The 57,305-nt window shown below is 66.2% G+C and carries 51 protein-coding genes and 2 pseudogenes (2 of these 53 cut by a window edge); 45 read left to right on the top strand and 8 right to left on the bottom strand.

Annotated elements, in window-relative coordinates:
* Window positions 1–989 carry the 3' portion of a pyrimidine utilization protein A gene (gene rutA, locus ACP15H_RS20740; RefSeq protein WP_425068035.1) on the top strand. It extends 91 nt beyond the left edge of the window, so the window shows 989 of its 1,080 coding nt (coding positions 92–1,080); the start codon falls outside the window, past its left edge; it ends in the stop codon at window positions 987–989.
* Window positions 990–1,087: 98 nt separating this feature from the next.
* On the opposite strand, the gene ACP15H_RS20735 is transcribed toward rutA (ACP15H_RS20740), so the two are convergent.
* Complete coding sequence (locus tag ACP15H_RS20735) at window positions 1,088–2,806, bottom strand: dihydroxy-acid dehydratase (RefSeq protein WP_425068034.1); 1,719 nt, start codon at window positions 2,804–2,806, stop codon at window positions 1,088–1,090.
* A 494-nt stretch (window positions 2,807–3,300) separates the two neighbouring features.
* Here ACP15H_RS20735 and ACP15H_RS20730 point away from each other — a divergent pair, with 494 nt between their 5' ends.
* From ACP15H_RS20730 to ACP15H_RS20675, 12 genes are all read left to right on the top strand, one after another.
* Complete coding sequence (locus ACP15H_RS20730; protein WP_425068033.1) at window positions 3,301–4,263, top strand: sulfonate ABC transporter substrate-binding protein; 963 nt, start codon at window positions 3,301–3,303, stop codon at window positions 4,261–4,263.
* Between the two features lie 92 nt (window positions 4,264–4,355).
* Window positions 4,356–5,138, top strand: a complete 783-nt coding sequence (gene ssuC, locus ACP15H_RS20725; RefSeq protein WP_425069941.1) for an aliphatic sulfonate ABC transporter permease SsuC — start codon at window positions 4,356–4,358, stop codon at window positions 5,136–5,138.
* Between the two features lies 1 nt (window position 5,139).
* Window positions 5,140–5,994 (top strand): ATP-binding cassette domain-containing protein, encoded by an 855-nt coding sequence (locus tag ACP15H_RS20720; RefSeq protein WP_425068032.1) that lies wholly within the window; start codon window positions 5,140–5,142, stop codon window positions 5,992–5,994.
* Window positions 5,995–5,996: 2 nt separating this feature from the next.
* The gene (gene ssuD, locus ACP15H_RS20715) at window positions 5,997–7,157 is read left to right on the top strand and encodes an FMNH2-dependent alkanesulfonate monooxygenase (RefSeq protein ID WP_425068031.1); all 1,161 of its coding nucleotides are present in this window, start codon (window positions 5,997–5,999) and stop codon (window positions 7,155–7,157) included.
* A 161-nt stretch (window positions 7,158–7,318) separates the two neighbouring features.
* Complete coding sequence (locus tag ACP15H_RS20710; RefSeq protein ID WP_425068030.1) at window positions 7,319–8,164, top strand: TauD/TfdA dioxygenase family protein; 846 nt, start codon at window positions 7,319–7,321, stop codon at window positions 8,162–8,164.
* Window positions 8,165–8,308: 144 nt separating this feature from the next.
* Entirely contained in the window at window positions 8,309–9,511 is a 1,203-nt protein-coding gene (locus tag ACP15H_RS20705) for a CaiB/BaiF CoA transferase family protein (protein ID WP_425068029.1), read from the top strand.
* Between the two features lie 201 nt (window positions 9,512–9,712).
* Window positions 9,713–11,473 carry a PHA/PHB synthase family protein gene (locus ACP15H_RS20700; RefSeq protein ID WP_425068028.1) on the top strand — a complete coding sequence of 587 codons (1,761 nt, stop codon included), beginning with the start codon at window positions 9,713–9,715 and terminating at the stop codon, window positions 11,471–11,473.
* Between the two features lie 657 nt (window positions 11,474–12,130).
* Window positions 12,131–13,234, top strand: a complete 1,104-nt coding sequence (rutA, locus tag ACP15H_RS20695; RefSeq protein ID WP_425068027.1) for a pyrimidine utilization protein A — start codon at window positions 12,131–12,133, stop codon at window positions 13,232–13,234.
* A complete protein-coding gene (gene rutB, locus ACP15H_RS20690) occupies window positions 13,231–13,980 on the top strand; it encodes a pyrimidine utilization protein B (protein WP_425068026.1) in 750 nt (249 codons plus the stop codon). The genes rutA (ACP15H_RS20695) and rutB overlap by 4 nt, the downstream gene beginning before the upstream one ends.
* Window positions 13,980–14,369 (top strand): pyrimidine utilization protein C, encoded by a 390-nt coding sequence (rutC, locus tag ACP15H_RS20685; protein ID WP_425068025.1) that lies wholly within the window; start codon window positions 13,980–13,982, stop codon window positions 14,367–14,369. Before rutB ends, rutC begins: the two co-directional genes overlap by 1 nt.
* Window positions 14,370–15,146 (top strand): pyrimidine utilization protein D, encoded by a 777-nt coding sequence (rutD, locus tag ACP15H_RS20680; protein ID WP_425068024.1) that lies wholly within the window; start codon window positions 14,370–14,372, stop codon window positions 15,144–15,146.
* A gap of 198 nt (window positions 15,147–15,344) precedes the next feature.
* Complete coding sequence (locus ACP15H_RS20675; RefSeq protein WP_425068023.1) at window positions 15,345–16,253, top strand: tripartite tricarboxylate transporter substrate-binding protein; 909 nt, start codon at window positions 15,345–15,347, stop codon at window positions 16,251–16,253.
* 32 nt (window positions 16,254–16,285) lie between these two features.
* On the opposite strand, the gene ACP15H_RS20670 is transcribed toward ACP15H_RS20675, so the two are convergent.
* On the bottom strand, window positions 16,286–17,350 hold the full coding sequence (locus ACP15H_RS20670) for an Ldh family oxidoreductase (RefSeq protein WP_425068022.1): 1,065 nt from the start codon (window positions 17,348–17,350) through the stop codon (window positions 16,286–16,288).
* Between the two features lie 119 nt (window positions 17,351–17,469).
* A complete protein-coding gene (locus ACP15H_RS20665) occupies window positions 17,470–17,895 on the bottom strand; it encodes a hypothetical protein (RefSeq protein WP_425068021.1) in 426 nt (141 codons plus the stop codon).
* A gap of 293 nt (window positions 17,896–18,188) precedes the next feature.
* On the opposite strand from ACP15H_RS20665, the gene crcB reads away from it, so the two are divergent.
* The 3 genes from crcB (at window position 18,189) to ACP15H_RS20650 (ending at window position 20,581) form a co-directional block, all read left to right on the top strand.
* A complete protein-coding gene (gene crcB, locus ACP15H_RS20660) occupies window positions 18,189–18,548 on the top strand; it encodes a fluoride efflux transporter CrcB (protein WP_425068020.1) in 360 nt (119 codons plus the stop codon).
* Between the two features lie 109 nt (window positions 18,549–18,657).
* Window positions 18,658–19,434, top strand: a complete 777-nt coding sequence (locus ACP15H_RS20655; protein ID WP_425068019.1) for an SDR family NAD(P)-dependent oxidoreductase — start codon at window positions 18,658–18,660, stop codon at window positions 19,432–19,434.
* Window positions 19,435–19,453: 19 nt separating this feature from the next.
* Window positions 19,454–20,581, top strand: a complete 1,128-nt coding sequence (locus tag ACP15H_RS20650) for an FAD binding domain-containing protein (RefSeq protein ID WP_425068018.1) — start codon at window positions 19,454–19,456, stop codon at window positions 20,579–20,581.
* A 134-nt stretch (window positions 20,582–20,715) separates the two neighbouring features.
* On the opposite strand, the gene ACP15H_RS20645 is transcribed toward ACP15H_RS20650, so the two are convergent.
* Entirely contained in the window at window positions 20,716–21,912 is a 1,197-nt protein-coding gene (locus ACP15H_RS20645) for an iron-containing alcohol dehydrogenase (RefSeq protein WP_425068017.1), read from the bottom strand.
* Between the two features lie 199 nt (window positions 21,913–22,111).
* On the opposite strand from ACP15H_RS20645, the gene ACP15H_RS20640 reads away from it, so the two are divergent.
* Entirely contained in the window at window positions 22,112–22,816 is a 705-nt protein-coding gene (locus ACP15H_RS20640; RefSeq protein ID WP_425068016.1) for a substrate-binding domain-containing protein, read from the top strand.
* A gap of 35 nt (window positions 22,817–22,851) precedes the next feature.
* Window positions 22,852–23,526 (top strand): aspartate/glutamate racemase family protein, encoded by a 675-nt coding sequence (locus ACP15H_RS20635; RefSeq protein WP_425068015.1) that lies wholly within the window; start codon window positions 22,852–22,854, stop codon window positions 23,524–23,526.
* Between the two features lie 25 nt (window positions 23,527–23,551).
* Here ACP15H_RS20635 and ACP15H_RS20630 read toward each other — a convergent pair whose 3' ends face one another.
* A complete protein-coding gene (locus ACP15H_RS20630) occupies window positions 23,552–24,808 on the bottom strand; it encodes an amidohydrolase (RefSeq protein ID WP_425068014.1) in 1,257 nt (418 codons plus the stop codon).
* 129 nt (window positions 24,809–24,937) lie between these two features.
* Between ACP15H_RS20630 and ACP15H_RS20625 the strand changes: the two genes are divergently transcribed.
* The gene (locus ACP15H_RS20625) at window positions 24,938–25,408 is read left to right on the top strand and encodes a MaoC family dehydratase (protein WP_298311541.1); all 471 of its coding nucleotides are present in this window, start codon (window positions 24,938–24,940) and stop codon (window positions 25,406–25,408) included.
* A 94-nt stretch (window positions 25,409–25,502) separates the two neighbouring features.
* Here the strand turns inward: ACP15H_RS20625 and ACP15H_RS20620 are convergent, their stop codons facing one another.
* Complete coding sequence (locus ACP15H_RS20620) at window positions 25,503–25,949, bottom strand: hypothetical protein (RefSeq protein WP_425068013.1); 447 nt, start codon at window positions 25,947–25,949, stop codon at window positions 25,503–25,505.
* Window positions 25,950–26,128: 179 nt separating this feature from the next.
* Between ACP15H_RS20620 and ACP15H_RS20615 the strand changes: the two genes are divergently transcribed.
* The 12 genes from ACP15H_RS20615 (at window position 26,129) to ACP15H_RS20560 (ending at window position 41,164) form a co-directional block, all read left to right on the top strand.
* Window positions 26,129–26,737, top strand: a complete 609-nt coding sequence (locus tag ACP15H_RS20615; protein WP_425069940.1) for a LemA family protein — start codon at window positions 26,129–26,131, stop codon at window positions 26,735–26,737.
* A 9-nt stretch (window positions 26,738–26,746) separates the two neighbouring features.
* On the top strand, window positions 26,747–27,511 hold the full coding sequence (locus ACP15H_RS20610) for a TPM domain-containing protein (protein WP_425068012.1): 765 nt from the start codon (window positions 26,747–26,749) through the stop codon (window positions 27,509–27,511).
* On the top strand, window positions 27,511–28,125 hold the full coding sequence (locus tag ACP15H_RS20605) for a TPM domain-containing protein (protein ID WP_425068011.1): 615 nt from the start codon (window positions 27,511–27,513) through the stop codon (window positions 28,123–28,125). Before ACP15H_RS20610 ends, ACP15H_RS20605 begins: the two co-directional genes overlap by 1 nt.
* Window positions 28,126–28,762: 637 nt before the next feature.
* On the top strand, window positions 28,763–29,968 hold the full coding sequence (locus ACP15H_RS20600; RefSeq protein ID WP_425069939.1) for an LLM class flavin-dependent oxidoreductase: 1,206 nt from the start codon (window positions 28,763–28,765) through the stop codon (window positions 29,966–29,968).
* A 4-nt stretch (window positions 29,969–29,972) separates the two neighbouring features.
* The gene (locus ACP15H_RS20595) at window positions 29,973–31,583 is read left to right on the top strand and encodes an ABC transporter substrate-binding protein (RefSeq protein WP_425068010.1); all 1,611 of its coding nucleotides are present in this window, start codon (window positions 29,973–29,975) and stop codon (window positions 31,581–31,583) included.
* Window positions 31,584–31,629: 46 nt separating this feature from the next.
* A complete protein-coding gene (locus ACP15H_RS20590; RefSeq protein WP_425068009.1) occupies window positions 31,630–32,823 on the top strand; it encodes an acyl-CoA dehydrogenase family protein in 1,194 nt (397 codons plus the stop codon).
* Window positions 32,824–32,854: 31 nt separating this feature from the next.
* Entirely contained in the window at window positions 32,855–34,435 is a 1,581-nt protein-coding gene (locus ACP15H_RS20585) for an ABC transporter substrate-binding protein (RefSeq protein WP_425068008.1), read from the top strand.
* A 13-nt stretch (window positions 34,436–34,448) separates the two neighbouring features.
* Window positions 34,449–35,426: an ABC transporter permease gene (locus tag ACP15H_RS20580; protein WP_425068007.1), complete on the top strand. Its 978-nt coding sequence runs from the start codon at window positions 34,449–34,451 to the stop codon at window positions 35,424–35,426.
* The gene (locus ACP15H_RS20575) at window positions 35,423–36,262 is read left to right on the top strand and encodes an ABC transporter permease (RefSeq protein ID WP_425068006.1); all 840 of its coding nucleotides are present in this window, start codon (window positions 35,423–35,425) and stop codon (window positions 36,260–36,262) included. Before ACP15H_RS20580 ends, ACP15H_RS20575 begins: the two co-directional genes overlap by 4 nt.
* 40 nt (window positions 36,263–36,302) lie before the next feature.
* Window positions 36,303–37,544 (top strand): SfnB family sulfur acquisition oxidoreductase, encoded by a 1,242-nt coding sequence (locus tag ACP15H_RS20570; protein ID WP_425068005.1) that lies wholly within the window; start codon window positions 36,303–36,305, stop codon window positions 37,542–37,544.
* Between the two features lie 53 nt (window positions 37,545–37,597).
* The gene (locus ACP15H_RS20565; protein ID WP_425068004.1) at window positions 37,598–39,268 is read left to right on the top strand and encodes a rhodanese-like domain-containing protein; all 1,671 of its coding nucleotides are present in this window, start codon (window positions 37,598–37,600) and stop codon (window positions 39,266–39,268) included.
* Window positions 39,269–39,292: 24 nt separating this feature from the next.
* Complete coding sequence (locus ACP15H_RS20560; protein WP_425068003.1) at window positions 39,293–41,164, top strand: dipeptide ABC transporter ATP-binding protein; 1,872 nt, start codon at window positions 39,293–39,295, stop codon at window positions 41,162–41,164.
* 42 nt (window positions 41,165–41,206) lie between these two features.
* Here ACP15H_RS20560 and ACP15H_RS20555 read toward each other — a convergent pair whose 3' ends face one another.
* Together ACP15H_RS20555 and ACP15H_RS20550 are read right to left on the bottom strand one after the other, a co-directional pair.
* Window positions 41,207–41,797: a biotin transporter BioY gene (locus ACP15H_RS20555; protein WP_425068002.1), complete on the bottom strand. Its 591-nt coding sequence runs from the start codon at window positions 41,795–41,797 to the stop codon at window positions 41,207–41,209.
* A gap of 154 nt (window positions 41,798–41,951) precedes the next feature.
* Window positions 41,952–42,587, bottom strand: a pseudogene (locus ACP15H_RS20550) (LLM class flavin-dependent oxidoreductase); the annotation flags it as partial.
* A 243-nt stretch (window positions 42,588–42,830) separates the two neighbouring features.
* Here ACP15H_RS20550 and ACP15H_RS20545 point away from each other — a divergent pair.
* The 14 genes and pseudogenes from ACP15H_RS20545 to ACP15H_RS20480 form a co-directional block, all read left to right on the top strand.
* Window positions 42,831–44,099: a chorismate-binding protein gene (locus tag ACP15H_RS20545; RefSeq protein ID WP_425068001.1), complete on the top strand. Its 1,269-nt coding sequence runs from the start codon at window positions 42,831–42,833 to the stop codon at window positions 44,097–44,099.
* Between the two features lie 91 nt (window positions 44,100–44,190).
* Window positions 44,191–44,961 (top strand): annotated as a pseudogene (locus ACP15H_RS20540) (LLM class flavin-dependent oxidoreductase); the annotation flags it as partial.
* Between the two features lie 363 nt (window positions 44,962–45,324).
* Window positions 45,325–45,522, top strand: coding sequence for a hypothetical protein (locus ACP15H_RS20535; RefSeq protein WP_425068000.1), 198 nt, complete (start codon window positions 45,325–45,327; stop codon window positions 45,520–45,522).
* 21 nt (window positions 45,523–45,543) lie between these two features.
* Complete coding sequence (locus ACP15H_RS20530) at window positions 45,544–46,587, top strand: sulfate ABC transporter substrate-binding protein (RefSeq protein WP_425067999.1); 1,044 nt, start codon at window positions 45,544–45,546, stop codon at window positions 46,585–46,587.
* Window positions 46,584–47,453 (top strand): sulfate ABC transporter permease subunit CysT, encoded by an 870-nt coding sequence (gene cysT / locus ACP15H_RS20525; RefSeq protein ID WP_425067998.1) that lies wholly within the window; start codon window positions 46,584–46,586, stop codon window positions 47,451–47,453. Before ACP15H_RS20530 ends, cysT begins: the two co-directional genes overlap by 4 nt.
* Window positions 47,446–48,288, top strand: a complete 843-nt coding sequence (cysW, locus tag ACP15H_RS20520; protein WP_425067997.1) for a sulfate ABC transporter permease subunit CysW — start codon at window positions 47,446–47,448, stop codon at window positions 48,286–48,288. Before cysT ends, cysW begins: the two co-directional genes overlap by 8 nt.
* A gap of 13 nt (window positions 48,289–48,301) precedes the next feature.
* Entirely contained in the window at window positions 48,302–49,339 is a 1,038-nt protein-coding gene (locus ACP15H_RS20515) for a sulfate/molybdate ABC transporter ATP-binding protein (protein WP_425069938.1), read from the top strand.
* A gap of 4 nt (window positions 49,340–49,343) precedes the next feature.
* Window positions 49,344–50,069: a phosphoadenylyl-sulfate reductase gene (locus tag ACP15H_RS20510; protein WP_425067996.1), complete on the top strand. Its 726-nt coding sequence runs from the start codon at window positions 49,344–49,346 to the stop codon at window positions 50,067–50,069.
* Window positions 50,070–50,080: 11 nt separating this feature from the next.
* A complete protein-coding gene (cysD, locus tag ACP15H_RS20505) occupies window positions 50,081–51,046 on the top strand; it encodes a sulfate adenylyltransferase subunit CysD (RefSeq protein ID WP_425067995.1) in 966 nt (321 codons plus the stop codon).
* Complete coding sequence (gene cysN / locus ACP15H_RS20500) at window positions 51,046–52,932, top strand: sulfate adenylyltransferase subunit CysN (protein ID WP_425067994.1); 1,887 nt, start codon at window positions 51,046–51,048, stop codon at window positions 52,930–52,932. Before cysD ends, cysN begins: the two co-directional genes overlap by 1 nt.
* A gap of 327 nt (window positions 52,933–53,259) precedes the next feature.
* The gene (locus ACP15H_RS20495; protein ID WP_425067993.1) at window positions 53,260–54,318 is read left to right on the top strand and encodes an ABC transporter substrate-binding protein; all 1,059 of its coding nucleotides are present in this window, start codon (window positions 53,260–53,262) and stop codon (window positions 54,316–54,318) included.
* A 43-nt stretch (window positions 54,319–54,361) separates the two neighbouring features.
* Complete coding sequence (locus ACP15H_RS20490; RefSeq protein ID WP_425069937.1) at window positions 54,362–55,336, top strand: ABC transporter permease; 975 nt, start codon at window positions 54,362–54,364, stop codon at window positions 55,334–55,336.
* Window positions 55,330–56,121, top strand: coding sequence for an ABC transporter ATP-binding protein (locus tag ACP15H_RS20485; RefSeq protein ID WP_425067992.1), 792 nt, complete (start codon window positions 55,330–55,332; stop codon window positions 56,119–56,121). The genes ACP15H_RS20490 and ACP15H_RS20485 overlap by 7 nt, the downstream gene beginning before the upstream one ends.
* A protein-coding gene (locus ACP15H_RS20480) for a hypothetical protein (protein ID WP_425067991.1) crosses the window boundary here: on the top strand, window positions 56,118–57,305 show its 5' portion. Its footprint extends 87 nt past the window's final position; the window shows 1,188 of its 1,275 coding nt (coding positions 1–1,188); it begins with the start codon at window positions 56,118–56,120; its stop codon lies beyond the right edge, outside the window. The genes ACP15H_RS20485 and ACP15H_RS20480 overlap by 4 nt, the downstream gene beginning before the upstream one ends.

Here is a 57,305-nt window from a genome sequence, read left to right as displayed (position 1 = left end):
GCGAGGTCGTGCAGCGCGCCGAGCGCTACGGGTTCGACTTCGCCATGTCGATGATCAAGCTGCGCGGGTTCGGCGGCAAGTCGCGCCATTGGGACGACAATCTCGAATCCTTCACCCTGATGGCGGGCCTCGCCGCGGTGACGACGCGCATCGACCTCATTGCCACGGTCGCGGTGCTCACCCTGCCGCCGGCCATCACCGCGCGCATGGCGGTGACGATCGACAGCATCTCGAAGGGCCGCTTCGGCGTGAACCTCGTCACCGGCTGGCAGAAGGCCGAATACGACCAGATGGGCCTGTGGCCGGGCGAGGAGCATTTCAAGCATCGCTACGACATGGTCACCGAGTACGTGACGGTCATGAAGGAGCTCTGGGAGACCGGCCAATCCGACTTCAAGGGCAGCTACTTCACCATGAACGACTGCCGGCTCTCGCCGCTGCCGTCGCGCCCGATCAGGCTGATCTCGGCCGGCACCAGCGACGCGGGCATGAAGTTCGCGGCCGAGCACTGCACCTATAATTTCTGCAGCGGCCAGGGCGAGGCCAACGATCCGCGCGACTGCGCCGAAGCGGTCGGCCGCCTCAAGGCCGCCTGTGCCGCGGCGGGCCGCGACGTGAAGGCGCTGGCGCTGACCATGATCATCGCCGACGAAACCGACGAAGCCGCAATGGCCAAGTGGGAGCACTACAAGGCGGGCGTCGACCTCGACGCCATTGGCTGGCGCTCCGACCAGGCCGCCTCTGACAAGTTCGCCGCCGAGAACTCGACAGCCGGTCGCATCCGCCGCCGCGAGCCGCTGCCCAACAACGGCTCGCGCCTGATCGGCTCCTACGCCACGGTCGCCCGCCTTCTCGACGAGATGGCCGAGATCGACGGGCTGGCCGGTGTGATGCTGACCTTCGACGACTTCATCATCGGCATCGAACAGTTCGGCCAGCGCATCCAGCCGCTGATGAAGAGCCGCGCCAGGCTTTCAGTGGCGGCGTAACGCCGGTCAGGCACCTCATCGGAGCGCGCAACTCCCGTTGCGCTCGAATTTCGTCGATGAGCAGGCGATGGGCGCAATTGGAGTGCGCGCTCCCTTGACTAGACCACGCACCCGTAGTGCGCCGACGACACCAGCTTCGTGTACTTGTCGTGCACGGAGCCGGGGCGCGGACGGTCGGCCGCGGCGGGCGGGCGCCAGTCGGCCATGCGGCGGGCGAGCTCCTCGTCGGAGATTTCGAGGTTCAGGGTGCGGGCACCCGGGTCGATGACGATCGTGTCGCCGTCGCGCACCGCCGCGATCGGGCCGCCGCGCGCCGCTTCCGGCGAGATGTGGCCGATCAGGATGCCGTGGCTGACGCCCGAGAAGCGGCCGTCGGTGATCAGCGCCACGTCCTCGCCGAGCCCGCGTCCCTGGAGCTGGATGGTGAGCATCACCATTTCGGGCATGCCAGGCCCGCCCACCGGACCGACATTGCGCACCACCACGACATTGCCGGGAACGATCTCGCCGGCGCGAATGGCCTTCATCGTGTCGGCCTCCGATTCGAAGACGCGCGCGGTGCCCCGGAACTCGCCCTTCTCCAAAGTCTTGCCGCTGAGCTTCAGCAGGCAGCTCTCCGGCGCGATGTTTCCCTTCAGCACGCTGATATGGTTGTTCGCGGGCGCCGCCGGCCTGGACACGGGGAGCACGATGTCCTGCTTGCCGATCTCCTCGAGCGTCGGCACCGATTCCAGGTTTTCCGCCAGCGTCTTGCCCGTCACGGTCATGACGTCGCCATGGAGGAAGCCGTTGCGCAGCAGCTCCTTCATCACGACGGGCACGCCGCCGATCTCGTGCAGGCTCACCATCGCATACGGCCCGTGCGGCTGCAGATTGCAGATCAGCGGCATGCGTTCGCCGACCTGCTGGATGCGCTCGATGGTGATCGGCACCTGCGCCTCGCGCGCGATGGCGAGCAGGTGCAGGTACATGTTGGTCGATCCGCCCATCGCATAGACCGTCGCGATGGCATTCTCGAAGGCCTTCTCCGTCATGATGTCGCGCGGGCGGATGCCGGCTGTCATCAGATGATAAAGCGCGTCGACAGACGCCTTGGCCTGCGCCCGCACGTCGGCATGGATGCCGCTGCCGGCCTTGTAGTCCGCCGGATGCGAGGCGCCGCGCGGCAGCATCATGCCGATCGCCTCGGCGATGGTGCTCATCGTGTTGGCGGTGAACATCGCCCCGCAGGTGCCGCTGCCCGGCATGACGTTGCTTTCGAGTTCGAGCAGTTCCTCACCGGAGATGCGGCCGGCCTCGTTGGCAGCGCGGCCCTCGACATAGTCCATGATGGTAAGATTGTTGCCTTTCGAGGCCCAGGCGCCGAACGAGACGCGGCCGGGCGAGCTGGTGCCGGGATAGAGCACCAGGCCGAAAGCGTTGGTGCGGGCCAGCGGCATGAGGGCGGCGGCGCCGGTCTTGTCGCAGCCCGAGATCACGATCATCGCGTCGCCGTGATGGGCGTAGTGGCCGATCTCGAAACAGTCGGCCACGACGTCGCGCGACACCAGGCTGTAGCCGGCCGTCGGCGTGCCTTGCGTCAGCGCATCGGACACGGCCGGGGCCCCGACGATCAGTCCGTTTCCACCGCGCTCGGCCAGCAGTTCGACCAGCAGATCGCTGATGGTGCGCACCCGGTTGTTGCAGCGATGGGCGTTGGTATAGGCGCTGGCGATCGTGACCACGGCACTCGTCTGCGCCACATGATCGGGCTCGAAGCCGGCGGCCCGAAGCTCGACGCGGGATTTCTTCCAGTAGGTGCTGCTGTCTTTTTTCATGTCGTTCCCGCGGGAAGGAGGTTTTCGGGCGCGAGCCATTTTCCACGCCCGTTTCCCTGCGGCCAGCGAAAACAGCGGCGAATTCCGATGCCGATGGTCGAAGCGAAGGCTCCGTGCTGCGATAGGGGCGGCGAAAGGAACATCGGTCTCCCGATCCCCTTCAAATCGACGGACACGTTTCATTGCGTCCCGTCGGCCTGCGTTTCAAGTTGGCATAGTGGCTGGCGAGGCTTTCGAGGCCGGGTCGGCGCAACGGCCAACGGTGGAGAGCCGCGCTTCCCCCTGCGGCTCTCCGCTACGGAGACCAGAGGCAATGCACATCCTTCGTCATTCCCCGCGCCCGTCACGAGCCCGCTCACGGTGCTGTTGTAGCGGCTGAGACCGGCGGCGCGAGCTGCTTCCAACAATCAACTGACGATCGCGGTCGAGGCCGGCGCTCTTCGAGAGCTGTCCTGCCGTGCCCGGACCGCTGCTCACCACAACAGGAGACATCCATGATCAACAGAAGACACCTGCTTGCCGCCGTGCCGGCATCGCTCGTCGCGGGCTCGGCTCTCGGCCAGGAGGCGCCCAAGTCCGCCAAGGCGAAGGAGTTGCGCTTCGGCTATCAGCGCAGCGGCACGCTGCTGATCGCCAAGCAGCAGGGCGTTCTGGAGAAGCGGCTCAAGCCGTTCGGAGTCGAAGTCAAATGGGTCGAGTTCTCGTTTGGGCCGCCGCTGCTCGAAGCGATGAACGTCGGCAGCATCGACTACGGCACGGTGGGCGACACGCCACCGATCTTCGCGCAGGCGGCGAAGGCGAAGCTTGTCTATGTGGCGGCCGTGGAAGCCGCAGGCTCGGGGGCGGCCATCCTCGTTCCGCCGGGCTCGACCCTGCAGACCCTGGCCGATCTCAAGGGCAAACGCGTGGGCTTCGCGCGCGCCTCCAGTGCCCACAATCTCACGATCGCGGCCGTGGAGAAGGCGGGTCTGTCCTGGAGCGACATCACACCGGTGCAGTTGCCGCCGGCCGATGCGCGCACGGCCTTCGACAGCGGCGCGCTCGATGCCTGGACGATCTGGGATCCGTATTTCGCGGTCGCCGAGAAGCGTGCGGGCGTCCGCATTCTCGCCACGGCGCGCGGCATCGCCAAGCAGAACGCCTTCTTCCTCGGCAATGCCGACTACACGAAGAACAATCCCGAAGTCATCGCGGCGGTGAACGAGGAACTGGCCAAGGTCGCGTTGTGGGCGGAGGCCAATCGGCCCGCCGTGGCGAAGGTCCTGGCCGAAGCGACCGGCATCGATGTCGCCTCGTGGCTGCGCGCGGTCGATCGTACCGACTATCGGGTCGCTCCCCTGAACGAGGACGTGATCGAGGAGCAACAGCGGGTGGCCGACCGGTTCCACCGGCTGGGCCTGATCCCGAACAAGGTCGCGGTGCGTGACATCGTCTGGAAGTGGGAGGTCCGCACGTGAGCGACGCCCAGATCACGCTCCGTCCGCCGAACCCCTCCGTCGCCTTGGCGCGAACGGAGGCGGCCGGCCGACCGCGCCGCCCCGGCACCACCCTGAAGCGCTTCCTGCTCAGCGATGCGGCCGCCTGGATCGTGCCGGTGCTGATCCTGCTGGTGTGGCAGATCCTGTCGCAGTTCGACGTCCTGCCGGCCAATGTCATCTCCGCGCCCAGCGAGGTCGTCGATGCCGCCTGGCGACTGACTCTGAGCGGAGAGCTGCCGGGGCATATCCTCGTGAGCGCCAAGCGGGCAGCGATCGGCTTCCTGATCGGCGGCAGCCTCGCCTTCGCGTTCGGTCTGCTGAACGGCGTGTCCCGGATCGGCGAGAAGTTGACCGACACGACGTTCCAGATGATCCGGAACATCCCGAACCTCGCAATGGTGCCGCTGGTCATCCTGTGGTTCGGCATCGAGGACAGCGCCCGCGTCTTCCTCGTGGCGCTGGGCGTCTTCTTCCCGATCTACATCAATACCTATCACGGCATCCGCACGGCCGATGCGCAGCTCGTCGAGATGGGCCGGTCTTACGGCATGTCGAACTGGGATCTGTTCAGGCGGGTCATCCTGCCGGGGGCGCTGCCGTCGATCTTCGTCGGGCTGCGTTACGCCTTGGGCATCATGTGGCTCACCCTGATCGTTGCCGAGACGATCGCGGCCAATTCCGGCATTGGCTACATGGCGATGAACGCCCGCGAGTTCATGCAGCTCGATGTCGTCGTCCTCTCGATCCTCCTCTATGCGCTGCTCGGCAAGTTGGCCGACAGCACCGCACGCTTTCTCGAGCGCACGACGCTGCAGTGGCATCCCGCCTTCCAGGTCCATCGCAAGGGAGTTTGACATGGTCGACGACATTCTCGTGCGTGCCCTGCTCGACGAGGGGCTTCCGCTGGTCGAGGAGCCGGAAGCGCCCGCCAGAACGCCCGATCTGCCGACGGGCGGCGTCGGCCTCACGATCCGTGGACTGACCAAGGCCTTCGGCGACAACAGTGTCCTTCACGGCATCGACCTGCACGTACCCCCGGGCCAGTTCCTGAGCGTCATCGGCAAGAGCGGCTGCGGCAAGAGCACTCTGTTGCGCATTCTCGCGGGGCTCGACCGGCCGACCTCGGGCGATGTGCTGTTCGACGGTGTGCCGGCGGATCGTACGCCGCATGTCGGCAGGCTGATGTTCCAGGAGCCACGGTTGCTGCCGTGGGCGCGCGTGCTCGGCAACGTCGAGGTCGGGCTGGGCGAACTCCGCGGCGAGCCGGGCGCGAAAGAGCGCGCGCTGGCGAAGCTGGCGGCCGTCGGCCTCGAGGCGAGGGCCGGTGACTGGCCGTCGGTGCTGTCGGGCGGCCAGAAGCAGCGGGTGGCGTTGGCGCGGGCGCTGGCGAGCAGCCCGCACTTTCTCGCTCTCGACGAGCCGCTGGGGGCGCTCGACGCTTTGACGCGCATCGACATGCAGGCGCTGGTCGAGCGGGTCTGGCGCGAGCAGGGATTCACCGCCGTGCTCGTCACGCACGATGTCACCGAGGCAATCGTCCTGGGCGACCGTGTCATCCTGATCGAGGACGGACTCATCAAGCTGGAGATCGACGTCGACCTGCCGCGTCCGCGGCGCCGGGGAACGCCCGAGGTTGCGGCGCTGGAAGAGAAGATTCTGCGCCATCTGTTCAGCGATGGCGGATATGTCCGCCAACGGGAGGCCACATAGATATGTCCGGTGCCAATATCCTCTGGTTCCTGCCGACGCATGGCGACGGGCGATACCTCGGCAGTTCGATCGGCGCGCGGCCGGTCGAGCTCGCCTATCTCCGTCAGATCGCCCAGGCTGCCGACGATCTCGGCTATTTCGGCGTGCTGCTGCCCACGGGGCGGACGTGCGAGGATTCCTGGCTGGTGGCCTCGGCGCTTGCGCCGTTGACCGAGCGGCTGCGCTATCTCGTGGCCGTGCGGCCGGGTCTGCTCTCGCCGACGCTGGCCGCGCGGATGACCGCGACGCTCGATCGCCTGTCGAACGGCCGACTCCTGATCAACGTCGTGACGGGCGGTGATCCGGCGGAGTCGCGCGCCGATGGCGTGTTCCTCGATCATGACGCGCGCTATGCCGTGACGCGCGATTTCCTGTCCATCTATCGCCGGCTGCTTGCCGGGCAGGAGGTGAGCGAACAGGGACGCCATCTGCATGTCGAAGGCGCCCGGCTGGTGTTTCCGCCGCACCAGGCGGCCGGTCCCGCCATCTACTTCGGTGGCTCTTCGAGTGCCGGCATCGAGGTGGCGGGCGAGTATGTCGACAAGTACCTGACCTGGGGCGAACCCCCGGCGCAGGTAGCCGAGAAGCTGTCGATCGCCGCCGTTTCGGCCGCGCGCCACGGTCGGCGACTGAGTTTCGGTATCCGGCTGCATGTGATCGTGCGCGAAACCAGCGAGGAGGCGTGGCGCGCCGCGGACCGTCTCATCGAGCATCTCGACGATGCCACCATCGCGGCGGCCCAGCAGAACTTCGCCCGCATGGAGTCGGTCGGCCAGCAGCGCATGGCGGCGCTGCATGGTGGCCGGCGTGACCGGCTTGAGATCAGTCCCAACCTCTGGGCGGGCGTCGGTCTCGTGCGCGGCGGTGCGGGCACCGCCCTGGTCGGTGATCCGCCGACCGTCGCGGCCCGGATCGCCGAATACCAGGCACTGGGCATCGATACCTTCATCCTGTCCGGCTATCCGCATCTCGAAGAAGCGTATCGCTTCGCGGAGCTCGTGTTCCCGCTGCTCGACCTCGCGGAAACCACGGGTCCACGGCGCGCGCCGTTCGAGCAGGCGACTTCCGGCACCGGCGTGGCTGGCCTCCGCCCGGCCGAAGCGCCTCGGCCCCGCGCCGCCTGAGCAGAGGAGGTCGTGTCCCTCCGCGGGCGGCGATCCGCCGCGGGCATTGTGGCAGGCGCATTTGCGGCCGGATCCGCCCTCGTGAGTGAACCGACGATTGCCCTCGCGTGCCACCGGGTCTCTAATCGCCCGGTCCAAGGCGCGAACCCCGGAGCGATCGAATGGCGAGCAGCATCACCGTGACACCGATCGCCGGCTCCCTCGGAGCCGAGGTGACGGGTGTCGACCTGCGCACCATGGACAATCACGACTGGGCGCAGGTCCACCAGGCGTTCCTCGACCACAAGGTGATCGCGATCCGCGACCAGGATCTGTCGCCGCAGGACCTGATGGATGTGGGCGCACGCTTCGGCGAACCGAACCACTATCCTTTCGTGAAGGGCATGGACGATTTCCCGTTCCTGTTCGACATCGTCAAGGAGCCGTCCGAGACGCGCAATTTCGGCGGCGGTTGGCATTCCGACACGACCTATATGAGGACCCCGCCGCTCGCGACCCTGCTCTACGCGCTGGAGACGCCGGAGCGGGGCGGCGACACGCTCTATTGCGACATGGTCGCGGCCTACGAGAGTCTTTCGGACCGCCTGAAGGTGATGCTGGGCACGCTCAAGGGCGTGAACAGTGCCGGTCTGAAGCACCTCGGCGGTCGCAAGGCGCATCACGCGGTGGTCGGCGGCATGAAAATCACCGGAACCGAGGACGCCGATTCCTATGAGGCGGTGCATCCGATCGTGCGCACCATCGAGGAGACAGGCCAGAAGGCGCTCTATTGCAGCATCGGCCACACCGTCGCCTTCGAGGGCATGACGCCGGAAGAGAGCAAGCCGATGATCGACTGGCTGCAGGCTCATGCGACTCGGCCGGAGTTCACCTGCCGCGTCCACTGGAAGCCCGGCACGCTCACGATCTGGGACAACCGGCGAACGATGCACAATGCCATCAACGACTATCACGGCATGCGCCGCCATATGCGGCGCCTGACCTCGGGGCCGACGAATCCCGTCTGAACGGGTGTGATCGTTCTCACCTCGGTCCGATGCGGCAAAGAGACCTCTGCGCGCAGTGCATTTCGATGATCGGCTGGCCGCGCTTTCGCTGTGGCGCGCCCTTGTCTATCTGAGATGTCGAACCCACCATTCGCGGGATTTGCAATGACCGAGGCTACCGGGCCGCTCGCCGGCCTACGCATTCTGGACCTGACGACCGTGCTCTTCGGCCCCTTTGGTGCTCAGACGCTGGGCGACTGGGGCGCCGAACTCATCAAAGTCGAGGGCCTTACCGGCGATCAATGGCGCTATACCGGCCAGTTCCGCAACAGGGGCATGAGCGGGCAGTTCATGGCCGCCAACCGCAACAAGCGCAGCGTGGCAATCGATCTGAAATCGCCCGGCGGTGCGGAAGTGCTTCGTCGCCTCGTGGCGCAGGCCGACGCGCTGGTGACGAATATCCGGCCCGCCGCGCTGGAACGGCTCGGCTTCGGCTACGAGGCCTGCAAGGCGCTTAATCCGAAGATCATCTATGCGGCCGCGACCGGCTTCGGCCAGGATGGCCCTTGGGCCAAGCGGCCGGCATTCGACGAGATCGTCCAGGCGGCCTCCGGTCTTGCCTCTTCCATCGGGACCGACGACGAGCCTGCCTTCGTGCCCAGCCTCGTCGGCGACAAGCTCTGCGGGCTTGCGCTCGCCGGCGCCGTGGCGGCCGCGCTCGTCTACCGGGAGCGTACCGGCAAGGGCCAGCTCGTCGAAGTCCCGATGCTGGAGACGGTGGCGGCGTTCAACAGCATCGAGATGCTGGGTGGCCACGCCTTCGTCCCGCCGATCGGGCCCGCAGGCTACAAGCGCGTCAAGGAACGCAAGCCGGTCAAGACCAGGGACGGCTGGCTCACGATGCTCCCTTATTCCGGCGACAACTGGTGCACTTTCTTCGAAACGGTCGGCCGTCCCGAATGCATCGAGGAGTTCGCGGTTCGCGACCCGATCAAGCGGGCGGCCAACATCGACGCGATCTACGCGCGGATGAAGGAGATCGCACTTGAGCGGACCACCGCTGAATGGGAAGAGTTGCTGCTCAAGATCGACGTGCCCCATGCCTCGTTCGCCAAGATGACGGAAGTCGGCGAGCAGCCGCATCTCAAGGCCGTCGGGCTGTTCCAGAAGTTGGAGCATCCGACGGAAGGGACGATCCAGCAGGCACGCCCGCCGGCGCGCTTTTCCGAAAGCCCGGCCGCGATCCGTCGCCTGCCGCCCCGGCTGGGCGAGCATACGCGCGAGATTCTCGCCGAAGTCGGCTACAGCGAGGCCGACATCGACGCCCTGCTCAGCGCCAAGGCGATCGGCGAGTCCGCGCCTGCATAAGGCGCGGGCGGTTACCGCCATGGGGTGAAGCCGCGCCTTTCTTGACCTGGGTCAAGGTCTCCGACGCTCATTCAGGCAGAGTGGCGCGGCCGTGATCGCCGGTTCGCGGCGGGCTGCCCCATTGGCCGCCATGCGTCATCCGGCGACGATTCCGCATGCCCATGGAAGGATCGACCGATGGTGCCGGACAAGGGTTCGTCCATGGTTTCCTCGACCGCCGCGCACGACTCCTATGTCGTCACGGCGCTGTCGGACATTACCGATCGCGCCCTGCATGCGGCGTTGGCGCGATTTACGCTGGGGCTCTCGCCGGCGGCGGTTGCGGCGGCCTATCTCGACTGGCTTGTCCATCTGATGGCCGCTCCCGGCAAGCGCCTGCAGCTGCTCGACAAGATGGCACGTAAAACGATGCGCCTTGCCGACTTCGCCTCGCAGCAAATGGTGCATCCCGGCAAGGCCGCACCCGCGATCGAACCGCTTCCCCAGGACCGCCGGTTTGCCGGGGAGGTCTGGCAGCATCTGCCCTTCAACATCTTCTATCAGGGCTTCCTGCTGCAGCAGCAATGGTGGCACGCCGCGACGTCCGACGTTCGCGGCGTCACGCGCCATCACGAGGAGATCGCCCGGTTCGGCTGCCGTCAGATCCTGGACGTCTTCGCACCCTCGAACTTTCTGCCGACGAACCCCGAACTCCAGCAGCGCACCTTCGAAACCGGCGGCCAGAACCTCCTCGTCGGGATGCAGCATCTGTTCGAAGACTGGCAAAGGGCCATCAGCGGCAAGAGGCCGGCGGGGAGCGAAGCCTATGTGGTGGGCGGCAACGTCGCGGCGACCGCGGGCAAGGTGGTCTTCCGCAATCGGCTGATCGAGTTGCTGCAGTACGAACCGGTGACCGCGCAGGTCCACGCCGAGCCGGTGCTGATCGTGCCGGCATGGATCATGAAGTACTACATTCTCGACCTGTCGGCGCAGAATTCGCTGGTGAGATACCTGACGGCGCAGGGTTTCACCGTGTTCATGATCTCGTGGAAGAACCCCGTCACCGACGACCGCGATCTGGGCCTGGACGACTATCGTCGCCTGGGGGTGATGGCGGCGCTCGATGCCATTGCCGCCATCGTCCCCGAGCGCAAGGTGCACGCCATGGGCTATTGCCTGGGCGGCACATTGCTGTCGATTGCCGCTTCGGCGATGGCACGGGACGGCGACCTGCGTCTCAAGACGATGACGTTGCTGGCGGCGCAGACCGATTTCACCGAAGCCGGCGAACTCATGCTGTTCATCGACGAGAGCCAGATCGCCTTCCTCGAGGACATGATGTGGGAGCAGGGATTTCTGGACGCCAAGCAGATGGCCGGCGCTTTCCAGATGCTGCGGTCGAACGACCTCATCTGGTCCGTGGTCCTGCATCGCTACCTCATGGGGACCCGCGAGCCGATGAGCGATCTCATGGCGTGGAACGCGGATGCGACGCGTCTGCCCTATCGGATGCATTCGGAGTATCTGCGCGGCCTGTTCCTCGCCAACGACCTCGCGGAAGGAAGGTATCTGGTCGAGGGCCGGCCGGTTGCGCTGACCGACGTCCGCGTTCCGATCTTCGCCGTCGGAACGTCATGGGATCACGTGGCGCCCTGGAGATCGACCTACAAGATCCACCTGCTGGCGGATACCGAGGTGACGTATGTGCTGACCAACGGCGGGCACAATGCCGGTATCGTGTCGGAACCGGATCGCGCCGGTCGGCATCATCAGGTCATGACCAAGAAGGCGGAGGATCGCTATGTCGATCCCGAGACCTGGCTGGCGATCGCGCCGAAGCGGGACGGCTCCTGGTGGCCCACGCTCGCGGCCTGGCTCGCGTCTCATTCGGAGGGCACGGTGTCGCCGCCCCCAATGGGCAATCCCGCCGCTGGACTGGCGGCGCTCTGCGATGCACCGGGCACCTATGTCTTGCAGGAGTGATCGAGCCGGACGAAGCGCGACGGCGCTCATGCCGTTGCCGTCTCAGTCCATGCGTGTACCAAGGAGCGCGACGTAGAAGATGAAGAGCGTCCCGATGACGACCAGGATCACGATTGCGGTCGGAACGAGGTATCGCGAGTAACCAGAGCGAGACCTCATGGAATGCTCATTTTCCGGGAGCAGGACGCCTGGGATGGGGTTTCGACCACGCCTCCGGCCCTTTCAGGAGGGAAGGCTGTGCCGGCCGTCGCGGGTAGGAGCCACCGAACGGGGGCGTCGTCCTGCCAGCGAGGAGCTGCTGCACGAAGACGATGGCCAGGAGGCAAAGCGGCGTGCCCAGGAAGACCGCGATGTCCGCGATCGTCAGATATTCAAGCAAGGTAGCCGACGGCTGCATGGGCAAGTTCCTCGAATGATTATTCGAGTTTGCCCAACTGTCGGTCGAGCGACCTTGCTCCAGATCAAAGCCGCCGCCCCTACGTACGAACGCGAGGCAGACCATGCTGCTTCACCAGCAAGCGGGCAGCTTGTTCCGAACCGGATTGGAGATTGATGCAACTCCCGGGCCATCGCGGCTCGTCGCGCGAACTATAAAAAGTGACCGGATCGACGGCTTTTGGGAAACTCCCAACAGTCATCGTACCTCGGAGGCGGCCCTTGGAAATCGGCGTATTCATCCCGATCGGCAGCAACGGCTGGATCGTCTCGACGACGTCGCCGCATTACAGGCCGAGCTTCGAACTGAACAAGCAGACCACGCTCAACGCGGAGAAGTATGGGTTCGACTTCGCCCTGTCGATGATCAAGCTGCGCGGATTCGGCGGCAAGAGCGAGTTCTGGGACCACAATCTCGAATCCTTCACCCTGATGGCCGGACTCGCGGCCGTGACGTCCCGCATCAGGCTCTATGCGACCGTGCCGACGCTCGCAATTCCGCCGGCGATCGCGGCCCGCATGTGCTCGACGATCGATTCGATCTCGCACGGCCGCTTCGGCCTCAACGTCATCACCGGGTGGCAGCGGCCGGAATACTCGCAGATGGGAATCTGGCCGGGCGACGAGTATTTCGCGCGCCGCTACGACTATGCGGCCGAGTACGTCCAGGTGATGCGCGAGCTGTGGGAGACCGGCACGTCCAACTTCAAGGGCGAGTTCTTCCGCATGGAGGACTGCAAGCTGAGCCCGCGCCCGCAGCAGCCGATGAAGGTGATCTGCGCCGGGCAGAGCGATGCCGGCATGACGTTCACGGCGAAGTACGCGGACTACAATTTCTGCTTCTGCAAGGGCTACAACACGCCGACCGCCTGTGCCGACACGGTCGAACGCATGCAGAGGATCGCCGCCGGCAGCGGCCGGGACATCGCGACCTATGCGCTGTTCATGATCATCACCGGCGACACCGATGCCGAGGCGGAAGCCAAGTGGCAACACTACAAGGACGGCGCGGATCTGGAGGCCCTCAAATGGCTGACCGATCAGGGCAGTGCCGACAAGAAGTCTGGCGCCGATACAAACGTGAAGCACATGATCGATCCGAAATCGTCGGTGAACCTGAACATCGGGCTTCTCGTGGGCAGCCACGCCAAGGTGGCGCGAATGATGGACGAGGTGGCGACGATCCCCGGCCTGGCCGGCACGTTGCTGACCTTCGACGAGTTCGTGAGCGGTACCGAGATCTTCGGTGAGCGCATCCAGCCCCTGATGAAGAGCCGCAGGCATGTCGCCTCGGCTGTCGCCCCTGTCGCGGAGGCCGCGGAATGAGCAAGCCCGTCAGCTACTTCCCGTCCGACGATCCAAATGCGCGCCATCTCGAGGCACAGCCGGAGGCGCTGCTGATCCGGCCGCAGGAGACCGCGCTGATCGTGGTCGACATGCAGAATGCCTATGCCTCGAAGGGTGGCTATCTCGATCTCGCCGGCTTCGACGTCTCGGGCGCCGCGGCGGCCATCGAGAAGACGCAACTGGCCTGTGCCGCCGCCCGCGCGGCGGGCGTGACGGTCATCTATTTCCAGAACGGTTGGGATCCGGACTATGTCGAGGCGGGCGGCCCCGGATCGCCCAACTTCCACAAGTCGAATGCGCTCAAGACCATGCGCGCGAAGCCCGAGCTGCAGGGCAAGCTGCTGGCCAAGGGCGGCTGGGACTACGAGCTGGTGCAGGAGCTGCAGCCGCAGGCCGGCGACATCGTGGTTCCCAAGCCACGCTACTCCGCCTTCTACAACACCAACCTCGACAGTATCCTGCGCTCGCGCGGCATCCGCTCGCTGGTGTTCACCGGCGTCGCGACCAACGTGTGCGTCGAGTCCACGCTGCGCGACGGGTTCTTCCTCGAATATTTCGGCGTGGTTCTCCACGACGCCTGCCATCATGCCGGGCCGGACTTCGTGCAGAAGGCCTCGCTCTACAACATCGAGAAGTTCTTCGGCTGGGTCTCGTCGGTGGAGGCTTTCCAGAAGGCGCTGAAGGACAACACCAATCCGACGCTGACGACGAAGGGAGCAGAGTGATGCCGATGAAACCCGTGATCCCGGCCGGTTCCGGCAAGACCCTGGCGCCCTATTCGCCCGGCGCGATGGCCGACGGCATCGTCTATGTCTCGGGCACGCTGGCGCTCGACAAGGAAACCAATGTCGTCCATGTCGGCGACGCCGCGAAGCAGACCGAGTTCGTGCTCGAACAGATCAAGTCGGTGATCGAGGCGGCCGGCGGTACCATGGCCGACGTCACCTTCAACCAGATCTTCCTGACGGACTGGGCCAATTACGCGGCGATCAACGCCGTCTATGCGACGTATTTTCCCGGCGACAAGCCGGCGCGGTACTGCATCCAGTGCGGGCTGGTGAAGAAGGACGCGCTGGTCGAGATCGCCACGACGGCGCATGTCGGCAAGAGTTAAGTGAGCGTCGACGTCCTCGAAAGCACGCGGAAGGATGCGCCGACCGTGCTGCTCTCGTCCGGGCTGGGCGGCGCGGCGGGTTACTGGGCGCCGCAGCTTGACGCGCTGCGGTCGCGTTACCGCGTGATCACCTACGACCAGGCGGGGACGGGGCGTGCGAAACAGGCCCTGCCGGACGCCTACTCGATCGCCACCATGGCCGACGACGTGCTGACGATCCTCGACGAAACCGCGACCCCTGCCTGTCACTTCGTGGGGCACGCGCTCGGCGGACTGGTCGGGCTGGACCTCGCCCGCCAAGCGCCGGAGCGACTTACGTCGCTCACCGTCGTGAACGGCTGGGCGACAGCGGACGAGCATACGAAGCGCTGCTTCGAGGCGCGGCTCCTGCTGCTGGAACATGCCGGCCCTGCCGCCTATGTACGCGCTCAGCCGATCTTCCTCTATCCGGCCCTGTGGCTGGCCCGGAACGCCGAGCGCGCGCGCAGCGAGGACACGCACGGGCTGGCCCACTTCCAGGGCGAGGAAACCCTGCGTCGCCGCATCGGCGCGCTCCTGCGCTTCGACGCGACCGCGGACCTCGCCGCGATCAAGACACCTGTCTTCGTCATGGGTGCGCGAGACGATGTGCTCGTCCCCGTCAGCAAATCCCAGGAACTCGCCGCCGGTCTGCCCAACGCGGTGCTGCAGATCGCGGACTATGGGGGGCATGCCGTGAACGTCGTCGAGCCTGACGCGTTCAATGCGGCGCTCCTCGATTTTCTCGGCCGGGTGTAGGTCGCCGCCGGCTTGCCGGCCGTGTCCCGTCAGCCCTCCATGATCCACTCGGCGCCCGAGGCGATCACGAGCGGCCACTGTGCCACGCCCCTTGCCAAGATTTCGATGACATGGTGATTGTCCACGCCTGCGGGCGTATCTGATGCAAGTCTCAAGGCGGAGCGGTTCATGACTGTCATTCGGCGTCGGGCATTTGTGATGGGCTTCACAGCCCTGGGTGTCGTCCCCTTCGGTCGCGCATGGGCGGATGCTCCGCTCGAAGTCCTGCATGGCTATACGGCCGGCAGCGTCACCGGCCAGATTGCACGGTTCGTCGGGGCGGTTCTGGCGAGCAAGGGGCGGCCGGCGCCGACCGTCCGGGCGATTCCCGGCGACCACGGCTTCGCTCCCGTGCCTGCCTTTCTGGCGGGGTCTGCTGGCGGAAGCCGGGTTCTCGTCGCCGATACGCTCACGCTGATGATGAACGGCGTGGCGCAGGGCAAGCTTTCCGACGTGGAGCGGTTGGTCCCCATCGCCAAGGTGACCAACGGCTATTCGACCGCATTGATCGCTGGCGCCGCGAGTGGGCTCAAGAGCTGGGTCGATGTGGTTTCGACCGCACGAACGCGTCCGGTCGTGCTCGCCGGTTCGGGACGTCTATCGGCCTATGGGCCGGCAGCGGCCTGGGTCGCAGCGGCCGCGCCCGGGGTGACCGAGGTCGATGCCCGCGGCAACGACCAGATTCTCGAAGCGGTGCGGAGCGGCTCGGCGGGGATCGGCGTCGTAACAACGGATTCCATCGCGGCGGCCATGGCCCGCGGTGGCGAGACGCCCACCGTGCTCGCTACCTTCGGAGCCGCTCGTTCTCCCTCTTTCCCCGCGGTTCCGACCTTTGCGGAACTCACGGGCGATCGGGGGCGCACTTATACATTCAGCTATTCTGTCTTTGCGCCGCCGGGATCGGCTCCTTCTTTCGTCGAGACGATCGCCCGCGACCTTGCAGGGCCGTTCCCCAGCGACCTCGTCAGCGCGTTGGGTCAACTGGGGACGCGGGTCGCTGCGGGGGACGCGCCGCTGGTTCGGGAGACGATGCAGCGCGACCTCAGGGTCGCACGCTCCTTCCTCTAGCGACGCCTCGCACAGAGCGACAGGCAGATCAGTCAGCCCTCCATGATCCAGTCGGCGCCGGCGGCCAGCGCGATCTCCTTGACCTGGGCGAGCAGGTTGGGCCCGACGGGGATGCCGGTCTTCATCCGCGCGGCGGCGATGCGGCGCTCGGGATCGCCCGCGACCTGCACCGGCTTCGCCGGGTCGGCGGGCCGCGTGGCGCGCAGCGTGTCGCAGAAGGCGGCGACGTCGGCCTGGAAGTCGGCGGTGTCGCGGAACATGCCGGGATCCATCGCCAGGAAGAAGTGGCCGATGTCGATCGGACCGGGCCGCGTGTTGCGCGTCGGATCCGTCACCATCACGCCGCCCGACAAAGCCGAGCTCAGGATGTTGACCATGGCGCCCAGCCCGTAGCCCTTGTGGCTGCTGCCCTCGGGTGTGCCGCCGAGCGGCGTCATGTAGCCGCCCTTGCTGACCTCGTGCGGATCGGTGCTGGGCAGACCGTCCTTGGTCACCAGCCAGCCGGTCGGCGTCTGCAGCTTCTCGTTGGCCTTGTTGCGGATCTTGCCGGCGGCCACGGTCGTGGTCGCCATGTCGAGCAGGAACGGCTCGCCCGGCTTGCCGGGCGCGGCGAAGGCGATCGGATCGGTGCCGAGACGAGCCTGCGCGCCATTGGTCGGCGCCATGTTGATGCCGCTCGCCGAGGTCGTCGCCATGCCGATGAAGCCGGCGTCGACGGCCTGCAGCACGTAGAAGCCGCAGGCACCGAAATGACCGGAGTTGCGCACCGCCGCCACGCCGATGCCGGTCTTCTTCGCCTTGTCGATGGCGATCTCCATGGCGCGCCGTCCGGTGGGATGGCCGAGCCCACCGTTGCCATCGACCAGCACCGACACCGGGGTCTCCTTCACGATCCGGGGCTCGGCGCGGATGTCGAGCTTGTCGGCGCGCCGGCGCTCGTCGTAGGGCGGCACCATCGAGATGCCGTGCGTGTCGATGCCGTGGAGGTCGGCCCAGGCCATGATCTCGGCGGTGCCGGCCGCGGTGGCCTTCGGCATGCCCCAGGCCTCGAGGATCAGTTCGAGCTGCTTGCGGTGGGTCTCGTACGACGCGGGCATGCTTCATTCTCCATTATTGACGGCGGCATTATTGAGGACCGGCCACACGACGCATCAAGATTCTTCGCCTGCATGCTGGCTGCGTTCGGGGCCGCCTGTGACGCTGCCGAAGGGAACGGTCAGCGGCGTGCCGGGCAGAGCGACAGGTACAAGAAGAACGCCATGACCGGCAGCGTGAACCAGTTGAGCGCGGCACCCGGGGCCGTGCCCATCGTCGTGACCGGCTTGAGGGTTCCGGCCAGTCCGCGCAACACGGGCTCGAGCGTGAAGACCAGCAGCACGAGCGGCACCGTTCCGCGCCAGCGCAGCAGCAGCACCCAGAGCAGCAGCGCGAGGAGCAACTGGATCGCCCCCCACTGGCCGAACATCGCCACGATGTTCGAGCCGCCGTCTATGGTCGCGACGTCGATCGTGGCGATCGACTGCGCGCCGCCGTCCGCCGCCAACAGATGGATGCAGGAGCGCACGGTGATGGCGCTGAGCCAGGCGAGGGCGACCCAGAAGGAAAGCAGCGGACCGTCATAGTGCGCTGGATTGGCGGGCAACAGCCTCGCCGGGGATGGGAGCCACGAAGAGGGCATGGAAGGGACACGTCCGAGTTACGTAAATTTTACCAGAGACCTTCGATCCGAGAGTCTCAAGTGACTTCCTGAAGAACACCAAAGGTAGCAATCCGGGGTCTCACCGTGAACTGCGGTCATCCCAGCACGAGCGCACAAGCTATACGAAGGTTCAGGCTCTCGAACTCTATGTAGAATATTGCCGCCGATATCCGCGTGCAAATCTCACTTCCAGGGCGCGCCATCGTCCCGCGCGTTGTTTGAAGGGAAGAGAGGCCATGATCGGCTATGGATTTGTCGCTCTCGGCGGCGCCTTCGGATCCGCTTTGCGTTTTGCATTGGATCGGTGGATCACCCAGATGATGGGAAGCGCCCTGCCGTGGGGGACCATTGTCATCAATATCGGCGGGTCCTTTGTGATCGGTCTGTTCACGGCCCTCTTCGCGGGGACCAGCGCGGCCTCGACGCCCATTGAAATCCGCCAGTTCGTGCTTGTCGGCGTGTGCGGCGGCTTCACCACCTTTTCGTCCTTCAGCCTTCAGACCTTGACGCTGTTCAATGCGAACGAGCCGGGGCGGGCGCTGCTCAACGTCATGTTGTCCCTCACCCTGTGCCTCACCGCCGTCGCTGCCGGTTAGGTGCTGCCCGGCGCCTTCACCACGCTCTCCCGAGGCGTCGGCCCCTGAGCGCGACCGATCCGCTTCCGCCCACGCCTGCCAATCCCGCCGCGAAACCAAGGAGCCGCACATGAAGATCGATCTTTCCGGAAAGTCCGCCCTCGTCACCGGCTCCACCGGAGGCATCGGCTTTGCCATCGCCAGGGGCCTGCAAGAGGCGGGCGCGGCGGTGGTCATCAATGGCCGCACCCCTGCCGCTGTGGACGAGGCCCTCGCGCGCCTCGGAGGAGCGGCGCGGGGCCGGGCGCTCGATCTTGCGAGCCCGGAGGGCGCGCGGGACCTGGTGGCCCTCGAGCCTGCGTTCGACATCGTCGTGAACAATCTCGGCATCTTCCAGCCGCAGGATTTCTTCGACACCGACGATGCCATCTGGGAGCGGCACTGGCAGGTGAACGTGATGGTTGGCGTCCGGCTCGCGAGAGCCTATCTGCCACCGATGGCGGCGCGGGGCTGGGGCCGGATGATCTTCCTCGGGTCGGAATCGGCCTTCAACATTCCGGTGGAGATGATCCACTACGGCGTCAGCAAGACCGCCGACGTGTCGCTCGCGCGCGGCCTTGCCAAGCGCATGGCAGGGACCGGTGTCACCGTGAATTCCATCCTGCCTGGCCCGACGCTGTCAGAGGGTGTCGCCGAGATGCTCAGGCCGGGCATGGCGGGAGGGAAGTCGCTCGAGGAGGCGGGGGCTGAGTTCGTGCGTGCGCACCGGCCCACGTCGCTGATCCAGCGCCTCGCCACCGTCGACGAAGTCGCCAGCATGGCCGTCTATCTCGCCTCGCCCCTGGCATCTGCCACCACCGGCGCGGCACTGCGCGTCGATGGCGGCGTGGTCGACTTCATCAACTGAACCCATAGAGGCACAAGCCATGAGTTCTCGCATTCTTATCGTCGGCGGCTCGATGGGGGGCCTGTTCGCCGCCGTCCTCCTCGGCCGCGCCGGCTTCGACGTCACCGTCACCGAACGCTCCGCGCACGGGCTCGAGGGGCGAGGGGCGGGCCTCGTCGCCCAGCAGGAGGTCTTCGACATTCTGAGCGAAGTCGGCGTCGAGCACCTCGCCCGCGTCGGTGTCACGGCGCACGAGCGGATCTACCTCGACCGCAACGACGCCATCATCCATCGCCAGCGCACGCCTCAAACGCAGCTCTCGTGGGATGTGCTTTTCCGCACCTTCCGCGAGCGGGTGCCGGATGCACGCTACCGGATCAAGGACCGCGCCGTGCGGGTGCAGACCGACATCGCCGGCGCGACCGTGAGGTATGCTGACGGGCACGAGGAGACGGCTGATCTGGTCATCGGCGCGGACGGCATCGGGTCGCTCGTACGCGAAGCCGTGTCGGGGCCGCAGTCGAGGCCGGCCTATGTGGGCTACGCGACATGGCGGGGGCTCGTGCCGGAGACGCAGGTGCCGGAACTGGCGCGGCGACAGCTCTTCGAGCGGTTCTCCTTCTATGAAGGCCCGGGTTCGCATGTGCTCGGCTATCTCGTTCCGGGCGCAGACGGGTCCACCGAGATGGGGCAGCGCCGGTACAACTGGGTCTGGTACCGACGCTATCCGCCCACGGAGCTGAGCCGAGTTCTCGTCGACCGCGACGGGGTGAGCCGCCCCTTCTCGATCGCCCCTGGCCGAGTGAGGCCGGAGGTCGCGGACCGCCTCAAGCGCGATGCCGCCGAAGCGCTGCCGCCTTCCTTCGCGCAGGCGGTCGCCGCCGAACCCCGGCCCTTCATTCATGCGATTTTCGACTATGCGCCCCCGCACATGGTGAAGGGGCGCGTCGCTCTTCTGGGCGATGCTGCCTTCGTGGCCCGGCCGCACACGGCCATGGGTGTCGCCAAGGCGGCAGGCGATGCCTTTGCGCTGCGAGATGCCTTACGGGCACATCCGGATGTGGATGCCGCGCTCGCTGCTTATCAGGCCGCGCGGGTCCCTGTGGGGCAGGCCATCGTGGCGTACGGCCAGCGGCTGGGACAATCACTCCAGCTGGCCGGAAGCTGAGTCTGCTTGCTACGGGCCTGCGCGACGCAGGCCCGTGTCCTGCATTGGGGCAGCGTTACGGCCCCAGGCTGCAGGCGTTTGTACGCCGCCGGTGATTCTGCCTGGGGGGATAAGTCCGGGGATCTGCCAAGCGGTCAGTAAGCGGCCTCCAGCAGCTGCTGCGCCGCGGCGATGCGCTCGCCATCGGAGCGGACGCCGGCGTTGGCATTGAAGTTCTTGACCGTCTGTCCCGCGATGAGGGGAATCGCTGATCGCGGGATGTTCAGTTCGCTGAGGCGAACCGGCATTCCGACGTTGCGGTACAGTCGTTCCAGTTCATCCGCGATGACCTGCTTGTTCGGCCCGGTGCTGCCACCGAGGCCGAGGGCGTCGGCGACGACCTGCGCCGCGGCCGCATCGTCATCCTGTGACAAGCGGATCTTGGTGGCGTGGATGGTGGAGATCGACTCGCCCTGGCCGACATGGGGGAACTGGACGTGCAAGGCGGTCGAAACGGCATAGTCCCCGCCAAAGGCAGAACTGGCCCCCATGCGGGCCCCATCGTCCTCGGCACGGTTCTGCAGAAAGGCGGCGATGCACAGATCGGCACGCGAGGCTGCGTCGTCGCGATTCTGGGCGAGGGCGGAGTAGGCGCGAAAGGCGAGGCGGAAAGCCTGAAGGCGATCGCCTTCGACCAGTGGATTGGATTCAGCCGCGGCGATGGCTCCGACAACACTGGAGAAGACCGTGGTGGCGGTCGACCGGTGGGATGAAGCGGGTGTCGTCATCAGGACTTCGTAATCCAGCAGGATTGCCTGCGGCCGGGTCTTGGGATCGAAGAACTCCATTCGATGATCCAGATCGGCATTCTTCAGTCCCGTTCCAGCGCGGTTCATGGCGCTGGTGGGAGTGGTCGGGATGTTGACGATGGGCAACTTCGGCGCGGCCAGGCGCGGGCTGTAGGCCGGCTTGCCGGCCGGGTACTGCGTCATGAGCTCGAACGGATCGCGATCCTCTCCGAGGAAGATCGCGACGGCCCGGGTGGCAACCAGCACGCTTCCGCCCCCGACGGCGATTAGCAGATCGGCATTGGCTTCGCGAGCGGCATCCCGGGCGGCGCAGACGTTCGGATAGGGACAATCCTTTTCGATCTGATCGAAGACGCCGGCGAAGGTCGGCCCCAACGCCTTTTCCAGGCGGCGAACGATGTCGGTTCGCCTGTTGATCGACGGCGAGCAGATGACGAAGGCGCGCTTGGCGCCGGCGCGCGCAGCGACTTCCTTGAGGGAATTCTCGAGGACGTTCGATCCGCAATACAGACGCCAGTTATGGCCCGAGGCACGAAAGCTCACTCGATCTCCTCCCGATCTTCACACGGTTCCGTTCAAGGTCTTTGAACCCCGATAGCACATTGCAGCCTCTTGCGGACCCGCTGCCAAGAGCGCTTCCCGCGCCCGTTTCGCAGAAACCGTTTCCAGATCAACTTTTGCGCCGTCCACGGCGGCATCGCGCTATATTGAAGATGTCCCGTTGTGCGAGGAGTGAAGTCCAGTGGCATCGCCGTCGTCCGTCGCCGTCATGAGCGGCCTCGCCCTCGAGGTGGCCGTCAATCGCTGGCTGAAGCCGGCCTTCGAGGCCGCATCGCCCTATCGCCTGGAGATCGACTGGCGTCCGACCACGGCCATCATGAAATCGATTGCCGAAGGGCAGCGCGCCGACGTCGTCATCGCCATCAACGGCTCCATGGACAAGCTCTGCGCGGACGGCATCGTGCGTCCCGAGACCCGCATCTGTCTCGCCGATTCGATCCTGGGCGTCGGCGTCCGCGAGGGGGCGCCGAAACCCGACGTCTCGACGGTCGAGGCGTTCAAGCGGACGCTGGTGGCGGCGAGGGCGGTGGCCTACTCCCGGGCGGGTGCGAGCGGTATCTACTTCACCGGGCTGGTCGAGCGGCTGGGAATCTCCGCGGAGGTCCTCGCGCGCGCCGTCGCGATCCCGATGGGCTTCACCGGCGAGAAGGTCGCGAGCGGCGAGGCCGACATCGCGATCCAGCAGGTGAGCGAATTGATGACGGTCCCCGGCGTCGCCGTCGCCGGCCCGTTTCCCCCGGAGGTCCAGACCGTCTCCACGTTCGATGCCGCGATCTTTGCCGATGCCGCCAACGCCGAGGGTGCCGCCGCGTGGATGGCGCTGCTCGCCTCGCCCTCGGCTGCGAAGGCCTATGGCGAGGGTGGCCTGGTATCCCGCCTGCCGTAGTCCTGAAAACGCTCTCCTTTCGAAAGACCGCTCGCATGTCGAAGAAGCCCCGAATCGTCCTCCTGCATGGCACGCCCGTCGCCATCGAACCCATCCAGCGCGCGTTCGCCACGCGGTGGCCCGAGGCCGAGGTCGTCGACCTGCTCGACTCCTCGCTGTCGATCGATCGCGCCAAGGACCACGACCTGACGCCTCGCATGTTCGAGCGCTTCGTCGAGCTCGGCGGCTACGCGCACCGCATCGGGGCCGAGGCGATCCTCGTCACCTGCTCGGCGTTCGGGCCGGCGATCGAGCGCATGGCAAAGGAACTGCCGGTGCCCGTCCTGAAGCCCAACGAAGCGATGTTCCGGGAGGCGATCGGCCGCGGGCGGCGGATCGGGATGCTCGCCACCTTCGCGCCGTCGGTGCTGACCATGACCGAGGAGTTCGAGCAGTTCGTCGGTGAGGCGGGCGGCGAGGCTGGCGCCAAGGCGACGCTCGAGACGATCGTCGTCGAGGGGGCCATGGATGCGCTGCGCAAGGGCGATGCCGACCGGCACAACGCGCTGATCGCCGCGCGGGCGCCCGAGCTTGCGCATTGCGACGCCATCATGCTCGCGCACTTCTCGACGTCGCGGGCGCTGGCGGCCGTCGGCGCGGCGGTCAAGACACCCGTGCTCACCGCGCCCGACGCCGCGGTCGACCGCATCCGGGCCGCCATCGGCGGCTGACGCCGCTTGGCGGGCCTCTCTGCGGCTACTTCCGCTTCAGATAGTCGATCGCGAGATAGCTGAGCGCGCGCACGCCGTACTTGAGCGCGGGCTCGTGGACGCGGAAGAACGGCGAATGGTTGGCCGGCGCCTGCAGCGGGTCGACCTCCGGCGGCACGACCCCCAGGAAGAAGAACATGCCCGGCACGACCTGGGCGAGATACGAGAAATCCTCGGCGCCCATGACTGGGCGCACCTCGGTGACGCGTTGGGTGTCGAGGCCGTTCTTCAGGCTGTTGGTGCCCCAGTCGGTGAGCGGCGGATCGTTATAGGTCACCGGCACGCCCTCGAAGACCGTGACGGTGGCCTTGGCGCCGGCGGCATCGGCGATGGCGGTGGCGGTCTTGTCGATGCGCTTCCAGATCTCGGCGCGCACGCCCTCGTCGTGGGTCCGGATCGTGCCTTCCATGGCGACGGAATCGGGCAGGATGTTGTTGCGCACGCCGCCATGGATCGTCGAGACCGAGACCACCGCCGGCGTGAGCGTGGGATCGAGCTGACGGCTGACGATGGTCTGCAGCGCCAGGATGATCTGTGCCGAAGTGACGACGGGATCGATGCCGCGCCACGGCTGCGAAGCGTGCGTCTGGCGGCCCTCGACGTCGATCTTGAGGCGATCTGCGCTTGCCATCAGCCCGCCGGGACGGAGTGCAATCACGCCTGAGCGGATGCCCGAGGTGACGTGCAGGCCGAACACGGCGGACGGTGCCGGGTTCTGCATGCAGCCGTCCGCGATCATTGCCTGGGCGCCGCTCGGCCGGCCGTCGTTGGAGCCTTCCTCGTTGGGCTGGAAGATCAGCTTCACCGTGCCCGGGATCTCGTCCTTCATGCCGGCCAGGATCTCGGCCACACCCATCAGGATGGCGACGTGGCAATCGTGGCCGCAGGCATGCATGACCGGGACGGTCTGCCCGAGATACTGCGCCGTGGCCCTGGAGGCGAAGGGCAGGTCGACACGCTCCTCGACGGGCAGCGCATCCATGTCGGCCCGCAGCGCCACGACGCCGCCGGGCTTGCCGCCCTTCAGCACGCCCACGACGCCGGTGATCCCGACGCCGGTCCTCACCTCGTAGCCGAGCTTTTCCAGGTGCTCGGCGGCGAGCGCGGCGGTGCGCGTCTCCTGATAGGAAAGCTCCGGATTCTCGTGAAGGTCGCGCCGCCAGGCGATGACCTTGTCTTCGATCTCGAGGGCCGCTGCGGAAATGCGCTCGGAAAGTTCGTTGCCGGTGATGACGTCGCTCATGCGGCGATTGTCCCGGACGAGGGGGGCGGTGCGCAAGGACTTATCATCCTGGCTCTGGCGCCGGGCGCTTGTGAATTCTTCCTGCGACGGTACAGGATGCGTGCTGGTTTGGATTTCAAGGAGGGTGTCGTGGCAAAACGGATCGTTGAGAGCCCCCAGGCGATGAAGGCGCTGGTCGGTCAGGAGCTCGGGGTCAGCGACTGGCTGGTCATGACCCAGGAACGCATCAACCTGTTCGCCGAAGCCAGTGGCGACCATCAGTGGATCCATGTCGATGTCGAGCGCTGCAAGACCGACATGCCGGACGGGAAGACCATCGCGCACGGCAATCTCACCTTTTCCGTGATCTCCACCTTCGCCCGCGATGTGCTGAAGATCGACAACATGCGCAACGGCATCAACTACGGCTCGAACAAGGTGCGCTACACCAGCCCCGTGCAGGTCGGTGCGCGCATCCGCGGCCGCCAGAAGCTGCTGGCCGCCGACGACATGCCCAACGGCGGCATTCGCATGACCTATCAATGGACCGTCGAGATCGAAGGCCAGGAGCGTCCGGCCTGTGTTGCCGAGACCATGAGCATCGCCTACGCGAAGACATGAGCGCAGACCCGCCGGCGCAGCCGATGGTCGGATGTCGATCGTGCGCAGCGCCGGGGGAGGCAGGTTGCAACTTAGCTTGGCTGGGGCAATCGCCCTAAAGCTCATCGGTTGGCGGCGACAGTTTCGGGTCGGCGCCATGCAGCTGCAGATGAGCGCGCGCCTGCGGCAGGGTCTGGAGGAAGCGGTCGATACACCGCTGGATGTCATCCAGCACGTGCGGGTCTGCAACAACGATACGCTGCGCGCGCTGGAGTGATTTCATAAGCAAGGTTGCCGCCGCGATCGGCTTGATCAGTCCTCGGTCGACCTCCACCCCCAGCTCGGTGGGCGGGCGGAGATTGGCAAAGGAAGGCAGTTCGTAGGTCATCACCTCGAACTGCAGATCGCGATTGTCTGCCATTCTGTGAAAGATGCGCAGCTTCTTGTCCAGATCGATCAGCCGCCAGAAGACGGACTGGACCGTCAGAATCTCAGGAGCCTCATCGGCGCCCTCAGGTGCAATGGCGGCCAGGGCATTCTCGATGTCATCGGGAATGGGCATCGTGTTCACCTCGTTGCGAAACAAGCACCGGCCGAAATCTTTCGCAACTGGGCGCTGCCCGCTCAGCGAAGATGGCAGTCAATTGCCGGCGAAGGCGATGCGTTAGGCTTCGTGGAACTTTCGGGCAGGAATGACGTTTCCGATGCGGCTCGACGAGCGTGGAGCCCGCGAGGAGCGTCATGACTGGTTCGAGATTCATCTCAAGTTCATTTCTGTCGCGTCTGGCCACTGCCGTTCTGTGCCTCACCCTCGCGTCGTGCGGGTACAACAATATCCCGACGCTCGAGGAGCAGGCGAAAGCAAAGTGGGGCGACGTCCAGAACAACTACCAACGTCGTGCGGACTTGATTCCGAACCTGGTCGCGACGGTTCAAGGCTATGCCAAGCAGGAGAAAGACGTGTTGACCGCCGTGGTCGAGGCCCGTGCCAAGGCCACCCAGACCAGGATCGACGTGTCCCAGCTCACCGATCCGGAAAAGGTGAAGCAATTCCAGGATGCGCAGAATCAGCTTTCCGGCGCCCTGGGCCGCCTGATTGCCATCAGCGAGAATTATCCGGACCTCAAATCGAACCAGAACTTCCTGGCGCTGCAGTCGCAGCTCGAGGGCACGGAGAACCGCATTGCCGTCGCGCGCCGCGACTACATCGAAGCCGTACGGGCCTACAATACGGAGCTCAGGACCTTTCCTGGCATGCTCTGGGCAATGACCGCCTTCCGGTCCAACAAGCCGATGGCTGAATTCACTGCCAGCGATGCCGCCCAGACGCCGCCGACCGTCAAGTTCTGATCGTCGACCATGCGTCCTGGTCGCTTGAGAGCAGGCGCCTGGATCGCGGGCTTCGCGCTCTCCCTGCTGTTCGGCCTGGCCGCCTTCGCCGCCAATTTCCCGGCATTGACGGGTCGGGTTGTCGATCAGGCCCGCATTTTGCCGGCGTCTGCCGTCGCCGAGCTGGAGACCAGGCTTGCCGACCTCGAATCCAGGTCGGGCATCCAGCTGGTTGTCGCCACGGTGAACTCGCTCGACGGCCAGGAAATCGAGCCGTACGCCAACGAATTGTTCCGGACCTGGAAGCTCGGCGACAAGACCAGCAACAACGGTGTGTTGCTTCTGGTGGCGCCCAACCAGAAGCGGGTCCGGATCGAGGTTGGGTACGGTCTCGAGGGAACGCTGACGGACGCGCTGTCGAAGGTGATCATCACCAATGCGATCGCCCCGCGTTTCAAGACGGGCGATTTCGCGGGGGGCATAACGCGCGGCGTCGACGACATCATCATCGTCCTGACGACCGATTCTTCGGAATGGCAGCAGCGTCCCTCGCTCAGGGTCGACAGCGAACCGGCCTCGGCTCCCGTTAACTGGCTCGTCATCGCCGTCATCATCGCGGTGATCGGCATGATGATCGTGTCGCCGACTTTCCGATGGCTGGTGATCGGCATGCTGATGAGCGGGCGGGGCGGTGGATCGGGCGGGTTTGGCGGAGGGGGATCTTCCAGGGGCGGTGGTGGGTTCTCTGGCCGCGGTGGCTCTTCCGGCGGCGGCGGAGCATCGGGGAGCTGGTGATGGAACTGAGCGAACAGGACCGCGCGCGAATTTCCGCCGCTATCCGCGCCAGCGAGGCTCGTACGACGGGGGAGATCGTCTGCGTCCTGGCCAGGACCTCGTCGCCGGATGCCGTTGGCGTGCCTGTGCTGCTGGCTGCCCTGATCGCACTGGCGCTGCCGTGGATATTGATGAGCTTTACGGCGGCACCGCTGCAACTGATGTTGTCGCTGCAGGTTCTGGCCTTCTTCGGTCTGCTTGCGGTCTTTTGCCAGCCGCGTGTGCGCGTGGCGCTCCTGCCTCGAGCGGTGCGCCGCGCTTTCTCCCACCGCGCGGCCATGGAGCAGTTCGTGAGTCGCGGCATCGCGCGAACGCGAGAGAGGACCGGTATCCTGATCTTCGTCTCGTTGGCCGAGCGCTACGCTCGCATCATCGCGGACGAGGGCATTGCCAGCCGCGTTCCGCAGGAGGAATGGCAGGGCGCCATCGATGTCTTGAGGGGCCACATGCGGGAAGGCCACATTGCCGATGGCTTCGTCACGGCGATCGATCGGTGCGGTGCCGTCCTGGCGGATAATTTCCCATTGATCGAAGGGGACCGGAGCGAGCTGCCAGATCGGATCTATCTGATCTGAGCGTCCACCCTTGGCCCGACGGGCCGGATCTGGATGAGGACCGTCGCGGTTCGCTCCCGCGAGGATCGGCGCGGGAACCGGACCTTCTCTCCAGGGCGCAAGGCCCCAGAGAGAAGGTTCGCAGAATGAATGGCGGTGCAGGTTCGGCTCTGAGAATCGACAACTGCACTTGAACCCACCGCAAGCACCCATCTCGATTCTCTGAAACGAGATCGATCTCAATAGATCTGCCCCCGGGACTCTTCGCTTTCTTGATCGACGCAGAATACGGAACCAATTGCTCGAAGCCTTGGAGTACGACTGCATGCGTTAGACAGGACTGACAAATGCTTGCCGTACTCCACAATTCGAACCGCCAGGACCCCATGCCGGAGAAGGTTTGCCGCTCCTCGCGGTCAGATCCTTGTCGTCGCCGGAACAAGGTTCGCGCCATCCTCTGACCGCACCGGAAAGATCGCTGCCACTGCCGTGCGCCCGCCGACGCGCATCGATGTTCCTTATTGCGCCGGGCTCGCGGCGCGCGTCTCCAGCATGTCTGCGAAAGGCTCATTCGACCCATGTCAGCCAATACAGCGATTGCTGCTGCGCTCGGAACATGTCGCGGCGGCGACAGAGTCGACCCTGCGCGGCCAGCCCGATGAGCACGTTTCGCCCAGGGCGGGTGTCGCCCGTGGATTTTCCCGAGAGCCCCCTGTCGCGGGTCTTGCGGCAACCCTTCCTGCTGGGTCTTTTCCTGCCCATTCAGGCCGGTGGATGGACGCCTTCGACCTTGCCGAGGACCACAACCTGGACCTTCGACTACAATCTGGCTCTCGCGCGGCGCGCCGAGCAGCTCGGCTTCGATCTCGTCTTCGGCCTGGCTCAATGGGCGAGCAAGGGGGGGTATGGCGGCTCGACGAAGTATCGCGAGGTCTCTCTCGACTCGTTTATGACTACTGCGGCGCTCGCAGCGGCGACCGAACGCATCCTGCTGATCTCGACGCTGCACATACTGTACGGGCCGTGGCATCCGGTTCATCTGGCGAAGTTCGGCGCCACGCTGGATCACATCGCTCGCGGGCGCTGGGGCATCAACATGGTGACCGGATACGCCGCGCGCGAGCCGGCGATGTTCGGCATGACCAAGATCGAGCATGACCGTCGCTATGAGATGGCAGAGATATTCGCGACGCGGCTGCAGCAGCTCTGGTCGCTGGATGAGAATCTCACCGTCGATGGACCTTACTGGGCGATGGAGGATGCTTTCGTAACGCCGAAGCCGCGTTTCGGAAGGCCCGTCATGGTCAATGCGAGCGGGTCGTCGGCGGGCATCGGCTATGGCGTCCGCCACTCGGACATCATGTTCATCACGAGTCCGGCGGGCAATCAGCTCGAGGATGCGCTCTCGAGCGTGCCCGGCCATACCGCCGCCATCCGTGCGGCGGCGGCCGCCGAGGGGCGGCAGGTCCGGACAATTATCAATCCCATGGTCCTGTGTCGCGACACCGAGCGCGAAGCGATCGCCTATCGCGACGCCATCGAGGCGGCGGCCGATACCGAGGCCGTCGAGAATTTTGCCGAGCACGGACGCAAGGGCGATGCACAGGCCTGGCGCAACCAGCGCCGGCTGCACCGCGCCATCGGCGGCAATCTCCATCTCGTGGGCAGTCCGGAACAGATCGTCGACGGCTTCCTGAAGTTGCGCGGTGCCGGTGTCGACGGTGTGCAGCTTACTTTCTACGACTTCGCGCCCGATCTCGAGTACTTCGCCGAGAAGGTGTTGCCGCTGATGTATCAGGCAGGCCTTCGCGTCTCGGACAACGGCGCGGCCTTGAGCCGTCGCCAGCCAGCCTTCGCAGGATGATGCAATGACATTCTCTTCCAATGGCGTCGGGCGCCGGGGCCTGATCGCTTCGTCTTCAGCCGCCGCGGCCTTCGGTGCCCTGGGCGTGCGCGGCGTCTTCGCCCAGGCGACACAGCGGGGGCGTACCCTTGTCGCCAACATCGTCCCGGAACCGCAGAGTCTCGTGGGAGGCGTTGCGATATCGGCGCCGGCTGTGGCGATCTCGAACAATATCTTCGATGCGCTCTTCGAATACGACGCCGACTTCAAGCCGCAACCTGCGCTGGCGACGGGCTGGGAGGAGCGGGACGACGGCAAGACGTTGGTGCTGAAGCTTCGCCAGGGCGTTACGTGGCACGACGGCAAGCCTTTCACGTCGGCCGACGTTCAGTACTCGATCCTCGAACTGATGAAGAAGGTTCATCCGCGCGGCGGCGCCTTCTTTGCCCAGCTCACCGACGTCGAGACGCCCGACCTGCATACCGCCGTCCTGCGTTTCACGAGCCGTGCGCCGGTCGTCTGGTCGGTGCTGAACTATGAAACGCAGATCCTGCCGCGTCACCTGTACGAGGGCACCAACATCCTGACGAACCCCTACAACGTGAAGCCGATCGGCACCGGTCCCTTCGTGTTCAAGGAATGGGTACGCGGAGATTACGTTCTGGTCGAGCGCAACCCCAACTATTGGGACAAGGACCGGCCGAAGGTGGATCGCATCCGCTTTCGCTTCATCCCCGACTCTGGTGCACGGGCGGCGGCTCTCGAGACGGGGGAGGTTCACTACACGCCCCTCAGCCCGGTGGCGCTCGCCGATATTCCGCGGCTCAGGGACCGGCCGGGCATCGTGGTCGAAGCGCGCGGAAGCGAGGCCAATGCCCCGGTCTTCTTTCTCGACTTCAACCTGAGGCGCCCGCAGTTCCAGGATGTCCGCGTGCGTCGCGCCATCGCGCACGCCATCGATAAGAAGGCACTGGCCGAAACCGTCTGGTTCGGCTTCGCGACGCCGGCGACCGGGCCGATCCCATCGTACCAGAAGCAGTTCTATACGGCCGATGTACCGCGCTACGACTTCGATCTCGCGCGCGCCGAGCAGTTGCTCGACGAGGCCGGGTACAAGAAGGGTAGTGACGGCATCCGCTTCCGTATCTCCCACGACCCCATGCCTTATGGAGACGAGTATACGCGTTCGGGCGAGTTCATCCGCCAGTCCCTCAAGCAGGTCGGGATCGAAGTCACGCTCCGCACCCACGATCTGCCGACGTTCCTGCGCAAGATCTTCAGCGAGCGCGACTTCGACACGCTGAATTCGTTCTATGCCGCGTTTCCGGATCCGCAGATCGGCGTTCACCGCCGCTTCTCGACGGAAGCGATCAAGACCGGCACGCCTTGGTCGAATGCCTCGGGTTACTCGAAGCCCGAGACCGACGCGATCATCAACGCCATCCAGACCGAAGCCAGCGTCGCGCGGCGTATCGAGCTGATCCACCTGTTGCAGCGCGCCGCCCAGGCGGATCTGCCGTCGATCACGCTTCTCGAGCTTCGTCCGCTCCGGGTGTTCTCCGCGCGTCTCCAGGGCGTCAACGTCAATCCGGATGGCGGCGGTGCGTCGCTCAAGGGGGTTTCCTTTGCCTCCTGACATTGCTGCACCCCGATCCATTGAACGCGCGATTGGCCCGGAGTCCGTGCCGGATGGGGCGACGCTGATCGACGCCGCGAGAGCGGCCCGTCGCGAGATCGCGCGGACCTCGTCCGAACGCGACCGGACGGCGGCATTGCCCACCGAGCCGCTGAGGCTGATCCTGTCTGCCGGACTCGGTGCTGCGCGCGTGCCCTGGCGGTACGGCGGCTCCGAGGTGCGCTTCCGGGATCTCGTCGAGATCGTCATTCACATCGCGGCCGGCGATGCCAGCGTCGGTCAGCTCGTCCAGCCGCATTTCATCTTCCTGGAGCGCGTGCGGCTCATGGGCAGCGAGACGCAGCGTCAGCACTATCTGGCCGCGGCCGCAGCCGGCGCGTTCTTCGGCAATGCGATCTCTGAGAAGGGCGGCGCGCCGGGGCGGTGGGCCACGCACTTGAAGCGAACGGCCGGCGGGTATCGGCTTTCGGGGCACAAGTTCTACGGCACGGGTTCGCTGCTGGCCCAGTACACCTTCGTCGGGGCGCTGACCGACGATGAGCGGCGGGTGCTGGCCGTGGTCCCGACAGACCGCTTGGGCGTGCGGCTGGAAGATGACTGGGAGGGCTTTGGTCAGCGCGCCACCGCGAGCGGCAGCGTCATCTTCGACCATGTGTCAGTGGAGCCGGATGAGATCATTGATCTCGGCCCGTGGGAGACGCGGCGCCATCACACCGGTTCCGGCTCGCAGATCATCCATTGCGCCATCGATGCAGGGATCGCCGCCGCAGCGCTCGACGAAGCCATCGGCCTGGGGCGCGGCGGCGCGCGGGCATCGCGCGACAGTGGTGTTGAATGGGCGCGCGACGATACGGCAGTTCAGGATGTTATCGGCGATGTTGCCGCGCACGCCTTTGCGGCGGAAGCCAGCGTGCTGCGGGCCGCCGATCTCCTCGATCGCGCTGCCGAAGCGCTCTACGCCAGCGGGACCGAGTCGGAGCCCCACGTCGAGCCACTGCTCGTGGAGGCTTCGCTGGCGGTGGCCAAAGCGAAGATCGTGTCGACCCGCGCGGCGCTGCGGGCGGGCGAGCGCCTCTTCGAGGTCGGCGGCGCCTCGAATACCGCACGCAGCCGCAATCTCGACCGGCATTGGCGCAACGCGCGCACCCACACGACGCACGATCCGCTCGCCTACAAATTCCGCGTCGTCGGCGACAGCCTCCTGAACGACCGCGATCCGCCGAATTCCTTCACCTTCTGAGAGCCCTCACGCAGGAAGCCGACCGATGACCATGAATCGCAGAACCTTTGCCGGTGCCTCGCTGGCGGCCCTCCTGGCGGGCACCGGCACGCTCCATGCCGCTGACGAAACGCCACGGAAAGGCGGAACGCTCGTCGTCAACCTCGAACCGGAACCGTCGAGCTTCCTGTTCAACTCGAATACGGCCGGTATCCTCGCGGCCCAGGTCGTCGAAGGGCTCGTCGAATACGACGAGAACTTCAAGCCCATTCCGGCGCTGGCCGAGAGCTGGGAGCAGAGCCCCGACGGCAAGACCATCACGTTCCACCTCCGACGGGACGTTACCTGGCACGACGGCAAGCCCTTCACCTCTGCGGACGTGAACTACACGGTTCTCGAGGTTACCAAGAAGGTGAACCCGCGTGCAGGCACGGCTTACAGGGCCGTCGAGGCCGTCGATACGCCGGATCCCCATACGGCAATCTTCCGGCTCTCCGAGCCGTCGCCGGCAATCTGGGCCGTGCTGTCGAATGCCGAGGCGCCGATCCTGCCGCGGCATCTCTACGAAGGCACGCCGCCGCTCAGCAATCCATGGAACACCAAGCTGGTGGGCACCGGTCCGTTCGTCTTCAAGGAATGGGTGCGTGGCGACTACGTGCTCGTGGAACGCAACCCGAAATACTGGCGAAAGGACAGGCCCTACGTCGACCGCATCCGGTTCCGCACGATCCCCGATCCCGGTGCGCGCGCCGCAGCCCTCGAGACCGGCGAGGTCCACTACGCACCGTTCAGTGCCGTGCCTCCGTCGGACGTGGAGCGTCTGCGCAGGCTGCCCAACCTCGTCGTCGAGACGCGCGGCTATGGCACGTTCGTGCCGGCTTTCTTCTTCGAATTCAACCTGGACAGACCGCAGTTCCGCGACAAGCGCGTGCGAGCGGCCTTCGCCCACGCCATCGATCGGCAGGCCTTGGCCGACCGCGTCTGGTACGGCCTGGCCAAGCCGGCAACCGGTCCTATTCCCAGCACGCACGCCGAGCTTTATACGGCCGACGTCACGCAGTACGCGTTCGATCCCAGGAAGGCGGAAGCGTTGCTCGACGAGGCCGGATTCCCCCGGGATGCCGACGGGATCCGGCTGCGGGTCAATCACTACACCATGCCCTATGGCGATCTGTTCAAGCGGGCCGGCGAGTTCCTCCGCGAGTCGCTGAAGCAGGTCGGCGTCGATCTGCAGCTGGTCAATCTCGATCTCGCGCCGTTCCTGCGGCAGGTCTATGGCGAGCGCAATTTCGATACCTACAGCACTTACTACAATTCCAGCGCGGATCCCCAGATCGGCGTCCTGAGACGCTACTGGAGCAAGACCATCCTCAAGGGCGTGGCCTGGTCCAACGGCCCCGGTTATTCGAATCCCGAGGCCGATCGGATCATCGAGGCGAGCTTCACCGAAATCGATCCGGCCAAGCGGCGCGCGCTCCTCGTCGAACTGCAGAAGATCGCGCAGGACGACCTGCCGTCGATCAACCTGCTCGAGCTCCAGCATTTCAGCATCGTGTCGGCCCGCGTGCGGGGATTGAGCACCGTCCGCGACGGTCATTCGAAGGCGTTGCGCGACGTCTGGCTGGCTCGCTGACGGAGCGAGAGCGATGCTTCCCCGCGTACGTTATCTGCTCGGCCGGCTGTTGCAGGTCGCCCCCGTGGCGTTCCTGATCATCCTGGCGAACTTCTTCCTGCTGCGATTGGCGCCCGGCGACCTGGCGGACGTCATGGCGGGAGAGGCGGGCGCCGCGACGCCGGAATTCATGGCGGCGCTGCGCCAGCAGTTCGGCGCGGACCAGCCGGTCCTGGTTCAGCTGGTGAACTACTATCAGAGGATCCTGTCGTTCGACCTTGGCTACTCGTTCCGTAACGGCGCCGACGTCACGAGCCTGATCGTCGCCCGGCTACCTGCGACGGCCCTGCTGGTGGGAGTGAGTCTCTTCCTGGCGGTGGTACTTGGTGTGGCGCTCGGATGGCTTGCGGCCGTCACGCCACGGCGCTGGATCTCCGGGCTCGTCTCGCTGGTGACGAGCATCGGCTTCGCGACGCCGTTGTTCTGGATCGGCCTGATGCTGATCGTGCTGTTCTCGATCGAGCTTCGCTGGTTGCCGACCGGCGGATTCTACGACCGCGACGCTGGTTATGAGGGCTGGGACCTGGTCGTCGACGTCGCCCGGCACATGATCATGCCGGTGGCCAGCCTCGCGATCTTCTACGTCACGATCTATGCCCGCCTCACGACCACGGCCATTCTCGAGGTGCAGAAGATGGACTATGTGCGCACGGCCCAGGCCAAGGGGCTCGGTCCGCGCTACATCTCGATCGTCCACGTCCTTCGCAACGCCTTGCTGCCCATCGTCACGGTTTCGGGCATGCAGATCGGTGCGTTGATCAGCGGCTCCGTCGTGATCGAGACGGTGTTTGCCTGGCCGGGCATGGGGCGGCTCGCCTTCGATGCCGTGATGCAGCGCGACCTCAATCTTCTCCTCGGCATCCTGTTCTGCACCTCCCTGCTGGTGATCGCGGCCAATCTGGTCACCGACCTCGTCTACGCACTGCTCGACCCGAGGATCGAACTCCAATGAGCGCCCACGCGAACGGCTTCAGGCGCTTTGCCAAGGCACGCAGTGCGGTGGTTGCCACCATTGTGCTGGCGGTGACAATTATATTGGCAATCGGCGCGCCGCTGATCTTCAAGGCGGACGCCTTCGCCATGGTCGGCAAGCCGTTCCTGTGGCCCGGCACCGATCCAAGGTTTCCGCTGGGCACCGACATGTTCGGCCGGGACATCCTCACGGGCATCGTCTACGGCGCGCGGGTCTCCCTGCTGGTGGGCCTCGCCGCGGCGACCATATCGACGGCTCTGGGCATCGCGGCGGGCGTCGTGTCGGGCTATTTCGGCGGCTGGGCCGACCACGCCTTGATGCGGGTGACCGAGCTCTTCCAGACGATGCCGCCGCTGGTCTTCGTCGTGACGATCGTGGCGATCCTCCAGCCCTCCGTGGTCAGCATCGTCGTCGCCATCGGCTTCACGAGTTGGACGCAGACGGCCCGGCTGATCCGCGCCGAAACGCTGCGGATCCGGGAGAGCGAGTTCGTGCAGGCGGCGTTTGCCCTGGGCCTCACGCCCGTTCGCATCGTCGTGAAACACGTCCTGCTCAACGCCATTTCACCGGCCATCGTCACCGGGACGATCCTCGCGGGATCGGCCATCCTCACGGAAGCCGCCCTGTCGTTCCTGGGACTTGGCGACCCGAACGTGATGTCCTGGGGCAGCATGATCGGCGCCGGCCGACAGGTTCTCAGAACCGCCTGGTACATCGCGGCCATTCCCGGCTTCGCCATCGTCCTGACGGTGCTTGCGATCACCGCGCTCGGCAACGGGCTGAACTACTTCCTCGATCCCCGGGCTGCGGATTGATCCGCCGCGTTGTCGCCCTTTCAGGAGACCGATCCCGCCAATGACACATGCCGATATTCTGCCCGACCGGGCCTCCCGGTCACCATCCGCGCGCCCGCGCCGGACACCTGCGGCACGCCTCGGGTCCGAGGCCGAGGTGATCGCCGCGGCGACCCGTCTCGCGGACTCGTTCCGTGCGGGCGCCATCGAGCGTGACCGGGGCCGTTTGCTTCCCTACGAGGAAGTCGCGGCGCTGAAACAGGCGGGCCTTTTCGCCATCACTGTCCCAAGGCCGTTCGGCGGCCTCGACGTATCGGCGGTCACGGTCGCCGAGGTCACGCGCCTGCTGTCGGCGGCCGATCCGAGTATCGGGCAGATTCCGCAGAATCATTTCTGCTTCCTGCCCGTCTTCTCGTTCGGTTCCGTCGAGCAGGCGGAATTCTTCTATGGCCGCGTCCTGGCCGGCGACAGCATCGGCAACGCCCATTCGGAGAACTCGCGGAAGCGGGCGGGGGTGTATGAGCACGACCTGCGCCGTGTCGAGGGCGGTTGGGTCGTCACGGGCCGGAAGTTCTACTCGACGGGCGCGATCTTCGCGGACTGGATTCCCTTCATCGGATACGACGACCAGCAACGCCAGTTGATGTTCTTCGTCGACGCCACGGCCGAGGGCGTCACCGTCCTCGACGATTGGACGGGCATGGGCCAGCGCACGACGGCGAGCGGGACCACCGTCTTCGAGAAGGTCTTCGTCCCCGATGCCCACGTCTTTCCCTACTACAAGGCTGGCGACAGCACCCGTCCGACGCGGCTGCTGGCCGCCCTGATCCACTCCGCGATCGATCTCGGCATTGCCGAGGAAGCCCTGTCGGATGCCCGCCACTACATCCTGCACAACAACCGTCCGTGGATCGACAATCCCCACGAGGAGCATGCGCAGGAGCCGTTCGTCATCCAGAAGTTCGGTGAACTGGGCTTTGCCGTCCGAACTGCCGAGCGGCTGTTGCGTCACGCGGCTCAGGAGATCGACCATGCACGGGCCAACGGAGGCGCCGAGGCGGCAACCCAGGCCGCGCTGGCCGCTGCCGATGCGCGATACGCCTGCGCCACTGCGGCGGTAACGGTGGCGGACCAGCTCTTTCCCCTCACGGGGGCGCGGGCGACGCTCGAAAAATACGACCTCGACCGTCACTGGCGAAACGCGCGGACCCATACGCTGCATGACCCCCTGCGCTGGAAGCTCTTCCACCTGGGTAACTACTACCTGAACGGCGTTGAACCCGGGCCGCGATCGCTGATCTGACGCGTTCCGGGGCACCCCGGAGCACGCTCGCCCCCTTCTTCAGGAGTGACGACATGACGAATATCTCGACCGCAAAGAACGTTGCCGCGCAAGCTCTGCACCAGATCGACGTGCCCGAACTCGTTGCTCTCATCGCGCAGCCGTCCGAACTGGCGGTGCTCGACGTGCGGGAACTGGGCATTCATGTCGAGACGGGCCATATCCTTCTCTCGACGCCGCTGCCTTTGAGCCGGATCGAGTTGCGGATCGCATCGCTGGTTCCGCGGCGGAACACGAAGCTGGTGGTCTATGACGGCGGCGGCGAGGGGCTGGCCGAACGGGCCGCCGCGCGGCTGCTTGCCCTCGGCTATTCCGACGTGTCGATATTGAAGGGCGGTGTTGCCGCCTGGCGCGCCGCGGGACTGGAGGTCTATACGGGCATTCACGTCCTATCGAAGGCCTTCGGTGAATTCGTCGAACACACCTACGGCACGCCGCGCCTCAGCGCGAAGGATCTCAAGGCCAAGATCGACGCCGGAGAGGATCTCGTCGTACTCGATGGACGAACCCTGTCGGAGTTCGAGGATTTCAGCATTCCAGGCGCCTATGCCTGCCCGAATGCCGAGCTGCCCTATCGCGCCCCGGATCTGATCCGCTCGCCGGAGACGCTGGTCGTGGTCAATTGCGCGGGGCGTACGCGCTCGATCATCGGGGCGCAGGCCCTGCTCAATGCCGGGCTGCCCAACAAGGTTGTGGCGCTCGAGAACGGCACCATGGCGTGGTTGTTCGAGGGCCTCGAACTCGCCAGTGGTAAGCACAATCTCGCGCCGGAGCCGTCCGCGTCAGGATTGGTAGCGGCCCGCGCCGGTGCCGAACAGCTGCGCCGGCGGTTCGGTATCCGCACCATCGACCGTGCCGGGCTTGCCGAGCTCGAGCGCGATGACACGAGCCGCAGCCTGTACCGGCTCGATGTCCGGACCCGGCAGGAATATGAAGCGGGGCACCTGCCTGGATCGCTTTGGGCCGAAGGTGGCGAACTCGTGCAGGCGACGGATCGATGGATCGCCACGCGCCATGCCCGCGTCGTTCTGATCGACGACGAGGTCGGCGCCCGGGCGGCGATCACCGCTTCCTGGCTGTTGCAGCTCGGTTGGTCGGACGTGCAGGTCTACGCTCTTGACCCGCAGACCGAAGCCCTGGAGGTGGGTCCGGAGAGGCCGCTCGTCGTGGGATTGCCGGCGCCGCAGCCGACGATCGCCGCAAGCGACCTCAAAAGCCTCCTCGAGAATGACAGCGCGGTGCTGCTCGACGTTTCGAACAGTCAGACCTACGTCGCCGGCCACGTGCCGGGCGCACGGTTCGCGATCCGCGCCTGGCTCGGCGACGGCCTTGCGCGTCTTCCCGCCGAAGGATCGGTCGTCGTGACGGCCGACAATCCCGCGCTCGCACTGCTCGCCGCGGCGGATCTTCGGTCGCTCACGAGCCGGCCGGTGAAGGTCCTGGCGGGCGGCCTGGCGGCCTGGCGCGCGGCGGGTTTCGAGACCGAAACCGGCGCGACGAACCTGCACGACCCGGCCGAGGATTTCTGGGTCTCGCCCTATCGCGATCAGGACCGCTTCGCGGCTTTCCGGCGCTATCTCGATTGGGAAATCGCCCTGATCGATCAGATCGCGCGCGACCGGACCGTCTCCTTCAAGGTCTTCGAAGCGGCCGTGACAGCGCCGGCAGCCTCGCCGCAGCCTTAGCCCTACGTTCGCAAGGCACGATCAATGGATTCCATCGAATTTGTTAGCGACCAGCCCGGGCTTGGAGGACGCACGGCGAGCGAGGCCGCGAGGACGCCGCCGTTGCTCTCGGTGGCGGATCTCACCGTTTCGTTCAAACGGAACGACGTCTGGCATCCGGTCGTGCGAAACGTGGGCTTCCAGGTCGGTCCCCGCGAAACAGTCGCCATCGTCGGCGAATCCGGTTCCGGCAAGAGCGTCACAGCCCTGTCGATCATGCGCCTCGTGCCGAAATCAAATGGCCGGGTCCGCGGCAGCATCGAGCTGGCCGGTCGCGAGCTCCTGACCTTGCCGGATGGCGAGATGCAGCGGGTGCGCGGCAACGAGATCTCGATGATCTTCCAGGAGCCGATGACCAGCCTGAACCCGGTCCTGACCGTCGGGTTCCAGATCGCGGAAGCCTTGCGCTGCCATCGTGACATGTCGGTCACGGAAGCGAGGGCGGAAACCATCCGGCTGCTCGACAGGGTCCGCATCCCTTCGGCGGCGTCACGCTTCAAGGACTATCCGCATCGCTTCTCGGGCGGCATGCGTCAGCGCGCGATGATCGCCATGGCGCTGGCCTGCCGCCCGAAGCTTCTGATTGCCGACGAGCCCACCACGGCGCTCGACGTGACCATCCAGGCGCAGATCCTGGAGTTGATCCGGGAGCTGCAACAGGAAGAGGGCATGTCGGTCCTCTTCATCACCCACGACATGGGCGTAGTGGCCGAGATCGCCGATCGCACGGTCGTGCTCTACAACGGCGAGCAGGTCGAGACCGACGACACGAACCGCTTGTTCTCGGCGCCGTCACATCCTTACACCCGGGCCCTACTGGCCGCGGTGCCCCAGCTCGGCTCGATGGCCGGCAGTGCACGCCCGAGACGCTTCCCGACGGTGGACAAGACCACAGGTCTGGCCGACGCGCCCGAGGAAGCGCCCGATACAGTCGCGACGGGGGAGCGTCCCCTGCTGGAAGTCTCGAGCCTGACGACCCGCTTCGATATCCGTTCGGGCCTCTTCGGTGGACTGTCCGGTCGTGTCCATGCCGTGGAGAACGTCTCTTTCAGCATCCAGGCCGGCGAGACACTGGCTTTGGTCGGCGAGTCGGGCTGCGGCAAGTCGACAATCGGGCGCTCCATCGTCCGCCTGATCGAGCCGCGAAGCGGCGCGATCAGAGTCGACGGGCAGGATGTGCTCGCGCTGAACGGCCGTAGCCTGCGAGAGATGCGCCGCCACATGCAGATCATCTTCCAGGATCCCTTTGCCAGCCTCAATCCGCGTCAATCGGTGGGCGCGGCGATCGCCGAACCCTTGATCGGTCATGGCATTGCAGACCGGGCGACGGCTGGCGACCGCGTGGCCGAGCTTCTGACGCGAGTGGGCCTTACCCCCGACATGGCCTCGCGGTTTCCGCACGAATTCTCCGGTGGACAGCGCCAGCGCATCTGCATCGCGCGTGCCCTGGCGCTGCAGCCCAAGCTGATCATCGCGGATGAGTCGGTTTCCGCTCTCGATGTCTCGATCAAGGCTCAGGTGATCAACCTGATGCTCGATCTTCAGGCCGACTTCGGCCTTTCCTATCTCTTCATTTCCCACGATATCGCCGTGGTGGAACGCATCAGTCACCGGGTTGCCGTGATGTATCTCGGCGAGATCGTCGAGATCGGTCCGCGTCGATCCGTATTCGACAATCCCCAGCACGCCTACACGAAGAAACTCATGGCGGCGGTTCCCATTCCAGATCCTGCGCGTCGAGGGGTGAGGAGGGGCGTTGCAAGCGACGAGATTCGAAGCCCCGTGCGCCCGCCGGACTATGTGCCGCCGACGCGCCGGTATCGCGAAGTCTCTCCCGGCCACCTCGTGCAATGCTGAACACGGATCGTGGGCCTTCGAATGCCGATGGGGGCGGCGCGGCTATTGGCGTCGCTGCAGGGGGCGGCGGGCCAGCAGTGCCAGGATGGCGGCGCCGAGAGCCGACTTGAGGACGGCGCCGACCAGGAATGGCGTGATGCCAAGGCCGATCGCCTTGTCTGCTCCGATGATCGTGGCAAGCCACATCGCGCCGAGCACGAGGCACGCTGCATTGCCGGTCAGCATGGCGGCGAAGGAAAGAAGCGGCCGCTGGCCATTCCAGCCCCGCTCGACCAGCCAGCCGCAGAGCGCTGCGGCAATCGGAAAGGCAAAGAGATATCCCGCTGTCGGTCCGGCGAAGCGGTGCAGCCCGGCGGAGCCGCCGGCGAGCACCGGCAATCCCAGCGCGCCTTCGAGCAACCAGGCGATGACGGTCAGCGTACCGAGGCGCCACCCGTAAAGTGCGCCGATCAGGGTCACGGCGAAGGTCTGCATGGTGACGGGCACGGGCACCATCGGCACCTGGATGTACGAGGACAGGGCGAGCAAGCCCGTTCCGAGGAATACGGCCCCGACCTTCCAGGCGAGTGGCTGGACGGCAAGACCGAGAGGATCGAGTGCTGGCTTCAGGGATTGCAGTTCGATGTTACGCACGGAGGACTCCAGAAAAAGTCGAGGCGCATCGTTAATAATCTATGGCATCGGAAACAAGCAGCGATCGGCTTGATCATCCTGCGTGCGTGACGCGTGCAATCCCGGACGGGATCGCCTCCAGCAGAGATAACGTATAGGCCTCACACGTCGGTCGGGGGCTGGCCATGATGAACCAGACGTCGGCCGTGTCGGCGGCCAGGGCCTGGGCCGCGTCGGATTCGCCGCCGGCATAGATCGTCGGCCGCGCCCGATAGCGGCCGACCGGTCGGATCTGGTAGTCGCTGAACTGGAAGTGTCGGTCCGAGAAGGTGGTTCGCTGCCCGCTGAGAAGAGATCGGAAGATCTCGATCCATTCGCGGCCGTAGGCATACCGGTCGTCGTGATCGGCGAAGGCGATGCCGGCGCGCGCGAACTCCGGCTTGAGCCAGGCGTTCACGAGGTTGATGGCGAAATGGCCGCGGCTGATCTCCTCGATCTGGCTGGCCATCTTCGCCAGGACTACGGGATGGAAGAGATACGGCTTGATCGCGGCGATGATCTCGATCCGTTCGGTCACCGCGGCCAGCGCGGCGCTGGCTGTCCAGGTCTCCAGCTGGTCGCGCTCATCGTCGCGCGGATTGAGAATGTGCTGGGCGACGAGGGTGGACTCGAAGCCGAGCGCCTCGGCTTCCTGTACCAGGCGCTTGTTTCTTTCCCACGACGCATCCGGCGGATCGCCCGGGTGAAAGAACGATCCCTAGGCGCCATAGACCTGAGTCCAAATGCCGAACCGCGGCCTGATATTGTCCATGCGAACCGATCCCTTGCTGTCATCGGCGAAGGAAACAGCTTCCACCGGCATCTCGATGCTAGGTGCTGGACCGGGAGGGGAGGTGTCGAATATGCAGGTTTATCGAGGATATCCGGTTGTCGACGCAGGCAAGCGGAAGAGATTGCTTCCCTTCGGCTGCGCCAAGGCGCTCACGCGGGCTCGTATTGAGCGGGCATCAGATGTCCGCTTGTAGGGCAGGAGGGCGCTGCGTATGAGAGTCCGATGCTGCAACCGAAAATCACACAAGTTGCTCCGGATATCGATCCGATCGCCGTCGCCCGGGCGCGGCGCGGATCGGCCGGCGGCTTGTTCCAACGCTTCGATCTCCAGACCCGACTCCTCCAGCGCAGTCTGGTGACGCTGTCGGCTGATCCCGTGGCAGGCGCATCTCTGGCAGCGGCCCTTGAGAGCGGGTTACAGAAGAAGCGCGCAGGCGAGTATGTAGGCCTCCTGATCTTCTCGGGCTTCGAGGCGCTCGTCGGCGCGGAAGCCGGCGTCGCGCCGGGCACGCCGCCCTTTCTGGTGCTGGGCCTGCGCAGCTATCTCGATATCGATTGCCTCGCCGGCACGGCCTGCATCGTCGGCGATGCATCGCCGGAAGATCTGCTGCGGCCGCAGGAACGCCGGCGCGATCTGTCGCGCGTGGCCACCGCGGCGACCTGGGTACAGGACGCCTCGCAAGCGGAGCACGCAACGCGGGTCGGGCTGATCCAGGATGCCATACGCAACGGTGAGGCCGAAGGCGCCGTGCTGTCGATCGGTCTCTCCAAGGCGACGGCAGCCGATCCCTTCGATATCTATCGCGCCTGCGTCGCGCGGAACCCGTCCCCCTACGGTTACGTGCTCAACGTCGGCAATTTCCATCTCGTGGGCAGCTCGCCCTTGTCCTTTGCGCGCATCGAAGGCGATCGTGTCATCGTCGAGACCGATGCGGGGACGCGTCCGGTAACGGGCGATCCGAACACCGACGCTGCAGCCGAAGCGCAGTTGCGGCAGAGTGCCAAGGATGCGGCGGAGCACGACGTCGTCGTTCAGGCCGAACTCGATGCGTTGAGAACCATCGCCGCCGGCGGTCAGATCTCGGTGCCTGTATCGCGTGAGGTCCGTCGCTTCTCCCATGTCATGCATCTCTACACCGTGCTGGAGGCGAGGCTCGGCGCCCCCGGCGCTGTTGCCCAGGCCTTGATGGCCCTGGCGCCGGCGGCAGCTGTTTCGGGGCGACCGAAACCGTCCGCCGCCCGGCTGGGACTTCGGGTCGAAGGTGCCGTGCGAGGGCCTTACGGTGGCTTCGTCGGTCTGATCGACCGGCACGACGATGCCGACCTCGCTGTGGTGATCCGGTCGTTGTGGATCTCGAACGGTATCGCCAGTCTGCGCGTCGGCGGAAAGGTGGTGGCGGGCTCCGATGCCGCCGCCGAGTACGCCGAGGCCCTGTCGAAGGCGCGGTTTCTCGTCGAGGCGGTAGAGCAGGCCGAGGGAAGCGGGTCATAGCAGCTTCCTCGGAAGCCCAAGACGCTGCGCGAGGCTGACGACGCGGCTCTGGACCAGGACGCACGGGCAGGAAGCTTTGGAGCGCCCACCCAGCGGCGCTGACGACAAGGAGCAGCGCCAGGACGGCGATTTCTTCACCACGGACGAGCGGTACGAGCGCACGGACGAATATCTCGATGTGGTTCGCAAGGTCTGGACGAGCGAGACGCCGTTCGATCACTATGGGACGTACTATCGCTTCGAGGGCGCCCTCTCGACCGTGAAGTCGGGGCAGAAGCCGCAGATTCCCGTCTATTTCGGCGGCGCCTCGGATGCGGCGATTGCCGTCGCCGGCAAGCATGCCGACATTTGTGCCCTGTGGGGCGAGAGCCACGCTCAGGTGCGCGATTTCATCGCGCGTGTCCGGTCGGCGGCGGCGAAGCATGGCCGCTCCCCGCGCTTCAGTCTCTAGCTGCGCCCGATCATCGCCGAGACCGGGGAGCAGGCCTGGAAGCGGGCGGAAGAAATCCTGGACCAGGCAAGGGCGCTTCTCGACAAGACGGGCCTCCGCCGCGCGAGCGCGCCGGCGAACTCGGGGGCGTTGCGTCTCCTCGAGGCCGCCGCCCAGGGCGTTCGTCTCGACAAGCGCCTGTGGACCGGCATGGCGGCGCTGACGGGCGCGCGCGGCAATTCGACCGCGCTGGTCGGCACGCCCGAACAGGTCGCCGACGCCCTGGCGGACTACTACGACCTGGGTGTCACCACGTTCCTGATCCGTGGCTTCGATCCGCTCAACGACGCCATCGAGTATGGCCGTTCGCTGCTGCCGGCGACCCGTCACCTGCTGGCGGGGAAGGCGGGCAGGCGTGTCGCTGCCGAGTAGCCATCAACTCCTGCTTCATCGTGGCGGTTGCTGCTGCAGAAACTTCTTCGCAGTGCTCGAACTTTGACAAAGCAATCCATGGATTGCTGGCGCGATCTGGCGCATTTCTGGACCGTCGAAAGACCGCGGGATTTGAGGAGCAGCTTGCGCCGCGTCACCAAGTGCTAAAGCGTCACGATACGTTCGTGGGCTCCGCTACGATGGACGAGACAGCGATGACCCAGCCCCTTCTGCCGCCCCTCCGCTTCACCTGTCGACGCGGCATGTGCCGCATGAGCTGCCGACTCGCCTGAGCCGGACCCAAGTCAAAGACAGTTTTTCGTGAGACCAGACCGGCTCCTCAAGGGCCGGAGGAGCGGAGCCATGTCCGAACCCTTCATCGTCGAAATCTGGGGCGAGCCTGCGGGCATCGTCCTGCGCGAAGGCAACGCCTTTCGCTTCCACGCGACCGCCCGTCCGTTCTTCGAGCTCGACGGCACACAGTTCACCACCCCCGGCCACGCCCGCCTCGCCGCCGCCCGGCTGGGGCGCGGCCACGGCCGCACTTCTCTCTCTCATTGATCGACAGCGCAGGGACATATCATGACAACCCGAAAGAGCCTGCTTGCCGCCGCCGTGATCGCGGCCGGCCTGATGTCCACCATCGTTGCCGTTCGCGCCCAGACCCCTCCGGAGGTCGTGCTGACCAACGTGTCGTACGATCCGACGCGGGAGCTCTACAAGGCACTCAACGAAGCCTTCACCAAGGAATGGCAGGCCAGCGCGGGCCAGAAGGTGACGATCCGCACCTCCCATGGCGGTTCGGGCAAGCAGGCCCGCTCCGTGATCGACGGGCTCGAGGCCGACGTCGTCACGCTGGCCCTGGCCGGGGACATCGACGCCATTGCGCGTGAATCCAAGCGCCTGCCGGAAAACTGGCAGAGCCGCTTGCCGAACAACAGCTCGCCCTACACCTCGACGATCGTCTTCGTCGTGCGCAAGGGCAATCCCAAGGGCATCAAGGACTGGCCCGACCTCGTGAAGGAGGGCGTGTCGGTGGTGACGCCGAATCCGAAGACGTCGGGCGGTGCGCGCTGGAACTACCTCGCGGCCTGGGCCTACGAGCTCGATCGGACGAAAGGCGACCAGGCGGCGGCGCGCAAGTTCGTCGAGGCGCTCTACAAGAACGTGCCGGTGCTCGATTCGGGCGCCCGCGGGTCGACGACGACCTTCGCGCAGCGCGCTGTGGGCGACGTGGCGATCTCCTGGGAGAACGAGGCCTTCCTGATCCAGCAGGAGTTCGGCGCCGACAAGTTCGACATCGTCGTCCCGCCGTTCTCGATCCTGGCGGAACCGCCCGTGTCTCTCGTCGACGTCGTCGTCGACAAGCGTGGGACGCGCAAGATCGCGCAGGCCTATCTCGACTTCCTCTATTCGCCCGCGGCGCAGAAGATCATCGCCCGCAACTTCTACCGGCCTTCCAAGCCGGAGGCGGCCGATCCCGCCGACCTCGCGCGCTTTCCCAAGCTGAAGCTGGTGACGGTCGACGAAGTCTTCGGCGGCTGGACGAAGGCCCAGAAGGAGCACTTCTCCGACGGCGGCTTGTTCGACCAGATCTACAAGCCGGGAAAGACCGCGACGCGATGAGCGTCGCGGCTCTCCGCGGCTCGACGTCGATCCCCCGAACGTTCCGGGAGCCGAGCGCCTTGCCCGGCTTCGGGCTCACGTTCGGATTCGCGGTCAGTTACCTGTCGCTGATCGTCCTGCTGCCGCTGGCCGTGCTGCTGGCCCGCGCCGCCGATCTCGGCCTCGACGGGATCTGGCGCGTCGCCACCACACCGCGCGTGCTCGCGGCGCTCCAGGTGAGCTTCTTCATCTCGGCCGCGGCGGCGCTGGTCAATGCGGTGTTCGGTTCGATCGCCGCCTGGGTACTGGTACGCTACGAGTTCCCCGGCAAACGCCTGCTCGATGCGGCGATCGATCTGCCGTTCGCCCTGCCGACCGCCGTGGCCGGTATCGCGCTTGCCGCGCTCTACGCCACCAATGGCTGGATCGGCTCACTGTTTGCGCCCTGGGGGATCAAGATCGCCTTCACGCCGTGGGGAATCCTGGTGGCGCTGATCTTCATCGGCATGCCCTTCGTCGTGCGGACCGTGCAGCCCGTCCTGCAGGACCTCGATCGCGAGGTCGAGGAAGCTTCGGCGACCCTGGGCGCCTCACGCGCGCAGACCGTGTTCCGGGTCGTGCTGCCGGCGCTGTTGCCCGCCCTGCTGACGGGCGTGGCGCTCGCCTTCGCGCGAGCGGTCGGGGAGTACGGTTCGGTGATCTTCATCGCCGGCAACATGCCCTTCGTGTCGGAGATTGCGCCCCTGCTGATCGTCACCAGGCTCGAGGAGTTCGACTATGCCGGCGCTGCCGCGATCGCCGCGGTAATGCTGGCGATCTCGTTCCTGGCGCTGCTCGCGATCAACGGCCTCCAGGCCTACAGCCGCCGCCGGCTCGGCCATGCGTGACGGCGTCCTCACCGAGAGCAAGCCGGTGCGCTGGGCCCTCGTGGGCCTCGCGGTCGTCTTCCTTGCCCTGTTCCTGGTGCTGCCGCTGGCCGCCGTCTTCACCGAGGCGCTGCGGCGTGGCGCAGGGGCGTTCCTCGAGGCCTTTGCCGATCCCGATACGCAGGCGGCGATCCGGCTCACCCTGCTGGTCGCGGCCATCGCCGTGCCGCTCAACCTCGTCTTCGGCGTCTCGGCGGCCTGGGCGGTCGCCAAGTTCGAATTCGCGGGGAAGAGTCTTCTCGTCACGCTGATCGACCTGCCGTTCTCCGTGTCGCCGGTCGTGTCGGGCCTTGTCTACGTGCTGCTGTTCGGCGCCAAGGGACTGCTCGGGCCGATGGTCGAGGACTGGGACTTCAAGATCGTCTTCGCCGTGCCGGGCATCGTGCTGGCCACCATCTTCGTCACCTTTCCGTTCATCGCGCGCGAACTGATTCCGCTCATGCAGGAGCAGGGCACGGCGGAAGAGGAGGCGGCGCTGACCCTGGGCGCGTCCGGCTTCCGGACATTCCTTACCGTCACCCTGCCCAACGTGCGGTGGGCGCTGCTGTACGGCGTGCTGCTCTGCAACGCGCGCGCAATGGGCGAATTCGGCGCGGTGTCGGTCGTCTCCGGCCACATCCGCGGCCTCACGAACACCATGCCGCTTCAAGTGGAGATCCTTTACAATGAGTACAACTTCGTCGGCGCTTTCGCCGTCTCCACGCTTCTGGCGGGACTCGCCCTCGTTACCCTCGGTGCCAAGTCGCTCCTCGAGTGGCGATACGGCGACGGGCTCGCACGCACCCGCCGCCACTGATCGCCCGGTGGCCATCGCGATCCGAGCCCAGGGGCTGGCCAAGTCCTTCGGCGGCGCCACCGCCGTGTCCGGCCTCGACCTCGTCGTGGAGCCAGGGGAGCTGCTGGCGCTGCTTGGCCCCTCGGGGTCGGGCAAGACCACGTTCCTGCGGCTGGTCGCGGGGCTGGAGACGCCGACTGCCGGCCGGATTCTGTTCGGCGACGAGGACGCCACGCATCTCACCGTGCAGGAGCGGCGGGTCGGCTTCGTCTTCCAGCATTACGCCCTGTTTCGCCACCTCACCGTGGCCGAGAACATTGCATACGGCTTGCGGGTGCGCGCGCGGCGCCTGCGCCCGCCGGACGCGGAGATCAGGCGCCGCGTGGCCGACCTGCTCGACCTCGTCCAACTCCCGGGCCTCGACCGGCGCCGCCCGGCGCAGCTGTCGGGCGGCCAGCGTCAGCGGGTGGCATTGGCGCGCGCGCTGGCCGTTGAGCCGCGCGTGCTCCTGCTCGACGAGCCGTTCGGGGCACTCGACGCGAAGGTGCGTCGCGATCTGCGTCGCTGGCTGCGGGAAGTGCATGAGCGCACCGGCCATACGACCCTGTTCGTGACTCACGACCAGGAGGAGGCGCTGGAACTCGCCGACAGGGTCGCAATCTTCAACAAAGGCGGGATCGAGCAGGTCGGTACTCCCGACGACATCCTCGACCGGCCCGCAACGCCGTTCGTCGCGGGATTCGTCGGCGAAGCGGTGCGCCTTCCCGTCGACGCGGCAGGGACGTGGATTCGCATCGGTGACCATCAGGTTCGGACGCCCGGCGAGAACATCGCCGGGCATGCGGAACTCTTCGTGCGCCCTGGCGATCTCGTCCCGGCGGACGATCCCGCAACGGCGATACCGGCACGGGTGATCGCCGTCCGCCGCAGCGGTGCGGCCCGGCGAGCCGAGCTGCTGCTGGCAGAAGGGCTGCCGAGCGTCGAGATCGAGCTGCCGGCCGGCCACGGTGCGAGCAAGGGCGACATACTGCCCGTCTCGCTCGCCACCTTCCGCCTGTTCACGTCGCGGTGAGGCCATGCCGACGCTCGCCCTGCATGTCGTCGATCTGAGGCGCCGCTTCGACGGCGCGGAACCGTCCTGTGTCCTGGAGGCGGTGCTGGGCGAGGTCTTTACCCGCCGCATCGCCGTCGTCTCCTCGTTCGGCGTCGATTCAGCGGTCTTGCTGCACATGGTGGCGGCAATCGACCCGGCGACGCCGGTGCTGTTCGTCGACACAGGTCGGCACTTCCGGGAGACACTGGAGCATCGCGACCGGGTGGTGCGGCAGCTTGGGCTGAGCGACGTGCGCAGCGTCGGGCCGTCGCCGGAGGAAGTGGCGCGGCTCGATGCCGATCTCAGCCGCGCGACCTGGGATCCCGACGGCTGCTGCGCGTTCCGCAAGATTGCCCCGCTGGAGCGTGCGCTGGCGGGATTCGATGCCTGGATCACCGGTCGCAAGCGCTTTCAGGCCGCGACGCGCAGCGAACTGGCGGTGTTCGAGGTCGACGGCGAGCGGGCCAAGATCAACCCGCTGGCGCACTGGAGCCCGGCGGACATCGATGCCTATGCGGCACGTCACGACCTGCCGGCCCACCCGCTGGCGAGCCGCGGCTTTCCCTCGATCGGTTGCGCGCCCTGCACTTCGGCCGTGCTCGAAGACGAGCACGGACGCGCGGGGCGCTGGCGCGGGTTCGAGAAGACCGAGTGCGGCATTCACCGGCCTGCCGCCCGATCGGCAACCACCTTGCAATCCGTGAAGTGAGAGTACGCTCGATGTGCCCGCCTGCCGCCGCCCACGCGGCCAAGATCAAGCATTCCGACCAGACCATCCGCAGCGCCGGCCTGTCGCCGCATCTGCAACGGCTGGAGGACGAGGCGATCCATATCCTGCGCGAGGTGGTGGCCGAGTATCGAAAGCCGGTGATGCTCTACTCCGTGGGGAAGGATTCGAGCGTCATGCTGCATCTGGCACGCAAGGCCTTCTATCCTGCGCCGCCACCCTTTCCCTTCCTCCATATCGCCTCGGGCTGGGATTTCCAGGCGTTGATCCAGCACCGTGACCGGATCGCGGCGGCCTACGGTCTCGAGCTGCTCGTACATTCGAACGAGGAGGCGGCGCGTGCCGGCATCAACCCTTTCGACACCGAAACCGGCGAATATTCCCGGCTGATGCTGACCGAGGCCCTGAAGGACGCGCTTGACCTGCACAGGTTCGACGCGGCGTTCGGCGGCGGCCGGCGCGATGAGGAAAAGGCCCGCGCCAAGGAGCGCATCTTCTCGCTGCGCGCCTCGGGCCATGTCTGGGATCCGCGCAACCAGCGGCCGGAACTCTGGCGGCTGTTCAATACGCGGTTGTCGCCTGGCGACACGATGCGCGTTTTCCCGCTCAGCAACTGGACCGAGCTGGACGTCTGGACCTACATCCAGGCCGAGGCGATTCCCATCGTGCCGCTCTATCTCGCGGCGGAACGCTGGGTCGTCGAACGCGACGGCGCCGTGATTGCCGTCGACGACGAGCGCATGCGCTTCCTCGAGGGGGAGATGACGGTCAAGCGGCGGGTCCGCTTCCGCACCTTGGGATGCTGGCCTCTCACCGGCGCGATTGCTTCTGAAGCGACCGACGTACGCGGTGTCATCGCCGAGCTTCTCGATGCGCGCTCGTCCGAGCGGCAGGGCCGCCTGGTCGATGCCGCCTCGCAGGCTTCCATGGAACGCAAGAAGAAAGAGGGATATTTCTGATGCCCGACGCGCTTGCTCCTCCCGCCAACGACGCGCTCCCGCTGCAGACACGCAGCGAGCTGCGTTTCCTGACCTGTGGTTCGGTCGACGACGGCAAGTCGACCCTGATCGGCCGGCTCATCAGCGACACGAGCGGGCTGCCCGACGACCTGATCGAGGCGTTGCGCGACGATTCGCGCCGCTTCGGCACGACCGAGGACGAGTTCGACTTCGCCCTTCTGCTCGACGGCCTGGAGGCCGAGCGCGAACAGGGCATCACCATCGACGTGGCGTACCGCTTCTTCTCGACGCCTCGACGCGCCTTCGTCGTGGCCGATACGCCTGGCCACCAGCAATACACGCGCAACATGGCGACGGGCGCCTCGAACGCCGAGCTGGCGGTCCTCCTGGTCGACGCCCGCAAGGGGCTGGTCGAGCAGACGCGCCGGCATGCCGCGATCGTCTCCCTGCTGGGCATTCGCCACGTCGTTCTGGCGGTGAACAAGATCGATCTCGTCGACTATGCCGAAGCCCGCTTCCGCGAGATCGAAGCGGCTTTCGCCGCGTTTGCCACGCCTCTCGCCTTCCATTCGATCGTGGCCATCCCCCTGTCGGCGCGTCTGGGCGACAATGTGGCTTCACGCAGCGCCCGCACGCCGTGGTTCGCGGGCCCGCCGCTGCTTGAGCATCTCGAGACGGTCGAGGCCGATCTCGACGCCGCGGACGCGCCGCTGCGCTTTCCGGTCCAATGGGTCAATCGCCCGAATGGTGATTTTCGCGGCTTCGCCGGCACCGTTTCCTCGGGCCGCGTGGCGGTCGGGGATCCGATCGTCGTCGTCGGCTCCGGCCGCACGAGCCGGGTCGCCCGCATCGTGACTTTTGACGGCGACCTGCCGTTCGCCGTGGCTGGCCGCTCGGTGACGTTGACCTTGGCCGACGAGATCGATCTCGTCCGTGGCGACGTGATCGCAGACCCTCGGCGACGGCCCACCGTCTCGCGCCGGTTCGCCGCCGACCTCGTCTGGATGGACGAGACGCCCGTGTCGGCGGGCAAACGTTTTCTGCTGAAGATCGGGACCGCGACCGTACCCGCTGCTGTGACCCGCGTCGCCGATACGCTCGACGTCGAATCGCTTCGACGCGATGACTCGAACCGGCTCGATCTCAACGCAATCGGTCGGGTGGAGATCGAGGCGACCCAGCCGGTCGCCTTCGATTCATACGCCGACAACCGCCAGACCGGTGCCTTCATCCTGATCGACCGCTCGACATTGCGGACGGTGGCCGCAGGCATGGTGACCGAGGGGCTCGACGGCGCGAGCGACGTGCATCGTCATGCCGAGACGGTGACACCCGCCGCGCGGGCCGCGCTCAAGGCCCAGCAGCCGCTGGTCGTGTGGCTGACCGGCCTTCCGGGATCGGGCAAGTCGACGATCGCCAACATCGTCGAGAGCAAGCTCGCTGCGCTGGGACGACAGACCATGCTGCTCGACGGCGACAATCTCCGGCAGGGTCTGAACGCCGATCTCGGCTTCGATGCCGCCGCTCGCTCGGAGAACGTGCGCCGGGTGGGCGAGGTCGCGAAGTTGATGGCCGATGCCGGGCTGATCGTCATCGTGGCCCTGGTCTCGCCGTTCCAGGCCGATCGCACGCGCGCCGCCGCGCTGCTGCCGGAAGGGCGCTTCCTCGAGATCCACGTCGATGCCCCGGCCGAACTGTGCCGCCAGCGCGATCCCAAGGGACTTTACGCCAAGGCAGACGCGGGCAAGCTCGAGAACCTCACCGGCAGCGACCAGCGCTACGAGTCGCCGGAGGACCCTGCGCTGGTGCTGCCGACGGGCGAGCTGTCGGCCGAACAGGCCGCCGAGCAAGTGGTGTCGCTGGTGCTGGCGCGAAGCGTGAGCTGAGGAAAGGACGTCGGGCGATCGAAGCACGAGTTGCTTGATCGCATCGGCGGGGTGTACCGACCGGACCTCGTGCAAGCGCCGACTCTGCACTTGGGCGACTCCGTGCCGCCGGCCGCCACCGTCGAAGAAGATGTTTCCGCGCGCGTCCCGATCTTTGGCTTTCCCAACTATTTACGGCACGCCCCGTTGGGCCGATGCTCGTATCACGATGAACAGCAATGCTTCTTTCGATCTGTGCGAGTGTAGCTGTCGCCGCTGAGCGCCGGCAACGCATCCGTCGTTGCATCGATGCGCCGTTCATTACCCTTGCGTCCTCCGGAGTACCCCATGTCCCTCATTCCGACTCGTCGTCGTCTTCTTCACGCCGCCGCGGTGACCGGCGCTCTCCTGCCGGCGGGCGTGCTGGCGCGCGCCTTGGTCGGCGGCAGTGCGACGACCGAGTTCGATCCGGCGATCTGCCGGGCCTCCTTCGGCACGCCGGTGGTGTTGCCGGAGAAGCGGGCGCTGAAGCTCACCTGGAATGCCACGGCGATCTGCACCGTGGGCGTCGCGGTGGCGAAGGAGAAGGGCCACTTCGAGCGCCACAATCTCGACGTCGAGCTCATCAACTTCGGCGGCTCGACCGACCAGTTGCTCGAAGCCATCGCCACCGGCAAGGCCGATGCCGGGGTGGGCATGGCATTGCGCTGGTTGAAGCCGTTGGAAGGCGGGTTCGACGTCAAGATCGCGGCCGGTATCCATGGCGGCTGCATGCGCCTGTTTGCGGCGCCGAACAGCGGCATCACCAAGATCACGGACTTCAAGGGCAAGGCCATCGGAATCACGGATCTCGCCGCTCCCGACCGCAACTTCTTCTCGATCATGCTGCACAAGGCCGGCATCGATCCGAACAAGGAGGTGGAGTGGAAGGTATTTCCCGGCGACGTGCTGCCGGTCGCGCTGAAGAAGGGCGAGGTGCAGGGGTTCTGCCAGGGCGATCCGCTGGGATGGATGGCACGCGAGCGCGACGGCCTCACCGAGATCGCCAACAATCTGACCGGCGAGTTCGCCCATCGCACCTGCTGCGTCCTCGGCGTGCGCGGCAACCTGATCCGCCAGGAGAGGCCGGTGGCCGCGGCGCTGGTCCAGTCGCTGCTCGAAGCCCAGGAATGGGTGGCGCTCAATCCCGAGGCCGCCGCCGCGGTCTTCGCTCCCTACGCCAAGGCGCCGGTCGATCAGCTGGTCGCCATGCTGAAGAGCCATACGCATGATCACAATCCCCTGTCGCAGGACCTGCGCGACCAGATCGCCGCCTATGGCCGCGAGCTGAAGCAGGTCGCGGTGTTCAAGCAGAGCACCGACATCGACAAGTACGCCGCGCGCGTCACTGCCGACGTTCTGTCCTGAGGAGACGCGGGTGACCACGATCGTAGAAGCGGGGCCGCGCAAGCTGCGGGTCTCCGTTGTTCCGGACGAACCGCAGCCGCGACCCGCGCTGCTTCTGGCCGTCGCCGGCGTCGGGTGGCTCGCTGTGGGCCTTTTGACACTTCGATGGCCCGACGCGCAGGAACTCGACCGCACGTCGCTGCTGGCGGCACTGGCGCTCGCCTTCGGCGCGATCCAGCTCGCCGCCTATGCCGGCGGCTGGTTGGTCGCGCCGCTCGCTCGAATCGGACGCCTCGCGCCCTGGTTCGCCGTGCTGGCGATCTGGCTCGCGATCTGGGAGATCGTGACGGCCAAGCTCGATCTCCTGCCGTTGCCGTTCTTTCCCTCGCCGCAGGCTTTCGTGGAGGTCTACACCGACGACTGGCGTCGGTTGGGCGATTCGCTGCTGGCGTCGCTGTGGCTGTTGTTCCGCGGCTTCTTCATCGGCGCAGCCGTCGGTTTCTCGGTCGGTGTGGCGCTCGGCTGGTCCAAGCGCGCCGGCTACTGGATCCATCCGTTGATGCGGCTGGTCGGGCCGCTGCCGGCGACGGCCTGGCTGCCGCTCGCCTTCTTCATCTTCCCGACCAGTGCGGCTGCCAGCACCTTCCTGATCGCGCTGGCGACGGCGTTCCCCCTCACCGTGCTCACCTGGTCCGGCGTCGCGGGTGTGCAGACGGCCTACTACGACGTGGCCCGCACGCTGGGTGCCAGCCCGCGCTTCCTGATCTTCAAGGTGGCGATACCGGCGGCGCTGCCGCACGTCTTCGTCGGCCTGTTCATGGGTCTGGGCTCGTCCTTCGCCGTCCTGGTCGTGGCCGAGATGCTCGGCGTGAAGTCGGGACTCGGCTGGTATCTGCAATGGGCCCAGGGCTGGGCAGCCTACGCCAACATGTACGGTGCTCTGCTGGTCATGGCGCTGATGTGCTCGGCGCTGATCACGCTGCTGTTCCGCGTGCGCGATCGGCTGCTCGCCTGGCAGAAGGGGCGCGTCCAATGGTAGCGCTTGCCGAGACGGCGCTGGAGCCGCTGGTCGGAGCCTCGCTCGGGGTCCGCGACATCGATCACGGCTTCGTCCTGCACAACGAGTATCTGCCGGTGCTGGAGGACGTGTCGTTCGACGTGCAGCCCGGAGAGTTCGTGGCCCTGCTGGGGCCCAGCGGCTGCGGCAAGTCCACCCTGTTGCGGCTGGTGGCCGGCCTCGACCGGCCCCGCCACGGTGGGCTCACGGTCGATGGCGTGGAAGTGACGGGCCCCGATCCGTCGCGGGTCGTCGTCTTCCAGGATCCGACGCTCTATCCCTGGCGCACGGTCTGGCGGAATGCCTCGCTGGGACTGGAGGCGCGGGGGCTCCTGAAGCAGCAGCGCAACAGGGTCGACGAGGCGCTGGCGCTGGTCGGACTCGAACGCTTTGCACAGGTCTACCCGCATCAACTGTCGGGGGGCATGGCCCAGCGGGCGTCGCTGGCGCGGGCCCTGGTGAACGATCCGCGGCTGCTGATCCTCGACGAGCCGCTGGGCAAGCTCGACAGCCTGACGCGGCTCACGATGCAGGGCGAGTTGACCCGGCTGTGGCAGGCGCGCGGCTTCACCGTCCTGATGGTGACGCACGACGTCGAGGAAGCCCTGCTGCTCTCCAACCGCGTCATCGTGTTCAGCGATCGGCCGGCCCGTATCCGCGCCGACCTCAAGGTCGACCTGCCCTATCCGCGGCATCGCGATCATCCCGAGCTGCTGCGCCTGCGCCGTGAAGTGCTGGGATTGCTCGGTCTCGGTGGCGACTGGTGACCGCCACCCACGCAAGAGCCCGTCCCAGCGTCCCCAATCTGGACCTGAGCGACAAGGCCATCGACACCGAGATCGCACGGACGCTGGCCATTGCGCTGGCCATCGGAGCCGACCGGCGGCTGAACCAGACGCTGCGAGGCCTGGCCGGAGTGGAAGCGGGAGGGGCGTTCGCCGTCAGCCAGCCCGATCCGGGAGTGTGGCTGACCGTGGAGGGCAACCGTGTCGCTGCGGCGCGGCAGAGGCCACGCGGCGTGGCGCTGGTGGAGCAGGAGGCGCTTCGCGCCAACGGTCAATCGATTGCCAACGCGATGGTCAGCGCTCTCCAGCGATCGACGGCGCTCGCCGATGCAGCGAGGCTCGTCCGCCCGCTGTTGGGGCCAGCCGAGGTGCCGTCGCGGCAGCAGTTTGCGGCCCTGCTGCCCTGGGTGCCGGCGCTCGAGCAGGTGGCCTACAAGACGGCGGCGTCGATCGCCGTGACGCTCGATCTGTTGCGCCCGTATGTCGTGCCCCGGCAGCCGGGCGGCTTGCCGGTCCAGGCAAATCTGCTTCGTCAGTACTGGCAGCGCATGCACTCGGCCGCGCAGTTCCTCCTCCTCTCGTCGGATGTTGCGGCCAGGCCGTGGCTGGGCGAGATGGCATCGCAGTTCAACTGGATCAACTGGACGCCGACCTTCACCTTGCTGCGCGAGCGCACGACGTGGATGGCGGCTTGCGCGGCCCGGTCCGCCGCGGCGTTCGGCGAGCCCGTGGTCGAAGCCTATCTGGCGAAGCTCGCGGTGGAACATCACCCGTTCAAGGTCTTCGATTGCCTCTTCGGATTGGCGTCGATTGCGCTTGGCAGTCCATCCCTCGTGCATTCGATCGCGACCGAGATCCGGATGCTTCAGCGCCTGGGCGAAGCCCGCGGTACGTCGCTCTCGCCCTACACCCGACAGTCCTATGCCGACGTCATCGCGCTGCTCGGGAGGATGGACTCGTGGGCGGCGGGCGGCGTGGAGGAGATCGAGGCGCTCGGCTGGATCGCGGAAGCGCCAAGCGGGCTCGCCACCGAGGCTGCGCTGCGAACCGATCCGGCGAGCATGACGCGATCGGGTCACCTCCTGGGGTTCGTGATCCTGCCCACGGTGTTCGCGACGCCGCTTGCCGAGTTCCATCCCGACCGCAGCGTGCTTCCGAGCACGCGC

The sequence above is a fragment of the Reyranella sp. genome (assembly GCF_965249915.1).
GTDB lineage: Bacteria > Pseudomonadota > Alphaproteobacteria > Reyranellales > Reyranellaceae > Reyranella.
Note: the sequence above shows the minus strand (reverse complement) of the source record. Positions and strands in the feature narration are given on the sequence as shown.

What these genes read in the sequence shown, in the direction of transcription:
- ACP15H_RS20735 (WP_425068034.1), bottom strand. Translation starts at nt 2,806, where the DNA reads ATGAAAAAAGACAGCAGCACCTACTGGAAGAAATCCCGCGTCGAGCTT.
- ACP15H_RS20730 (WP_425068033.1), top strand. Translation starts at nt 3,301, where the DNA reads ATGATCAACAGAAGACACCTGCTTGCCGCCGTGCCGGCATCGCTCGTC.
- ACP15H_RS20720 (WP_425068032.1), top strand. Translation starts at nt 5,140, where the DNA reads ATGGTCGACGACATTCTCGTGCGTGCCCTGCTCGACGAGGGGCTTCCG.
- ssuD (WP_425068031.1), top strand. Translation starts at nt 5,997, where the DNA reads ATGTCCGGTGCCAATATCCTCTGGTTCCTGCCGACGCATGGCGACGGG.
- ACP15H_RS20710 (WP_425068030.1), top strand. Translation starts at nt 7,319, where the DNA reads ATGGCGAGCAGCATCACCGTGACACCGATCGCCGGCTCCCTCGGAGCC.
- ACP15H_RS20705 (WP_425068029.1), top strand. Translation starts at nt 8,309, where the DNA reads ATGACCGAGGCTACCGGGCCGCTCGCCGGCCTACGCATTCTGGACCTG.
- ACP15H_RS20700 (WP_425068028.1), top strand. Translation starts at nt 9,713, where the DNA reads ATGGTTTCCTCGACCGCCGCGCACGACTCCTATGTCGTCACGGCGCTG.
- rutB (WP_425068026.1), top strand. Translation starts at nt 13,231, where the DNA reads ATGAGCAAGCCCGTCAGCTACTTCCCGTCCGACGATCCAAATGCGCGC.
- rutC (WP_425068025.1), top strand. Translation starts at nt 13,980, where the DNA reads ATGCCGATGAAACCCGTGATCCCGGCCGGTTCCGGCAAGACCCTGGCG.
- ACP15H_RS20675 (WP_425068023.1), top strand. Translation starts at nt 15,345, where the DNA reads ATGGGCTTCACAGCCCTGGGTGTCGTCCCCTTCGGTCGCGCATGGGCG.
- ACP15H_RS20670 (WP_425068022.1), bottom strand. Translation starts at nt 17,350, where the DNA reads ATGCCCGCGTCGTACGAGACCCACCGCAAGCAGCTCGAACTGATCCTC.
- crcB (WP_425068020.1), top strand. Translation starts at nt 18,189, where the DNA reads ATGATCGGCTATGGATTTGTCGCTCTCGGCGGCGCCTTCGGATCCGCT.
- ACP15H_RS20655 (WP_425068019.1), top strand. Translation starts at nt 18,658, where the DNA reads ATGAAGATCGATCTTTCCGGAAAGTCCGCCCTCGTCACCGGCTCCACC.
- ACP15H_RS20650 (WP_425068018.1), top strand. Translation starts at nt 19,454, where the DNA reads ATGAGTTCTCGCATTCTTATCGTCGGCGGCTCGATGGGGGGCCTGTTC.
- ACP15H_RS20635 (WP_425068015.1), top strand. Translation starts at nt 22,852, where the DNA reads ATGTCGAAGAAGCCCCGAATCGTCCTCCTGCATGGCACGCCCGTCGCC.
- ACP15H_RS20630 (WP_425068014.1), bottom strand. Translation starts at nt 24,808, where the DNA reads ATGAGCGACGTCATCACCGGCAACGAACTTTCCGAGCGCATTTCCGCA.
- ACP15H_RS20620 (WP_425068013.1), bottom strand. Translation starts at nt 25,949, where the DNA reads ATGCCCATTCCCGATGACATCGAGAATGCCCTGGCCGCCATTGCACCT.
- ACP15H_RS20615 (WP_425069940.1), top strand. Translation starts at nt 26,129, where the DNA reads ATGACTGGTTCGAGATTCATCTCAAGTTCATTTCTGTCGCGTCTGGCC.
- ACP15H_RS20610 (WP_425068012.1), top strand. Translation starts at nt 26,747, where the DNA reads ATGCGTCCTGGTCGCTTGAGAGCAGGCGCCTGGATCGCGGGCTTCGCG.
- ACP15H_RS20605 (WP_425068011.1), top strand. Translation starts at nt 27,511, where the DNA reads ATGGAACTGAGCGAACAGGACCGCGCGCGAATTTCCGCCGCTATCCGC.
- ACP15H_RS20600 (WP_425069939.1), top strand. Translation starts at nt 28,763, where the DNA reads ATGAGCACGTTTCGCCCAGGGCGGGTGTCGCCCGTGGATTTTCCCGAG.
- ACP15H_RS20595 (WP_425068010.1), top strand. Translation starts at nt 29,973, where the DNA reads ATGACATTCTCTTCCAATGGCGTCGGGCGCCGGGGCCTGATCGCTTCG.
- ACP15H_RS20585 (WP_425068008.1), top strand. Translation starts at nt 32,855, where the DNA reads ATGAATCGCAGAACCTTTGCCGGTGCCTCGCTGGCGGCCCTCCTGGCG.
- ACP15H_RS20580 (WP_425068007.1), top strand. Translation starts at nt 34,449, where the DNA reads ATGCTTCCCCGCGTACGTTATCTGCTCGGCCGGCTGTTGCAGGTCGCC.
- ACP15H_RS20575 (WP_425068006.1), top strand. Translation starts at nt 35,423, where the DNA reads ATGAGCGCCCACGCGAACGGCTTCAGGCGCTTTGCCAAGGCACGCAGT.
- ACP15H_RS20570 (WP_425068005.1), top strand. Translation starts at nt 36,303, where the DNA reads ATGACACATGCCGATATTCTGCCCGACCGGGCCTCCCGGTCACCATCC.
- ACP15H_RS20565 (WP_425068004.1), top strand. Translation starts at nt 37,598, where the DNA reads ATGACGAATATCTCGACCGCAAAGAACGTTGCCGCGCAAGCTCTGCAC.
- ACP15H_RS20560 (WP_425068003.1), top strand. Translation starts at nt 39,293, where the DNA reads ATGGATTCCATCGAATTTGTTAGCGACCAGCCCGGGCTTGGAGGACGC.
- ACP15H_RS20545 (WP_425068001.1), top strand. Translation starts at nt 42,831, where the DNA reads ATGCTGCAACCGAAAATCACACAAGTTGCTCCGGATATCGATCCGATC.
- ACP15H_RS20535 (WP_425068000.1), top strand. Translation starts at nt 45,325, where the DNA reads ATGTCCGAACCCTTCATCGTCGAAATCTGGGGCGAGCCTGCGGGCATC.
- ACP15H_RS20530 (WP_425067999.1), top strand. Translation starts at nt 45,544, where the DNA reads ATGACAACCCGAAAGAGCCTGCTTGCCGCCGCCGTGATCGCGGCCGGC.
- cysT (WP_425067998.1), top strand. Translation starts at nt 46,584, where the DNA reads ATGAGCGTCGCGGCTCTCCGCGGCTCGACGTCGATCCCCCGAACGTTC.
- cysW (WP_425067997.1), top strand. Translation starts at nt 47,446, where the DNA reads ATGCGTGACGGCGTCCTCACCGAGAGCAAGCCGGTGCGCTGGGCCCTC.
- ACP15H_RS20510 (WP_425067996.1), top strand. Translation starts at nt 49,344, where the DNA reads ATGCCGACGCTCGCCCTGCATGTCGTCGATCTGAGGCGCCGCTTCGAC.
- cysD (WP_425067995.1), top strand. Translation starts at nt 50,081, where the DNA reads ATGTGCCCGCCTGCCGCCGCCCACGCGGCCAAGATCAAGCATTCCGAC.
- cysN (WP_425067994.1), top strand. Translation starts at nt 51,046, where the DNA reads ATGCCCGACGCGCTTGCTCCTCCCGCCAACGACGCGCTCCCGCTGCAG.
- ACP15H_RS20495 (WP_425067993.1), top strand. Translation starts at nt 53,260, where the DNA reads ATGTCCCTCATTCCGACTCGTCGTCGTCTTCTTCACGCCGCCGCGGTG.
- ACP15H_RS20485 (WP_425067992.1), top strand. Translation starts at nt 55,330, where the DNA reads ATGGTAGCGCTTGCCGAGACGGCGCTGGAGCCGCTGGTCGGAGCCTCG.